62 protein-coding genes and 1 pseudogene (1 of these 63 cut by a window edge) are annotated in these 57,249 nt (G+C 44.9%); 21 read left to right on the top strand and 42 right to left on the bottom strand.

The features are described 5' to 3' along the window. Positions 1–13: 13 nt before the first annotated feature. The 4 genes from kdsB (at position 14) to ICE94_RS02605 (ending at position 2,443) form a co-directional block, all read left to right on the top strand. Positions 14–763: a 3-deoxy-manno-octulosonate cytidylyltransferase gene (gene kdsB, locus ICE94_RS02590; RefSeq protein ID WP_216148434.1), complete on the top strand. Its 750-nt coding sequence runs from the start codon at positions 14–16 to the stop codon at positions 761–763. A gap of 208 nt (positions 764–971) precedes the next feature. Continuing rightward, positions 972–1,637 carry an adenylate kinase gene (adk, locus tag ICE94_RS02595; protein ID WP_216148437.1) on the top strand — a complete coding sequence of 222 codons (666 nt, stop codon included), beginning with the start codon at positions 972–974 and terminating at the stop codon, positions 1,635–1,637. A 115-nt stretch (positions 1,638–1,752) separates the two neighbouring features. Continuing rightward, positions 1,753–2,139, top strand: coding sequence for a type II toxin-antitoxin system RelE/ParE family toxin (locus tag ICE94_RS02600; protein ID WP_216148440.1), 387 nt, complete (start codon positions 1,753–1,755; stop codon positions 2,137–2,139). Beyond that, entirely contained in the window at positions 2,126–2,443 is a 318-nt protein-coding gene (locus tag ICE94_RS02605) for a DNA-binding transcriptional regulator (protein WP_216148443.1), read from the top strand. The genes ICE94_RS02600 and ICE94_RS02605 overlap by 14 nt, the downstream gene beginning before the upstream one ends. Before the next feature lie 9 nt (positions 2,444–2,452). Here the strand turns inward: ICE94_RS02605 and queC are convergent, their stop codons facing one another. The 8 genes from queC to ICE94_RS02645 form a co-directional block, all read right to left on the bottom strand. After that, positions 2,453–3,178 carry a 7-cyano-7-deazaguanine synthase QueC gene (queC, locus tag ICE94_RS02610; RefSeq protein ID WP_370623792.1) on the bottom strand — a complete coding sequence of 242 codons (726 nt, stop codon included), beginning with the start codon at positions 3,176–3,178 and terminating at the stop codon, positions 2,453–2,455. 8 nt (positions 3,179–3,186) lie between these two features. After that, a complete protein-coding gene (ybgF, locus tag ICE94_RS02615; protein WP_216148446.1) occupies positions 3,187–3,945 on the bottom strand; it encodes a tol-pal system protein YbgF in 759 nt (252 codons plus the stop codon). 19 nt (positions 3,946–3,964) lie between these two features. Further along, a complete protein-coding gene (gene pal / locus ICE94_RS02620; protein WP_216150861.1) occupies positions 3,965–4,441 on the bottom strand; it encodes a peptidoglycan-associated lipoprotein Pal in 477 nt (158 codons plus the stop codon). Positions 4,442–4,542: 101 nt separating this feature from the next. Next, a complete protein-coding gene (gene tolB, locus ICE94_RS02625) occupies positions 4,543–5,844 on the bottom strand; it encodes a Tol-Pal system beta propeller repeat protein TolB (protein ID WP_216148449.1) in 1,302 nt (433 codons plus the stop codon). A gap of 52 nt (positions 5,845–5,896) precedes the next feature. Then, positions 5,897–6,721: a cell envelope integrity protein TolA gene (gene tolA, locus ICE94_RS02630; RefSeq protein ID WP_216148451.1), complete on the bottom strand. Its 825-nt coding sequence runs from the start codon at positions 6,719–6,721 to the stop codon at positions 5,897–5,899. A 14-nt stretch (positions 6,722–6,735) separates the two neighbouring features. Further along, positions 6,736–7,158 (bottom strand): ExbD/TolR family protein, encoded by a 423-nt coding sequence (locus tag ICE94_RS02635; protein ID WP_216148454.1) that lies wholly within the window; start codon positions 7,156–7,158, stop codon positions 6,736–6,738. An 11-nt stretch (positions 7,159–7,169) separates the two neighbouring features. Beyond that, on the bottom strand, positions 7,170–7,823 hold the full coding sequence (gene tolQ / locus ICE94_RS02640; RefSeq protein ID WP_216148457.1) for a protein TolQ: 654 nt from the start codon (positions 7,821–7,823) through the stop codon (positions 7,170–7,172). 133 nt (positions 7,824–7,956) lie between these two features. Further along, a complete protein-coding gene (locus ICE94_RS02645; RefSeq protein ID WP_216148460.1) occupies positions 7,957–8,730 on the bottom strand; it encodes an SDR family oxidoreductase in 774 nt (257 codons plus the stop codon). Positions 8,731–8,828: 98 nt separating this feature from the next. Between ICE94_RS02645 and glyA the strand changes: the two genes are divergently transcribed. The 11 genes from glyA to nusB all read left to right on the top strand — a co-directional run bounded on the left by glyA (position 8,829) and on the right by nusB (position 16,499). Continuing rightward, on the top strand, positions 8,829–10,076 hold the full coding sequence (gene glyA / locus ICE94_RS02650; protein ID WP_216148463.1) for a serine hydroxymethyltransferase: 1,248 nt from the start codon (positions 8,829–8,831) through the stop codon (positions 10,074–10,076). A 51-nt stretch (positions 10,077–10,127) separates the two neighbouring features. Next, positions 10,128–10,574: a transcriptional regulator NrdR gene (nrdR, locus tag ICE94_RS02655; protein ID WP_216148465.1), complete on the top strand. Its 447-nt coding sequence runs from the start codon at positions 10,128–10,130 to the stop codon at positions 10,572–10,574. Positions 10,575–10,700: 126 nt separating this feature from the next. Continuing rightward, on the top strand, positions 10,701–10,919 hold the full coding sequence (locus ICE94_RS02660; RefSeq protein ID WP_216148468.1) for a prepilin-type N-terminal cleavage/methylation domain-containing protein: 219 nt from the start codon (positions 10,701–10,703) through the stop codon (positions 10,917–10,919). Next, positions 10,916–11,572 carry a hypothetical protein gene (locus tag ICE94_RS02665; RefSeq protein ID WP_216148471.1) on the top strand — a complete coding sequence of 219 codons (657 nt, stop codon included), beginning with the start codon at positions 10,916–10,918 and terminating at the stop codon, positions 11,570–11,572. Before ICE94_RS02660 ends, ICE94_RS02665 begins: the two co-directional genes overlap by 4 nt. Beyond that, a complete protein-coding gene (locus ICE94_RS02670; protein ID WP_216148474.1) occupies positions 11,569–11,856 on the top strand; it encodes a hypothetical protein in 288 nt (95 codons plus the stop codon). The genes ICE94_RS02665 and ICE94_RS02670 overlap by 4 nt, the downstream gene beginning before the upstream one ends. After that, positions 11,853–12,401 carry a Tfp pilus assembly protein FimT/FimU gene (locus tag ICE94_RS02675; protein WP_216148476.1) on the top strand — a complete coding sequence of 183 codons (549 nt, stop codon included), beginning with the start codon at positions 11,853–11,855 and terminating at the stop codon, positions 12,399–12,401. The genes ICE94_RS02670 and ICE94_RS02675 overlap by 4 nt, the downstream gene beginning before the upstream one ends. Before the next feature lie 26 nt (positions 12,402–12,427). Then, positions 12,428–13,552 (top strand): bifunctional diaminohydroxyphosphoribosylaminopyrimidine deaminase/5-amino-6-(5-phosphoribosylamino)uracil reductase RibD, encoded by a 1,125-nt coding sequence (ribD, locus tag ICE94_RS02680; protein WP_216148479.1) that lies wholly within the window; start codon positions 12,428–12,430, stop codon positions 13,550–13,552. A 43-nt stretch (positions 13,553–13,595) separates the two neighbouring features. Beyond that, entirely contained in the window at positions 13,596–14,204 is a 609-nt protein-coding gene (locus ICE94_RS02685; RefSeq protein WP_216148482.1) for a riboflavin synthase, read from the top strand. A gap of 80 nt (positions 14,205–14,284) precedes the next feature. Continuing rightward, positions 14,285–15,418 carry a bifunctional 3,4-dihydroxy-2-butanone-4-phosphate synthase/GTP cyclohydrolase II gene (ribBA, locus tag ICE94_RS02690; RefSeq protein WP_216148485.1) on the top strand — a complete coding sequence of 378 codons (1,134 nt, stop codon included), beginning with the start codon at positions 14,285–14,287 and terminating at the stop codon, positions 15,416–15,418. A gap of 75 nt (positions 15,419–15,493) precedes the next feature. Beyond that, positions 15,494–15,994 (top strand): 6,7-dimethyl-8-ribityllumazine synthase, encoded by a 501-nt coding sequence (gene ribH, locus ICE94_RS02695; RefSeq protein WP_216148488.1) that lies wholly within the window; start codon positions 15,494–15,496, stop codon positions 15,992–15,994. Positions 15,995–16,001: 7 nt separating this feature from the next. Further along, positions 16,002–16,499 (top strand): transcription antitermination factor NusB, encoded by a 498-nt coding sequence (gene nusB, locus ICE94_RS02700; RefSeq protein ID WP_216148492.1) that lies wholly within the window; start codon positions 16,002–16,004, stop codon positions 16,497–16,499. Positions 16,500–16,626: 127 nt separating this feature from the next. Here the strand turns inward: nusB and ICE94_RS02705 are convergent, their stop codons facing one another. Next, on the bottom strand, positions 16,627–17,430 hold the full coding sequence (locus ICE94_RS02705) for a transglycosylase SLT domain-containing protein (RefSeq protein ID WP_216148495.1): 804 nt from the start codon (positions 17,428–17,430) through the stop codon (positions 16,627–16,629). Positions 17,431–17,939: 509 nt separating this feature from the next. Here ICE94_RS02705 and ICE94_RS02710 point away from each other — a divergent pair. After that, positions 17,940–19,352, top strand: coding sequence for an NAD-dependent succinate-semialdehyde dehydrogenase (locus tag ICE94_RS02710; RefSeq protein WP_216148497.1), 1,413 nt, complete (start codon positions 17,940–17,942; stop codon positions 19,350–19,352). A gap of 45 nt (positions 19,353–19,397) precedes the next feature. On the opposite strand, the gene trmB is transcribed toward ICE94_RS02710, so the two are convergent. Then, positions 19,398–20,138, bottom strand: a complete 741-nt coding sequence (trmB, locus tag ICE94_RS02715) for a tRNA (guanosine(46)-N7)-methyltransferase TrmB (RefSeq protein ID WP_216148500.1) — start codon at positions 20,136–20,138, stop codon at positions 19,398–19,400. A 236-nt stretch (positions 20,139–20,374) separates the two neighbouring features. Here trmB and ICE94_RS02720 point away from each other — a divergent pair, with 236 nt between their 5' ends. Next, positions 20,375–20,785 carry a polymer-forming cytoskeletal protein gene (locus tag ICE94_RS02720; RefSeq protein WP_216148503.1) on the top strand — a complete coding sequence of 137 codons (411 nt, stop codon included), beginning with the start codon at positions 20,375–20,377 and terminating at the stop codon, positions 20,783–20,785. Positions 20,786–20,892: 107 nt separating this feature from the next. Here the strand turns inward: ICE94_RS02720 and ICE94_RS02725 are convergent, their stop codons facing one another. The 5 genes from ICE94_RS02725 to ICE94_RS02745 form a co-directional block, all read right to left on the bottom strand. Continuing rightward, positions 20,893–21,774 (bottom strand): undecaprenyl-diphosphate phosphatase, encoded by an 882-nt coding sequence (locus ICE94_RS02725; protein WP_216148506.1) that lies wholly within the window; start codon positions 21,772–21,774, stop codon positions 20,893–20,895. Between the two features lie 51 nt (positions 21,775–21,825). Further along, positions 21,826–22,977, bottom strand: coding sequence for an ATP-binding protein (locus tag ICE94_RS02730; protein WP_216148509.1), 1,152 nt, complete (start codon positions 22,975–22,977; stop codon positions 21,826–21,828). A gap of 138 nt (positions 22,978–23,115) precedes the next feature. Next, positions 23,116–24,339: an ABC transporter permease gene (locus ICE94_RS02735; protein WP_216148512.1), complete on the bottom strand. Its 1,224-nt coding sequence runs from the start codon at positions 24,337–24,339 to the stop codon at positions 23,116–23,118. Next, positions 24,332–25,210, bottom strand: coding sequence for an ABC transporter ATP-binding protein (locus ICE94_RS02740; protein ID WP_216148515.1), 879 nt, complete (start codon positions 25,208–25,210; stop codon positions 24,332–24,334). The genes ICE94_RS02735 and ICE94_RS02740 overlap by 8 nt, the downstream gene beginning before the upstream one ends. An 18-nt stretch (positions 25,211–25,228) precedes the next feature. Then, positions 25,229–26,548 (bottom strand): efflux RND transporter periplasmic adaptor subunit, encoded by a 1,320-nt coding sequence (locus ICE94_RS02745; RefSeq protein WP_216148518.1) that lies wholly within the window; start codon positions 26,546–26,548, stop codon positions 25,229–25,231. 140 nt (positions 26,549–26,688) lie between these two features. On the opposite strand from ICE94_RS02745, the gene ICE94_RS02750 reads away from it, so the two are divergent. Continuing rightward, complete coding sequence (locus tag ICE94_RS02750) at positions 26,689–27,411, top strand: protein-L-isoaspartate O-methyltransferase (protein ID WP_216859818.1); 723 nt, start codon at positions 26,689–26,691, stop codon at positions 27,409–27,411. Between the two features lie 101 nt (positions 27,412–27,512). Next, entirely contained in the window at positions 27,513–29,135 is a 1,623-nt protein-coding gene (locus tag ICE94_RS02755; protein ID WP_216148520.1) for a TolC family protein, read from the top strand. A 91-nt stretch (positions 29,136–29,226) separates the two neighbouring features. Here ICE94_RS02755 and waaC read toward each other — a convergent pair whose 3' ends face one another. Together waaC and galE are read right to left on the bottom strand one after the other, a co-directional pair. Then, a complete protein-coding gene (waaC, locus tag ICE94_RS02760; protein ID WP_216148523.1) occupies positions 29,227–30,285 on the bottom strand; it encodes a lipopolysaccharide heptosyltransferase I in 1,059 nt (352 codons plus the stop codon). Further along, positions 30,286–31,293: a UDP-glucose 4-epimerase GalE gene (galE, locus tag ICE94_RS02765; RefSeq protein ID WP_216148526.1), complete on the bottom strand. Its 1,008-nt coding sequence runs from the start codon at positions 31,291–31,293 to the stop codon at positions 30,286–30,288. It abuts the gene before it with no gap. Between the two features lie 19 nt (positions 31,294–31,312). Between galE and ICE94_RS02770 the strand changes: the two genes are divergently transcribed. Then, on the top strand, positions 31,313–31,819 hold the full coding sequence (locus ICE94_RS02770) for a glycosyltransferase family 25 protein (protein ID WP_216148529.1): 507 nt from the start codon (positions 31,313–31,315) through the stop codon (positions 31,817–31,819). A 255-nt stretch (positions 31,820–32,074) separates the two neighbouring features. After that, positions 32,075–33,307 (top strand): O-antigen ligase, encoded by a 1,233-nt coding sequence (locus ICE94_RS02775; protein WP_216148532.1) that lies wholly within the window; start codon positions 32,075–32,077, stop codon positions 33,305–33,307. On the opposite strand, the gene rfbC (ICE94_RS02780) is transcribed toward ICE94_RS02775, so the two are convergent. From rfbC (ICE94_RS02780) to ICE94_RS02900, 25 genes and pseudogenes are all read right to left on the bottom strand, one after another. Then, positions 33,268–33,819 (bottom strand): dTDP-4-dehydrorhamnose 3,5-epimerase, encoded by a 552-nt coding sequence (rfbC, locus tag ICE94_RS02780; protein WP_216148535.1) that lies wholly within the window; start codon positions 33,817–33,819, stop codon positions 33,268–33,270. The genes ICE94_RS02775 and rfbC (ICE94_RS02780) overlap by 40 nt on opposite strands. A gap of 38 nt (positions 33,820–33,857) precedes the next feature. Then, positions 33,858–34,467, bottom strand: a pseudogene (locus tag ICE94_RS02785) (sugar phosphate nucleotidyltransferase). 5 nt (positions 34,468–34,472) lie between these two features. Continuing rightward, the gene (rfbD, locus tag ICE94_RS02790) at positions 34,473–35,402 is read right to left on the bottom strand and encodes a dTDP-4-dehydrorhamnose reductase (protein WP_216148538.1); all 930 of its coding nucleotides are present in this window, start codon (positions 35,400–35,402) and stop codon (positions 34,473–34,475) included. 41 nt (positions 35,403–35,443) lie between these two features. Continuing rightward, entirely contained in the window at positions 35,444–36,499 is a 1,056-nt protein-coding gene (gene rfbB / locus ICE94_RS02795; RefSeq protein ID WP_216148541.1) for a dTDP-glucose 4,6-dehydratase, read from the bottom strand. Positions 36,500–36,741: 242 nt separating this feature from the next. Next, positions 36,742–36,948, bottom strand: coding sequence for a GDP-mannose 4,6-dehydratase (locus ICE94_RS02800; protein ID WP_216859819.1), 207 nt, complete (start codon positions 36,946–36,948; stop codon positions 36,742–36,744). Between the two features lie 103 nt (positions 36,949–37,051). Further along, a complete protein-coding gene (locus ICE94_RS02805; RefSeq protein WP_216148545.1) occupies positions 37,052–38,215 on the bottom strand; it encodes a glycosyltransferase in 1,164 nt (387 codons plus the stop codon). A gap of 14 nt (positions 38,216–38,229) precedes the next feature. Beyond that, entirely contained in the window at positions 38,230–40,095 is a 1,866-nt protein-coding gene (gene asnB, locus ICE94_RS02810; RefSeq protein WP_216148548.1) for an asparagine synthase (glutamine-hydrolyzing), read from the bottom strand. After that, positions 40,083–40,991, bottom strand: coding sequence for a glucose-1-phosphate thymidylyltransferase RfbA (gene rfbA / locus ICE94_RS02815; protein WP_216148550.1), 909 nt, complete (start codon positions 40,989–40,991; stop codon positions 40,083–40,085). Before rfbA ends, asnB begins: the two co-directional genes overlap by 13 nt. A 142-nt stretch (positions 40,992–41,133) precedes the next feature. Continuing rightward, on the bottom strand, positions 41,134–42,255 hold the full coding sequence (locus ICE94_RS02820) for a DegT/DnrJ/EryC1/StrS aminotransferase family protein (RefSeq protein WP_216148553.1): 1,122 nt from the start codon (positions 42,253–42,255) through the stop codon (positions 41,134–41,136). Beyond that, the gene (locus ICE94_RS02825; RefSeq protein ID WP_216148556.1) at positions 42,246–42,761 is read right to left on the bottom strand and encodes a GNAT family N-acetyltransferase; all 516 of its coding nucleotides are present in this window, start codon (positions 42,759–42,761) and stop codon (positions 42,246–42,248) included. Before ICE94_RS02825 ends, ICE94_RS02820 begins: the two co-directional genes overlap by 10 nt. Before the next feature lie 18 nt (positions 42,762–42,779). Continuing rightward, positions 42,780–43,832, bottom strand: coding sequence for a glycosyltransferase (locus ICE94_RS02830; protein ID WP_216148558.1), 1,053 nt, complete (start codon positions 43,830–43,832; stop codon positions 42,780–42,782). Between the two features lie 89 nt (positions 43,833–43,921). Beyond that, a complete protein-coding gene (locus tag ICE94_RS02835; protein WP_216148561.1) occupies positions 43,922–44,362 on the bottom strand; it encodes a cupin domain-containing protein in 441 nt (146 codons plus the stop codon). A 30-nt stretch (positions 44,363–44,392) separates the two neighbouring features. Then, complete coding sequence (rfbC, locus tag ICE94_RS02840) at positions 44,393–44,935, bottom strand: dTDP-4-dehydrorhamnose 3,5-epimerase (RefSeq protein ID WP_216148564.1); 543 nt, start codon at positions 44,933–44,935, stop codon at positions 44,393–44,395. Positions 44,936–44,949: 14 nt separating this feature from the next. Further along, entirely contained in the window at positions 44,950–46,059 is a 1,110-nt protein-coding gene (locus ICE94_RS02845) for a glycosyltransferase (RefSeq protein WP_216148567.1), read from the bottom strand. Positions 46,060–46,101: 42 nt separating this feature from the next. Further along, positions 46,102–47,577 (bottom strand): O-antigen polysaccharide polymerase Wzy family protein, encoded by a 1,476-nt coding sequence (locus ICE94_RS02850; RefSeq protein ID WP_216148570.1) that lies wholly within the window; start codon positions 47,575–47,577, stop codon positions 46,102–46,104. Between the two features lie 6 nt (positions 47,578–47,583). Further along, positions 47,584–48,750, bottom strand: a complete 1,167-nt coding sequence (locus ICE94_RS02855; protein WP_216148572.1) for a glycosyltransferase — start codon at positions 48,748–48,750, stop codon at positions 47,584–47,586. Between the two features lie 9 nt (positions 48,751–48,759). Beyond that, a complete protein-coding gene (locus tag ICE94_RS02860; RefSeq protein ID WP_216148575.1) occupies positions 48,760–50,010 on the bottom strand; it encodes a lipopolysaccharide biosynthesis protein in 1,251 nt (416 codons plus the stop codon). A 49-nt stretch (positions 50,011–50,059) separates the two neighbouring features. Next, positions 50,060–51,088 (bottom strand): NAD-dependent epimerase, encoded by a 1,029-nt coding sequence (locus ICE94_RS02865; RefSeq protein WP_216148577.1) that lies wholly within the window; start codon positions 51,086–51,088, stop codon positions 50,060–50,062. Further along, on the bottom strand, positions 51,089–52,255 hold the full coding sequence (locus tag ICE94_RS02870; RefSeq protein ID WP_216148580.1) for a nucleotide sugar dehydrogenase: 1,167 nt from the start codon (positions 52,253–52,255) through the stop codon (positions 51,089–51,091). 116 nt (positions 52,256–52,371) lie between these two features. Further along, positions 52,372–52,563 carry a GDP-mannose 4,6-dehydratase gene (locus ICE94_RS08515; protein ID WP_370623768.1) on the bottom strand — a complete coding sequence of 64 codons (192 nt, stop codon included), beginning with the start codon at positions 52,561–52,563 and terminating at the stop codon, positions 52,372–52,374. 163 nt (positions 52,564–52,726) lie between these two features. After that, positions 52,727–53,485: a glycosyltransferase family 2 protein gene (locus ICE94_RS02880; RefSeq protein WP_216148583.1), complete on the bottom strand. Its 759-nt coding sequence runs from the start codon at positions 53,483–53,485 to the stop codon at positions 52,727–52,729. Then, positions 53,482–54,456, bottom strand: a complete 975-nt coding sequence (locus ICE94_RS02885; RefSeq protein ID WP_216148586.1) for an NAD-dependent epimerase/dehydratase family protein — start codon at positions 54,454–54,456, stop codon at positions 53,482–53,484. Before ICE94_RS02885 ends, ICE94_RS02880 begins: the two co-directional genes overlap by 4 nt. 18 nt (positions 54,457–54,474) lie before the next feature. Beyond that, a complete protein-coding gene (locus tag ICE94_RS02890; protein ID WP_216148589.1) occupies positions 54,475–55,923 on the bottom strand; it encodes a mannose-1-phosphate guanylyltransferase/mannose-6-phosphate isomerase in 1,449 nt (482 codons plus the stop codon). A 91-nt stretch (positions 55,924–56,014) separates the two neighbouring features. Beyond that, positions 56,015–57,115, bottom strand: coding sequence for a glycosyltransferase (locus ICE94_RS02895; RefSeq protein WP_216148592.1), 1,101 nt, complete (start codon positions 57,113–57,115; stop codon positions 56,015–56,017). A gap of 130 nt (positions 57,116–57,245) precedes the next feature. After that, positions 57,246–57,249 carry the 3' end of a Wzz/FepE/Etk N-terminal domain-containing protein gene (locus ICE94_RS02900; protein ID WP_216148595.1) on the bottom strand. Its footprint extends 908 nt past the window's final position, so only the last 4 of its 912 coding nucleotides appear in the window; its start codon lies off the right edge, out of view; the stop codon is at positions 57,246–57,248.

Raw genomic sequence — 57,249 nt, forward strand, 5'->3', positions numbered from 1 at the left:
TTTTTTAGTCGGCATGAGCAAACCATTTATTGCGATTATCCCAGCGCGCCTGGCGTCCACTCGTTTACCGAATAAGCCATTGGCTGATATTGGCGGCAAACCCATGGTGGTGAGAGTTGCAGAGCGTGCGCTCGCTTCTGGGGCAGCACGTGTGGTGGTAGCAGTCGATGATGAAAGCATTCTCAAAGCCTGTCAAAACACAGGCTTAGATGCAATCATGACCAGTCGTGACCATCCCACAGGCACAGATCGTTTAAGTGAAGTAGTGCGTCATTTAGGTTTAGCTGATGATGCAATTGTGGTGAATGTCCAAGGCGATGAGCCTCTCATCCCGCCTCAATTGATTCAAGATGTGGCTCACTGTTTAGCCAATCATCCAGATGCCGATATCGCAACAGCGGCAGTCTTGATCGATGATGAGAGCGAAGTGAATAATCCCAATGCCGTCAAAGTGGTGATGGATCATCAACAAAAAGCTTTGTACTTTTCACGTTCGGCCATTCCATTTGCACGCAATCCCGAGAAAGACAAGGGCCAACACTATCGCCATATTGGTATGTATGCCTATACCGCGAAGTTTTTAAAGGCCTTTGCTCAATTAAGACCGGCACCACTCGAAAACACTGAATCTCTCGAGCAATTACGCGCGCTTTGGTACGGCTATCAAATACAAGTGCTTATTACCGATGCTGCACCCCCTGCCGGGGTTGATACGGCTGAAGACTTAGAGCGCGTCCGCGCATTAGTCCGAACATCTTCATAAGCCCTCCATTGGGGGAAATCCCCATACGAAAAATAGCCCTTTAGAGCCAATCTGAGGTTTTTTCGTGGGAAAATGAAAGCCAAAGGCATACTGCGTCAGTTTCTTGTCAAGCAGAGTACCTAAGCTCTTGTTTTTTCCTTCAAGCGCTTAATTGACACTAGGCGCTCGCAGGCAAACAAAGATTTTTGATATCTGGAGGGAAGTACACATGCGATTAATCCTATTGGGCGCACCAGGCGCTGGCAAAGGAACGCAGGCCAAGTTTATTTGTGAGAAGTTTGGTATTCCGCAAATTTCTACAGGGGATATGTTGCGCGCAGCCGTCAAAGCGGGCACACCCTTAGGCATTGAAGCCAAAAAAGTGATGGACTCTGGTGGCTTGGTGTCTGATGAAATAATTATTGGTCTTGTTAAAGATCGCTTAACTCAAGCGGATTGCGCCAAGGGCTATCTCTTTGATGGTTTTCCACGCACGATTCCACAAGCACAGGCTATGAAAGATGCTGGTGTGCCGATTGATTATGTTTTAGAGATCGACGTGCCGTTTGATGCCATCATCGAACGCATGAGTGGTCGCCGCGTACACGTTGCTTCAGGCCGTACTTATCATGTGAAATACAACCCACCCAAAGTTGCTGGTAAGGACGATGAAACCGGTGAAGACTTGATTCAGCGTGACGATGACAAAGAAGAAACCGTTCGCAAACGTTTAGATGTCTATAACGCCCAGACACGTCCTTTAGTCGATTACTACTCAGATTGGGCTAATAAGGGAGATAGTGCCGCTAAAGTGGCAGCACCTGCTTACCGTCAAGTTCTCGGCATGGGTAGCGTAGAAGAAATCACTACACGAGTATTTGCAGCACTTAAGTAATTTTCTTACTCGATAGCCAAAAAACCTCTGACTCGTCAGAGGTTTTTTATTTTCCGATTTGTGTAAAGTCTGATAGCGAGTTGATTTACTATACCACCAAGTGGTATAGTTATCTATGGGTAAAAAAAGAATTTTTAAAACACGTAAATTTTCACAATGGCTTAAAAAATCAAACCTTAAAGATGAAGATTTATTAAGAGCTACTCTAGAAATTGAAGTTGGTCTTTATGACGCAGAACTTGGAGGAAATCTATACAAAAAAAGAGTAAGTTCTGGAAATAGAGGTAAGAGTAGCGGCTCTAGACTAATCCTCGCAACTAAACTAGGTAAATATTGGTTCTTTTTATTTGGATTTGATAAAAATGAAAGGCAAAACATCAATAACGTGGAATTAGCCTACCTTCAAAAAATATCTGAAATGTTATTAGATTTGAAACCCATAGAAATTGAAAAAATGAAAGAAAGTAAGTCCCTAATGGAGATTTATTATGACAATAAATAAGAAAAGTCGGATTATTGAAGAGATGCGAGACACTTTCGCCGACCTTCAAAAAACAGGTGTTGTTAGTAAAAAACAAATCGCTGATTTTGCCGCCCTAAAACAGCTTCAAGTAAAAGATCTGACGCCTAATGCAATAAAACAGATTAGGCTTCGCGAAAATTTAAGTCAGGCTGTATTAGCCCTAGTTCTCAACACGAGTACTTCAACCGTTCAAAAATGGGAGACCGGCGAGAAAAAACCAAGCGGCCCCTCTCTGAAGCTTTTATCTATTCTTAAGAATAAAGGGGTTGAGGCCCTGATTTAGTCTTACTTTTTAAGCATAAATAGTAGGATCAAGAACGCCTGCATCCTTAAATCCCTGAGCTCTCAGACGGCAAGACTCACAAACACCGCAGGCTTGACCTTTGCTGTTGGCTTGATAACAAGAGACCGTTTGCGAGAAATCCACCCCCAGTTGTAAACCGGTTTGAATAATCTGCGCTTTACTCATCTTAATAATCGGCGCATGAATACGCATCATTGTCTCTGGGGTATGCGCTTCCACACCGGCTTTGGTGGCTAAGTTGGCCGTTTTTTCAAAGGCTGCAACATATTCAGGGCGACAATCAGGATAGCCCGAATAATCCACAGCATTCGCACCAAAGAAAATATCACGACCCCCCAAAGCCTCAATCCAACCCAAAGCGACCGAGAGCATGATCGTATTTCTGGCGGGCACATAAGTGATTGGGATCTCATCTTTTTGACTCGGACTAGTCGGTACCGCATATTGATCATCGGTGAGCGCTGAGCCACCGACAAAGCGCCTCAAATCTAAATCAATAATCTCATGTCGATCAGCACCCAGGGTTGCCGCAACCCTGCTGGCCGCATCTAACTCAGAAGAATGTCTTTGCCCATACCGAAATGACAAAGCATAGACTTGATATCCCAACTGTTTAGCTAAAGCCAAGACAGTCGCTGAATCTAAACCACCCGAGAGGAGCACGACAGCCTTATCACCCGCCTGTCGCGCTCGCATCTTCGAGAACTGCTCAATTGCTGCCACTATTTTTTCTCAATCTTGATGGTTTTCACAATCGATTTAGCTAAATTAGCTGCCTCAGACTCTGGGTATTTACTGATTAAGGTGTCTAGCGTTTTCTTAGCCGCTGCTTTTTGTCCAGCTTCTAATTGGCTGTTACCCAAAGTCAGCATGGCATCTGGGATGCGTCCATGCAGCGGGTATTTCTTAATCAGTGCTTGAAGGTTCGCGATAGCTTCTTTGTAGTTTTTCAAACCATACTGGGCATTACCTAACCAAAACTGTGCCAATGGCCAATAGGGGCTGTTGCTGTATTTTTTGGTAAAGGTCTCAAAAAGATTTTCTGCGCGCTTCAGTTGACTATCCTGAAAAGCTTTAAGAGCTACCTCATAGGCCTCTTTCTCACCAGGCTGCACGGTGCCTTGCACACCTTCAACTTCCATCGTTTGCGGCTCAAAACGCTTCAAACGATTATTAATGTCTTGATAGAAAGTTTTCTGTTGCGCAATCAGTTCTTCAACTTGGCGCTCCAAAACTTCTATTTGGCCCCTTTGCTGCGCACTAGTGCGCTTTTCTTCTTCGAGTTGATTCATTAAATCAACTTGCGCTCTTTGCGAGGTCGCTAGCTGTTCGCGTAAATTAATGATCGCCAGGCGCGCTTCTTTATCTTCTAAGAGCGCATGAGCTGGAGAACTAAATAAACCGGCCCCAAGAACAACAACAGCGGCCAAGGCCGCTGCTACTGTTGTGGGGATCAATCTTTGTATAAAGGTTTGCACCATCGGATTGATCCTTTATGTATTACTGATACTGAATATCAGCGCGACGATTTTCTTTCCAAGCTTCTTCATTGCTGCCTTGTGCTTTTGGCTTTTCTTTACCAAAGCTCACGGCTTCCATTTGTGAGTCAGGTACACCCATCAAAGACAATGATTTACGCACAGCTTCAGAACGACGCTGACCTAACGCCAAGTTGTACTCTGTGGTACCGCGCTCATCTGTATTACCTTCAATCTTAATCTTGCGATCTTTGTTAGCCTTGAGGTAGTTGGCGTGGTTTTGCAACATCGCTTGATATTCTGCTTTCACAGCATAACTATCAAAGTCAAAGTAAACACTACGCTTAAACAATGGGCTCTTAGGATCGTTCCATGGCTGAGCACTGTAATCAGTACCCTTACCTTTAGCACCATCTGCGTCATCTAACTTAACACCTGATGCACATGCACCTAAAAAAACAACTGAACTAATGAGCAGGGCTCTACGAATCAATGACATATGCTGCATATTTCCTCCAAGAAGTGTGAATTTTGTAGTTAATTTTTTCATAATTGCCGTCATATCGTACCAAACTCAGATGAGCCGTAACGAAATCAGGCTTAATCCATAAATGGTCCCCAGGCTGGCTCACGAATATCTGCACCAGGCAAACTGAGTATCTGACGATTTTTACCATCCACCGAGACGGCTGCTAAGACTGGCTTGCCACCGGAACGCGTAGCAAATAAGACAAAACGACCATTAGCTGCAAAGGTCGGTGTCTCATCACGGGGTCCATCCGATAATTGGGTCACCTCACCTGAACTGAGTTCCTGAATTTGTAATTTAAATGCCCCGCCCGTTCTTGCGACATAGACTAAGTTTTTGCCATCAGGTGAAAGTCTTGGGCTGGTGACAAATCCATGCTTGAAAGTGACGCGCTGCGCACCACCCTCTGCCTCACCTTCGGTAGACATACGATAGATTTGTGGATTACCGCCTCGATCACTCGTGAAATAAATATGTTTACCATCCGGCGACCACTGGGGCTCAGTATCGATCGAACTACCACGCGTTAAACGCTTTAAACCACTGCCGTCAGCATTAACACGGTAGACCTGAGTATTACCGTCAATCGATAAAGCAATCGCTAAACGACGTCCATCGGGTGACCAAGCAGGGGCGCTGTTATTGCCCTTTTGATTGGACAAGATCACTCTGCGACCCGTAGCCAACTCGTGAACATAAATGACAGGCTTGCGCGACTCAAAAGAAACATAAGCGACTTTTTTGCCATCGGGTGACCAAACTGGCGAAATGATGGGCTCTTTACTGGCTAGCGCAGGACGTGGGTTCTCACCATCTGAATCAGAAATCACCAAACGGTAATTATTACCAGCACGAATCACATAAGACAGGCGGGTTGAGAAAATGCCTCGTTCACCCAAAAGCTTTTGAATGATGTCATCAGAGATACGATGCGCGGCCATGCGCAAATCATCAGGGCCGGCAGCAATAACTAAACCACCCAGACTTTCTTGTTTACGAATATCAAATAGGCGATAGCGAATCTCAAAGCGACCATCACTCATTTTTGTGACACTACCTACCGCCAGTGCTGCTGCACCTCGCGAGTTCCATGAACCATAGTCAGGATTAATATCCCATGCCAACTCACCATTACCCGCTTCAGTATTACGCAAGGCCCCACTGCGCGCAATATTAGAACGAATCACATCTGTTGGGCGCATTGGCAACTGAGTTTCACCAGCAAAACGCATGATTGCCACAGGTAATTGCGATTGGCCGACACCGGCAATCTCAATATTCATTTGCGCCATAGCAGGCGCAGTGCTAATCCAACTCAAGCCCCCGAAAAGGGCGAAGAAAAAAATCTTGGTTCTCAAAACAGCCGTGCGCATAGGTCTCCTCTAAGACGCAATATTGGAATAGCTGTAAGTTTAGTCCTTTGGCTTAATCCTTTGGTTTAAAAGTGAGGCGTATTTGCTTGGGCACTTTGCCATCATCATCCTTAGGCAAAGTTTTTGCATCATCCAAAGCCCTTAAGACCGCCCGATCCCAGCCTGCATCACCGCTACTTTTAATAATTTGACGATTGATAATCGTGCCATCAGGCGCCAATTCGACACCCACATCTACGGCAGGGTTACCGACGACCATCGATGGATTAAACACAATCAAAGGAAGGATTTTTTTTCTGACCTTATCAGCGTAACCCGGTTTGGCATTACCACCGCCACCCACACCGTCGCCGACCACGCCACCTCGCCCACCACTGGCACCCTCTTTACCAGCTGCAGCTCTTAGGCGGGCCATCTGTTCGGCGCGAGCCTTATCTTGGGCTAACTGTGCTTTACGCTCAGCCTCTTTCTCTTTGTCTTGCTTCGCTTTAGCTTTTTCTTCCTGAGCGCGCTTTTCTTTACGCTCCTCTTCTTCTTTTTTCTTCTTGAGTTCTTTGGGATCCTGTTTCTTTTGCGCAGTCACCGTTTCTTTTTTCGGCTCCGGCTGATTCTGTTTTTTCTTCTTCAGCGCTATATCGGCATTTTCATCAGCGCTGACTTTCGGCTCACTGCTAGGTGCTGAGCTCTTAATCACAGGGACGTTATCCCAAATCTCCGCCTCGATACCGGCTGGCGTTTGACTCTTCCAACTTAGACCGACAGTTAAGAAAAGAAATAACAAAATATGCATACCCATGGCATAGGCAAATGCACGTCCTGTTCCAGGCTCTGCCTGAAAACGATCTTGTAAACGAGGGATCTGAAAACTAGCGCTCAAGCGATCTTGATTTTTTAATTACTCTTGACTGCCAAACCGACTCGCTTAATACCGTTTTCTTTGAGTCGGGCCATGACGTCCATGACGATTTCGTATTTGATGGATTTATCCGCTGCAATCACCATGGGTTGATCAGGGCTCAACTCAGCACGTTCACGTGCGAAGCCGCCGAGTTCATTTCTGGAGAGGGTGCGATCGGCTTTACCTTCGCTCTTCACAATGATGACCTCTTCTGCAGAGATATTAATCAGCACAGGGGGCAAAGGTTGCACTTGCGCGCCACCCACGGTGGGTAAATTAACCAAGCCAGGGTTGACCATCGGAGTGGTGACCATAAAGATCACCAAGAGCACGAGCATCACATCAATATAAGGCACCACATTGATGTCAGACATGGAGCGGCGACCTCGACCCGATTTACGACTAATTGATGCCATACGGCCTCCGCTTATTTATTAGCTTGACGTTGCAAGATGTTCGAGAACTCTTCAATGAAGGTCTCAAAGCGAATCGAAATACGATCAATATCGGTGGCGTTGCGGTTATATGCCACTACCGCGGGGATCGCAGCGAACAAACCAATCGCAGTTGCAATCAAAGCCTCAGCAATGCCTGGGGCAACGCTGGCTAAAGTCGCTTGCTGAACGTTTGCTAAACCACGGAAGGAGTTCATGATGCCCCATACCGTACCAAATAGACCAATATAGGGAGATACAGAACCGACTGAGGCCAAGAAAGGTAAATTCGCTTCTAAGATATCCATCTCGCGTTGGTAAGCTGCCTTCATGGCACGGCGCGCTGCATCAATCTCTTTGCCTTTTAAGAACTCTTGCATACCGCTTTCAAAAATACGCTCCAAACATGCAGCTTGATCTTTATTGCGCATCGCGCCTTGCAAGAGCGTATTGAGATCACCACCTGACCAAAAATCACGCTCAAAACGTTCGGTATCGCGTCGTACGGCTTTTAGTGCTAGCCCTTTTCTGAAAATAATCGTCCAGGAAGCAATTGATAAACCCAGTAGCAATAACATCACCAGCTGTACTAGAACACTGGCATTCATGACTAGCGAAAGAACCGACATGTCTTGTGTGGCGTGCATAAATATTCTCTTTAATTTCTATTAGAAAGTGACTGAATAAAACTACGCCTATTGTAAAAGGCAATAAGAGAAACGGGCCCCAAAAGAATCTTGAGAGCCCGTTTTCAAGTGCTTTTTTGCTTATTTGAGTCGCTTAGCTGCTCTTGCGATGCACGGCTAAAGGACCCGAGGCCTGACAGGTCGGCATCATTTCAATCACGTTGATATTGACGTGAGCAGGCAATGTGGCCGCCCAATAGATGGCTTCAGCAATATCCGTGGCTGTTAAGGCTTGTACACCTTCATAGACCTTCGCTGCTTTAGCATCATCGCCTTTAAAACGCACGTTCGAGAACTCTGTCCCTGAGCAAAGACCTGGGGCCACGTCTGTGACGCGCACAGGGGTGCCTAAGAGGTCAGATTTGAGATTGAGGGTAAATTGGCGCACAAAAGCTTTGGTGCCACCGTAGACATTACCGCCCGGGTAGGGATAACGGCCTGCGATTGAGCCCAAATTGAAAACATGGCCCTGACCACGCTCAACCATGCCCGGCAAAAAGGCGCGTGTCATGTACATCAGACCCCTGATATTGGTTTCCACCATTTTTTCCCAGTCATCCAAGGCTACTTGGTGAGCTGGCTCAAGACCCAAAGCTAAACCGGCGTTATTGACTAAAACGCTCACATTCGCGAAATCTGCAGGTAACTGGGCTGGGAGGGCAAAAACCTGGTCTTTGACCGTGACATCGAGCACAGTCGTGTGTAGACGAGCTTGCTGATCAGCAGGCAAACTCTTCTTAAATGCGTCCAAACGCTCCTGGCGGCGGCCAGCAGCAATGACTTTATGGCCTTCGGCTAAGAAACGGGCTGCAGTTGCTTGACCAAAACCAGCCGTAGCTCCGGTCACCAAGACAGTGAGTTGCTTCATTTTTAAGTCTCCTTCGACGTTTTTTTGTATCATTTAGTGCTTTAAGAGTTTAGCGTAAGCCAAGCCTTTGTTGTTTTCACCCAAAGAAAGTCCAAATCATGTTTTCACGTAGTCAAAACCTCGCCAAAACCGACCCCGCTCTGTGGGATGCCATCTGCGCAGAAAATAAGCGCCAGGAGGACCATATCGAGCTGATTGCCTCAGAAAATTACACCTCTCCGGCCGTTTTGGAAGCCCAAGGCTCACAACTGACAAATAAGTATGCCGAAGGCTATCCTGGCAAGCGCTATTACGGCGGCTGTGAATACGTCGATATTGCCGAGCAACTCGCGATCGACCGTTTAAAGCAATTATTTGGCGCTGATGCGGCTAACGTACAACCCCACTGCGGCGCCTCTGCTAATGAAGCAGTTTTCCTAGCCTTTTTGAAGCCTGGCGACACGATCATGGGTATGAGCTTGGCTGAAGGCGGCCACCTAACGCACGGTATGGCTTTGAACATGAGCGGTAAATGGTTCAATGTGGTGCCTTATGGCCTGAACGCCAAAGAAGAAATCGATTACGAGCAAATGGAGCGTTTAGCGCGTGAGCACAAGCCTAAGTTAATTATTGCGGGTGCCTCTGCTTACTCATTGCATATCGACTTTGCTCGTTTTGCCAAGATCGCTAAAGAAGTGGGTGCTCTCTTTATGGTGGATATGGCTCACTATGCTGGCTTGATTGCTGCTGGTGTGTATCCAAATCCAGTGCCTCACGCAGATATCGTGACATCGACCACACACAAGAGTTTGCGTGGTCCACGTGGCGGCATCATTTTGATGAAAGCCGAGCATGAAAAAGCCATTAACTCTGCGATTTTCCCAGGTCTACAAGGTGGTCCTTTAATGCATGTGATTGCTGCTAAGGCAGTGGCTTTTAAAGAAGCGCTTGAGCCTTCGTTCAAAGCTTATCAACAGCAAGTGATTGCCAATGCCAAGGCAATGGCAGACACCCTGGTAAAACGTGGTTTGCGCATCGTCTCAGGCACCACTCAATCCCACGTGATGTTGGTTGACCTACGTGCTAAGAAAATCACAGGTAAAGATGCTGAGCGCGTTTTGGGTGAGGCGCACATTACTTGTAATAAGAATGCTATTCCGAACGATCCAGAAAAGCCATTTGTAACGAGCGGTATTCGTTTGGGTTCACCAGCGATGACCACCCGTGGTTTTAAGGAAGAGCAAGCGATTGCGGTTGCAAATTTAGTGGCTGATGTTTTGGATAATCCAAACGATGCTGCAACGATTGCTCGCGTACGCTCCGAAGTGGAAGCCCTGACAAAGCGCTTCCCTGTGTATGGTGCTTAAGATTGTGCATCATTCGATAGCGCATCATTAAAGCGAGCAGCGAAAGCCTCTATGCATTGTCCTTTTTGCAAACACCCAGATACCCAAGTACTCGATACTCGGGTATCTGAAGAAGGCGACGTAATCAAACGTCGTCGCCGTTGCGAAAAGTGTGACAAACGTTTTACGACTTACGAAAGACCAGAACTCGCCCTGCCTGCGATTGTTAAAAAGAATGGCAGCCGCGTGGAATACAACCGTGCCAAACTGCAAGGCTCAATGGGTATTGCACTGCGTAAGCGTCCGGTCTCAGCAGAAGCAGTAGAAGAAGCGATACGTAATATTGAAGAGCGCTTACAGGCCACCGGTGAAAAAGAGATACCTAGCGATCGCGTTGGCGAACTGGTGATGCGCGAGCTCAAACGCTTAGATAAAGTCGCCTACATCCGCTTTGCTTCAGTCTATAAGAGCTTTGCTGATATTGAATCTTTTGAGAGTGCCCTCAAAGAGTTGAAGTAAGTAAAACTTCTGGGGCGACTACGCCTGACAGATTGTCAAAACCAAGTTTAAAAATCTGTCATTTCCCATAGGCTTTGTCCATCTTTTTACCTTCCTGATTTTTTCTGGGGCTGAGATGATGGCTCCATGTCAAAAAATATTGCTTCAGGCTTTTCTTTATTAGAGCTCGTTGTCGCACTCACTCTTTTTAATATCGGCTTAGCCCTGATAGATTGGCATTTCACGCACTTATATCTGAAGCTAGGTCAACAAGAGGCTGCGATTCAAAAAGTCTTAGCTAAAGATCGCCAGTATGTTTTAGATCATCTGCTACTTTTACGTCAGAGGATGGCGCCCTCTCCGTGACATTGATTGAAATTTCTATGGCCAGTGGTATTGGCGTTTTATTGTGCGCACTGAGCGTGCACCAAACCACACAAGTGCTTGATTCGGTATCTCGTTATCGAGAACGTGCTGAGCTCATGGTTCATGTTCTTGAAGGCCTACACCTCATGAACGATACAGTCTCTAGCGCCAAACGCAGAGATCAGCAGTTCGGACTCTATCGCGTTGCCAATAGTTCAGCGATTGACCTCAAACAAAAAGGTCAGTTTGTGATTCGTAAAGGGGTGGCGAGCATTCATGGCTCAGATGCTTTTTATGTTTACACCTCATTGGCTAAGGATAAATCTTCAAACTCTGGTGGGTTGGTAGGTTTTTTTGTACAACAACAAGGTTATGGTCGCGCTCGTGAACATCTACTCTATATGGTCAGAGAGTCCCAAAAGAATAAGCTCTATCACCATGCGGTTGCTAGTGGTGTACACGGCATACAAATACAACTCGGCGTTTGGCAAGACGCACAACTCATCTGGCTAGAACCTCATGAAATTCATGAAAAAGCAGGCCCAGGTCATTGGGGGTGGTCTGATGTGATTGCCCTGCAAACCAGGATCGAGTGGCGCCGGGGTCGCGCACAGATTGATACACATACTATCTGGGCAAGTTTTCAGCAATGAAGTCGGCAGCAGTGAACTCGGCAGGCTTTACCCTCTTATGGATGCTCATTTGGATGAGCTTGGTCACTGGCATCACTCAAACAGTTCTGATGCATAGCGTGAATCATCTTGTGATTGTGAATGCTCATCTCAAAGCATGGGAAATACGCCATGCAAAAGTGATGGAAATTCATCCTCTCCCTCTTGCGTCTACACCAGCCCCCATGAAGACAGATCCTTCAGACAATGCTCCTATCAAAACGAGTAGGCCTCGCTCGCGCTCTAATAAGAAAGCTCGACCATGAAGCGTTCTTTAATGAGTAACAGCGGCTTGACCCTAGTGGAATTGATGGTCGTGATGGGTTTATTGGCTGCAGCTTTTTTAAGTTCAACTCCATTATTCAATCAGCTTGTAGCAGCTTGGCAGGTCGAGGCTGTCAGTCAAGCCTTCATGCACAGTGCTCAGCGCGCTCGGGCACTGTCCTTAAATGAGGAGAAGCCGGTGTTCATGCGCTCACGTGAGTCCAATGATTGGTCTGCCGGTTGGAATATTTGGATAGGCCAAGAGATTGTGTTCACGCAGATACCTGACCCTCAGGTGGTGGTTGCGTGGGAATTACTCAAGCCTCAACAAGGTTTTCGGGAGAAGGCGTTGCACTCATCTCAATCTGTGTCTCAATTAAGCTTTGAACGCGGTTATTTTGGGCAACTCAGTTCTGGTGGTTTTTTAGCGAATCGCTTAATTTGGCGCTCTCAACTGTATCCTGCAATACAAAGACATGTGATTCTCGGTCCTGGGGGTCGCTGGCGTCTCTGCAATCCCAAGCATATGACTTGTAGTGATTCATAAAGGGGTTTTCAGCGTAAACTTTAGGCATGTATTCCGCTGCCGATCACCAGTTCATGAGTCAAGCATTGAGCTTGGCGCATGAGGCTTTATTTACATCCAATCCGAACCCACGCGTGGGTTGCGTATTGGTCAAAGACGGTCGCGTGATTGGCCAAGGCCATACCCAAGCCGTTGGTTTTGCCCATGCTGAAATCATGGCCCTGATGGATGCGAAATCGCAAGGTCATTCAGTGGCAGGAGCGACAGCCTACGTCACACTTGAACCATGTTGTCATCATGGTCGCACTCCTCCCTGTACAGAGAGCTTGATTGCTGCTGGTATTAGCACGGTCATTGCCGCCATGGAAGATCCCAACCCATTGGTCGCCGGTCAGGGTTTGCAAGCCTTACGTGCGGCAGGCATGACAGTACGCTGTGGTCTATTAGAAAAAGAGGCCGCAGAACTCAATATCGGCTTTATTCAACGGATGCGTACCGGTATGCCTTTTGTGCGCATGAAAATAGCTGCGAGTTTAGATGGACGAACGGCTTTAGATAATGGTGTGAGCCAATGGATTACCTCTAGCGCTGCACGCGCTGATGGTCATCGCTGGCGCGCTCGTGCCTGCTGCATCCTGACAGGTATTGGCACCGTCAAAGAAGATGATCCACAACTGACCGTTCGTGATGTTGCAAGTACTCGCCAACCCTTACGAGTCTTGATTGATTCTTTTTTAGACGTGGACCCTACTGCCAAAATCTTAGATACACAAATCGCACCGACTATGATTTTTTATGGTGCTGCCTCTAAAGATCGCGTTGATCATTTAAATCATGAACTGGCTGACAGCAATATCCAGCTCGTGAGCTTACCAGGCGCTCATGGCAAAGTAGATTTACAGGAAACTTTGCGTTATCTAGCCGAAAAACGTCATATCAACGAAGTTCACGTTGAAGCCGGCTTCAAACTCAATGGCTCACTGATTCAGAGTCATTGTGTGGATGAACTACTGATTTATCTGGCTCCCAAATTATTAGGTTCAGGGATAGGCTTGGCTCGTTTACCTGAACTGACACAACTCGAGTCATTAGCAGATGGTCTTGAGTGGCAGTATCATGAACAGCAAATCATTGGCTCCGACTTAAGAATCCGCCTAAGACCTAAGAGCTAGTCTTTTTTTATATCTAATTTAATTCACTTGTTAAGATCGATTTATGTTCACAGGGATTATTCAGGCAGTAGGTCAAATTGAGGAGATCAGTCCTTTAGGAGACGGTCATCGCCTAAAAATACAGGCGGGCTCACTCGATTTGTCTGATGTGCAACTGGGTGACAGCATTGCTATTCAGGGGGCGTGCATGACAGTGGTACAACTGAGTGCCCCTCATTTTTGGATTGATATTTCTGCTGAATCACTCGATAAAACAGCAGGCCTTGATCACACGGGGCCCGTCAATTTAGAAAAAGCCCTACGCGTCAATGATCGCCTAGGCGGTCATTTGGTATCGGGCCATGTGGATGGTATCGGTCATGTACAGAGTTTTAACGAGGTCAAAGCCGAGGGTTCCTGGCATTTAGCCATTTTGGCACCACACTTTTTAGCCAAGTATCTGGCTTATAAAGGCTCGGTAGTGGTCAATGGCACATCCTTGACCGTTAATCGAGTCGAAGATACTCCTGATGGTTGCATCATGCACATCAATTTAATTCCGCACACCTTAGAGCATACGACGCTGCGCTTTTTAAAATCAGGCTCTAGCGTTAACTTAGAAGTGGATTTGATTGCGCGTTACGTCGAGCGTATGCTCAGCCTGGAAAAATAAGGCTTCATTTCTTGATACTTCATGGCGTTGGGGTGAGAAATTCGCCTCAAAGGCATAAAAAGCCGTAAAATCACGGGTCTATGACCCAAAGCAACTACTCACTCGCTCCCGTTGAAGAGATCATTGCCGACATGCGTGCCGGCAAGATGGTGATTTTGGTCGACGAAGAAGATCGCGAAAACGAGGGTGACCTGGTTTTAGCCGCTGATCATGTGAGCGCAGAAGCAATTAATTTCATGGCCAAGTATGGGCGTGGTTTGATTTGCTTGACCTTAAGACGCGAGCGCTGTGAACAGCTCAACCTACCGTTGATGGTCCGTGACAACACTGCCGCTTTGGGCACGAACTTTACAGTCTCGATTGAAGCTGCAGAAGGTGTAACCACGGGCATTTCTGCGGCTGATCGTGCTCACACTATTCGCGTCGCCGTTGCACCGGATGCAAAACCACGCGATATCGTGATGCCTGGTCATATTTTTCCGCTCATGGCTCAAGCCGGTGGGGTGTTGGTGCGCTCAGGCCATACCGAGGCGGGTTGCGACTTAGCAGAGTTAGCCGGTTGTAGCCCAACGTCTGTGATTTGTGAAATCATGAAAGACGATGGCACGATGGCGCGCCTACCAGATTTGATTGAGTTCGCTAAAGAACATGGCCTCAAGATTGGCACCATTGTTGATTTGATTCATTACCGTAGCCGCAATGAGAGCATCATCACTCGTCAAGGTGAGCGCGTATTTCACACTCCGTGGGGTGAGTTGCGCGGTGTAGCGTATAAAGACAGTCCGACAGGGTGTGCCCATTTAGCCCTTGTGAAAGGGCAACCTGCAGCTGAGAAAGAAACTCTGGTCCGCGTGCATGAGCCCGCCACGATTTTGGATGTTTTAGAGACTCAATCGGCGAGTCATTCATGGCCGGTGACTGCGGCTTTACAAAAAATTGCTGAAAGTGAAGCAGGTGTTTTAGTACTTCTCAATTGCGCAGGCAGCGCTGCTGTGAATACCGATGCTTGGTTCAATCAACTCGGCAAATTAGATGGTCATGCCCCTGTCAATCCGCAGCGTAAAACTGACTTTAGAACCTACGGTATCGGCGCACAGATTTTGCGCGACTTAGGGATACAGAAAATGAAGCTGCTCGCTAAACCCGGTAAGTTGCCCACGATGTCGGGCTACGATTTAGAAGTGACCGGTCATTTACCGTATAGTGCTTCATAGCTCTGATTATTAATCTCTGTAGTCTTGTTTTTGTTTTGATATTTTTGTTATTTAACTTTTTCTTGAAGGCCTGCCATGACTAATTCTCTTGAATCGATTGATCGTATCGAAGCTGACCTCAACGGTCAGGAGCTATCGATTGCGATTGTGCAGGCCCGCTTTAACGAAGATATCTGTACAGGTCTGACAAAAGCTTGTGTTACTGAATTACTCGCCTTAGGCGTTGCTCAAGAAGATATCGTAATCACTACAGTACCGGGTGCTTTGGAAATTCCTCTCGCCTTACAAAAATTGGCCGATACTGGTGAATTCGATGCCTTGATTGCTTTAGGGGCAGTGATTCGTGGTGAGACTTACCATTTTGAATTAGTCTCGAATGAATCTGGTGCAGGTATTACACGTGTAGGCTTAGATTACGGGATCCCGATTGCAAATGGCGTACTGACTTGTGACACCGATGCACAAGCATTGGCACGCGTTACTGAAAAAGGCCGTGACTGTGCCCGTACCGCCGTTGAGATGGCTAATCTCTCGATTGGTCTAACCCCTGACGAAGAAGCTTTTGACGAGGAATAATCCTGTCATGAATTTTGATTACCAACAATTACAAAAGCCGATCTCTTCAACGACGGTCAAGCGCTCATTAACACCGCGCCGTCGCGCTCGTGAATACGCTTTACAAGGGATTTATCAATGGTTAGTGGTGAAAGCCTCCGGTGGCTTTGCTGACCACGCCACGATTACCAAACAGCTAGCAGAAGATCCTGGCTTTAAAAAATGCCAAGAAGACCTCTTTAACCATTTGTTTAGTGGTGTCGTGAACCACTTTGATACCCTTGAAGCCTCGATCAAAAAGCATTTAGATCGCCCTCTCGAGGAGTTATCTCCTGTTGAGCTAGCTGCCCTATTGATTGCCACTTATGAGCTCGCTCACGATATCAGCGTGCCATTTAAGGTCGCCATCAATGAAGCGGTCGAGCTAGCCAAGGTCTTTGGGGGCACAGACGGTCATAAGTATGTCAATGGCGTGCTGGATAAACTCGCCCAAGAATGGCGCCCGCATGAGACGGCACAGCGCTAGATCAAGTCTTTTTTCTTTTTATAAAGCTTGAATAAAAAACCGCCGATGTAAAGAGCCCGATATAAAAAGCCCACCATATAAAAAGCCCGCAGATCGCGGGCTTTTTTGTTGAAGGCTGCTTGAACTATTAGAGCTGAATCGGTGGAATCAGTTTGACGCGCTCAGCATATTTTTGTCCAGCCGCCTGACGCAAACGCTGACGTTCTGCCAGAACTTTATCGCCATAGCCACCATCATTGATCCAGCTCGATGAAGCACCTACATAAAGGCGTAAACCTGCTTCTAAAGAGCCCCCCTTAGCGATGTACTCACGCAAAATCCAAGCACCGACACGTAAGTTCGCATCCGGATCTAAAGCGGCCTCATGGCCACCAAAGAGCTGATATTTATCCAAATGCATGCGTGTCATGACTTGCATCAGGCCCTGAGCACCTTTTTTGCTCTCTGCCAGGGGGTTAAAGCTAGATTCCACAGCAGCGACCGCTAAGATCAAGGTGGGGTCTAAGCCCACCTCTTGGCTGACTGCAGCTGCTTTAGCGACAAACTCACGGCTGGCGCTCATGGCGATCTTGTATTTATTCGATAAATACTTGGCTACCGCCTCACGCTCAGACTCGGTTTTTAAGACCTGTGAGTCGATGGCTTGCTGATCCACGAGATTCGCGGGGATCTTAGAGGCATGGTAGGCCACTGAAGGTACTGCGTCTGTATTAAATGTATTGGTGAAGATCTCATAGGCGGGACCTGGAATCAGCCAGCTCGCGAATTCGATCCTTTTGGGTTCATTCAACCAGAGGCTAATCGCTAGAAAGCCCGCCAATACTCCCATCCCACTGGTAAAACGTTGCAGGGTCTTGATTAATCTTGTGCCCGCTTTGAATGTCTGAGCGAATGTCTTCGGCTCAGAGCTAGCTCTGTGCTTTGTCATCATGTCGTTCATCCTCAAAGTTGTGTTCATCCTGACCTTTAAGTCGCTTTACAAAAATTGTTTGCTCTTGACTGGCTTTATATTGCAGCGCAGCAAGCGCAAGTTCTGACGAATCTTAGGTAGCCGTATATATCATGTCAAGTATAAAGAATGACTTTTATATACATTCTGCTTATAGAAAAGCCTGTATAAACCCACATATTATCTAGGGTTAACGCTAGTTCAGCCTTGATATCAAAGTCCTTTTTTTAAGTTAGTGGGCACTAATTTTGTATCATGAAAAAACTACATTTAGTGCCCAAAAGGGCGCTTTCCCCATAGGTTGTGGATTTTTTGTACTGAGCTACCGAAATCTTTGCCATACGCTCAGCCAAGAACCTTGCTTGAATGAGCTCGAGTCCCGCTGAGGATTTTTCAATGATGAGCTCTGAGGCGAAGTTCAATCTCGTATGTGAACGTCTCAACAAGGCGCTTTGACACAGATTTGTCCTGAACATGCTAATCTTTCGGGTATGACAAATCTAAGAGACAACCCACACTTATCTAGCTTTCCGGTCATTAATCCAGCGACTGGTGAAGTGATTGAACATGTAGCTAATATGGGCCCCCAAGAGGCTCAATTGGCTATTGATCGTGCCCAAGCGGCTCTACCTGCTTGGCGCTCTAAAACAGGTAAAGAACGTTCGATTATCTTGCGTCGCTGGCATGAGTTAGTACTTGCTCACTCAGAGCGTTTGGCACTGCTCATGACCCAAGAGCAAGGTAAAGCATTGGCTGAAGCCCGCGGTGAAGTCGTTTATGGTGCCTCTTTCTTAGAATGGTTTGCTGAAGAAGCCAAGCGTGTAATGGGTGCTATTCCCGGCACCACCTGGTCAGACAAACGCATGATGGTTCTTAAACAACCGATTGGTGTTTGTGTGTCGATCACGCCATGGAACTTTCCAATGGCGATGATTACGCGCAAGGTAGCCCCCGCGATTGCGGCTGGCTGCACGATTGTGATTAAACCCGCTGAGCAAACCCCCCTATCTGCCCTCGCTCTGGCAGAATTAGCCCGCGAAGCAGGTATTCCCGAGGGAGTTGTGAATATCGTGACTGCAGACGCCAGTAACTCGGTGGAGGTTGGTAAAGTTTTATGTGCCTCACCTGTGGTGCGTCATCTCTCATTTACAGGTTCGACCCCTGTGGGTCGTATCCTGATGGCCCAATGCGCGCCGACCGTGAAGAAGGTAGCGCTGGAGCTCGGTGGTCATGCACCCTTTATCGTGTTCGAAGATGCAGACTTAGATGCGGCTGTGCGTGGCGCAGTGCAATCCAAGTATCGCAATGCAGGTCAAACCTGTGTCTGTACGAACCGCTTTTACGTTCATGAAAGCCTACACGACACCTTTGTTGAAAAACTGGCCGCAGAGTCGAAAAAGATTCGCGTGGGCAAAGGCACCGATGAGGGCGTACAACAAGGTCCATTGATTGATGAACAAGCTGTTGCTAAAGTTGAAGCCCATATTGCCGACGCAGTGGCTCAAGGTGCGAAGGTGGTGGCCGGCGGCCAGCGCCATGCGCTCGGCGGCACATTCTTTGAGCCTACGGTTTTATCAGGTGTCAAAAAAGGGATGCTGATCACCCGTGAAGAAACATTTGGCCCTGTCGCTGCCGTGATGCCATTTAAAACCGAGGCTGAAGTCATTGAAATGGCCAACGATAGTGAGTTTGGTCTAGCGTCTTATTTCTTTAGCAGAGATATCGGTCGTATCTGGCGTGTGGCTGAAGCTTTAGAGTTCGGTATGGTTGGCGTGAACACCGGTTTGATCTCGAACGAGATCGCGCCTTTTGGCGGTGTCAAACAATCAGGTCTAGGTCGCGAGGGTAGCGTCTGGGGTATCGAAGAATACCTAGAGATGAAGTATGTTTGCTTAGGCTTATAGTCTTAGGTCTTGAGTGGTAGCAAGCGCTATCACTCAAAGCTTTTACTAGAGTTTTTGATACATCAAATCCCAGACCCCATGACCTAAACGTAGACCACGGTTTTCAAACTTGGTGGTGGGTCGATAGTCTGGTTTTAAGGCGTAGCCGTTTTCAGTGCCGATGTTCTGGAGTTGAGATTCTTGATTCAGGACTTCCAGCATCTGTATCGCGTAATCTTCCCAATCCGTCGCCAGATGCCAATAGCCTCCTCTTTTTAATTTACTTGCCAGCAGTTTGGCAAAAGGGGCTTGGATCAAGCGTCGCTTGTGGTGACGCTTTTTATGCCACGGGTCTGGGAAATAAATATGAATACCATCAAGAAACTGATCAGGAATCATTTGCTCAATCACTTCTACAGCATCATGGCGCATCAAGCGTAAATTGCTCAGTTGGTTTTCGCCAATCAGTTTTAATAAAGCACCCACGCCCGGTTCATGAACCTCTAGCGCAAGAAAATCATCTTGCGGTCGAATCGAAGCAATCTTGGCGCTGGTTTCCCCCATACCAAAACCAATTTCTAAGATCTTGGGGCGGTCAGTGTGACCGAAGGCTAATTGCCAATCAATGGCTTTGCCCGTGAATGGCAACAGGTACTTCGGTCCCAAAGTTTCGATGGCTTTAGCTTGACCCTCAGTGAGGCGTCCCGCCCTTAATACAAAAGATTTGATCCTACGTAAATAAGGGGTCGTGTTCACCTCATTGGCTGCAGATGTTGGGGTAGAAGGATCTGGACTTGACATAGGCATGATTGTAGCGAATCGAGCTCACATAAAAATCAATCACTTAGAGATTCTATTTTTTAGTATGTGGCAATCACCTACAAACTTCTTCACTAATTTGCCCTACGGTGAATTTTTAGGGTGCGCTGCGATATACTGCTACTTATTAGAAGTTTCTGTCATTTTTGATATTTCAAGACACAAAATTATGCAGACAGAAACATAAAAAGGGTGAGTAAGCAGTGTTTAACAAGAACAAAAAAATGAATGCCATGACGGGCTTGGAAAGTTTTGACACTTTGGTGGGCAAAACAACTGAGATCCAAGGTCGCATGACGGTACACGATAGTGTGCGTATCGATGGCAGAGTTTTTGGTAATTTAGAACCTGCTGATAAATACCCTTGTACGATCGCCATCGGTCCTGATGGTGAAATCCACGGCAATATCATTTGCAATCGCGCCTATGTAGCTGGCATTGTGCATGGCACGATTTACGCTAAAGACAGCGTCACCTTATCGGCTTCTGCGGTGGTCAAAGGCGATATTCATTCTGAATCGTTTCATATTGAAACAGGCGCTCAAATCGATGGCTCGATGCTGCAAGCGAATCGTCAGCTGAGAAGTAGCGTTGACGATAAGTCCGCAGTTCATAACAAGAACTCACGTTCTTGATCTTCATGCTGACTGATTCAGTCAGCAACTATTGAGTCCTTCTTCGCTTGGTTGTTTTATTGGGATCTATTCGTGATCTTCTGGGATTTATTAGGATCTACTAGGATCTATTGGGACCAATTCACCCAACCAGTGGCCGCGGTGACTAAAACAATCACACCAAAGATAATGCGGTACCAGGCAAAGATTCTGAAGTCATGAGTAGCCACATAACGAATCAGCCAACGAATACAAATAAATGCAGAAATAAAAGAAACAACAAAACCAACTGCTAGAGTGGGTCCAAATGTAGACCAAGAGGTTTCACCTAAAACATGTCTGAGTTTGAGTAACTCATAGAGAGTGGCTCCACCAATGACTGGGATGGCTAAGTAGAAAGAAAATTCTGTAGCCACTTTTCTGGGCAAGCCAAAGAGCATGCCGCCGATAATGGTTGCTCCTGAGCGGGATGTTCCTGGAATTAAGGCAGCACACTGCGCTAAGCCAATTTTGAGAGCATCTTGCCAACGTAAATCATCGACAGACTCTATACGAACTTCCTCACCAACTGCAGTGCTTTGTGATTTTTGAGGATTTTCAAGAAGACGCTTTTGTCTGGCTTCTGCCCAAAAGATGATTAAGGCACCCACGATAAAGGCTGTCGCCACAGGGATGGGGGAGAACAAGACACTCTTGATATATTTACCCAAGAGTAAGGCCAAAACAATCGCAGGCACAGTCGCGATGATGATGTTGATGGCAAAGCGCTGAGCATCGGCTTGTGATGTGAGATGACGCACTACACCCCAGAGTCTTTGACGATATTCCCAACAAACGGCCAAGATGGCGCCAAACTGAATAATGACTTCAAAGGCTTTGCCTTTGTCATCATTGAAGTCTAGTAAGTGCCCCACAAGAATCAGATGACCCGTTGATGAAATCGGCAGAAACTCCGTGAGACCTTCAACGACGCCCAAAATGGCGGCTTTAATAAGCAAATAGATATCCATGGGGCTCCATCATAAAGCCAGATGGCTCAGAATATTCATTTAACGAGTTGACTATGCAGCTAATTCGTTTAACCAATCTGATGCTTTTTTTAGCCAAACACCTTCTCTGTTTTCAGTTTGATCCAGGGTTCTGGTTAGCTGAATAGCTTCTGCCTGACTGAATTGCGCAGCTTTTGTACGTAATGTTTTTGAAATTGACGATTTTGAGAGCTTGCACTCAATAAGATGTGTGATTTGTTCTTGCTGAGTCAGAACAAAGTCTATCTCACCACCCTCTTTATTACGAATGTAATGCAAACCATGCGCTTGACCCAAAGAGTCTTCCAGATAATTGCTATGTTTTAAGAGCATATTAGCAACTGCATTCTCAAAACGTATGCCTTCGTCTCCTCTTACATAGGCCGTATCGTAAAAATAAACTTTAGGTGCTTGCAGTAATGAACGAGCAATATTCTGGTGCCATGGGTGTACAACAAAAACGATATACAAGGCCTCTAGTATCTCAAGATATTTCTTCAAAGTCGGCGATGAAATTTGTAAATCACGCGCCATGGATGCCAGTGACAAGGGTGAACCCACTCGGTCACGTAACATTTCAACAAATGTACGCATCGCCGAAATCTCATGAATACGCGAAAACTCTAAAACATCCTCTCTCACCAAATCTGTGAAATATTGTTGCCGCCAACGATTCGCCTCAAGCTCAGTCGATGCTAAGCAAGGTTCTGGAAAGCCACCGCGCAGCATTAAATGATCTAATGCTGCTTCTGCGGACATTCCTTGGTAACTGACTAACTCTTTTACTGATATGGGATGTAGGCGCCATGCAAAATATCGCCCGGCAAGAGACTCACCTGTTTGTCTATAAGTATCCATACGAGCACTCCCAGTGACTAAAATTTTCTGGAAGCTTTCACCCTGAGCCTGGCGACTGATACGGGCATCTGCAACCCCTTTTAGCCAGGTTTTCCAGTTAGGCATTTTGTGAATCTCATCAAAAATTAATAGGGGTACTTTTGTATCCCAGCTACCCGCCTGGAGAATTTGACGATCATTCGGAATATCCCAATTGAGATATTGATAGCCATCTTGAGTTGCCAAATGACGAGATAAAGTAGTCTTACCGACTTGACGTGGGCCAGTCAGAATCACTAACTTGCTGTCTAAATCTTTTTGAATTACAAAATCCAAATATCTCTTCATCTGACTATTTTAAATCACTTTTTAATTTAGTCGCGACTTTTTTAAAAAGTATTTTAATTTAGTCAGAATCAATATTTTATTGAATGAAATCAAGTAACTAGTACCCGACTAATTTTTTGATTAGGCAAGAAGGATTACTTATTCGTAGCGTAAAGCCTGGATAGGTTGCATCGCCGCAGCCTTTTTAGCTGGGTAGTAACCAAAGAAGATGCCAATGATGGCTGAGAATCCGACCGCTAGGATGATCGAGAAAACAGAGAGGTTCACACGCCATTCGGCTAACTCAGCCACCAGCCAAGTTCCCAAAGCCCCCAAGAGAATGCCCAATACACCGCCAATGGTCGATAATGTAATGGCTTCAACTAAGAACTGTTGCAAGATATCTTTAGAGCGTGCGCCTACGGCCATGCGTAAACCAATCTCTCGGGTTCTTTCAGTGACAGAGACCAACATGATATTCATGATCCCAATCCCGCCAACCAAAAGAGATACCGAGGCGACAGCTGCCAAGAGAATCGCCATGACTCGGCTTGCAGCTTCCTGAGCTTGCAAAATCTCCGTGAGGTTGCGCAATGAAAAGTCATCAGGGGTATTGGGCCCCAAGCGATGGCGTTGCCTTAAGAGTTCCCTGACTTTGTCTTCCGCGTCTTTCATATTCGCTTCAGCACGTGCTTTAACAAAGATAGAACTGACTCGCCCGATTCTGCCTTGTAGTGCACCGAATATTTTGTTGCGGGCGGTGGAGAGCGGAATGATGACGATGTCATCTTGATCCTGGCCCATGAGGCTTTGGCCTTTTTTCTCTAAAAGACCAATGACGGTAAATGGCACACCTCTGACACGAATGATTTGATCGACCGGGTCTGATTCACCAAAGAGTTCGCGCGCCACGGTTTGACCAATGATGGCGACCTTACCGGCACTCGAGATTTCACCGACCTCAAAAATACGGCCAGAGACTAAATTCCAGTCACGGGCTTCAAAGTATTCAGGGGTGGCACCGACAATCGCTGCTAACCAGTTGGTATTGCCCCAAACGATTTGACCACTACCCCTTTGCGTAGGGGCTGCCACCTGAATCTCCGGAATCTCACTCATGATGGCCCAGGCATCTTCTTCGACCAAAGTCTGGGCCGTACCACTACCACCTCGTACACCGGCAGTGGTAGCCGAACCAGGCCACAGAATCATAAGGTTAGAACCTAAGCCCGCGATTTGTTCTTTGACTCTGAGTTGCGCACCACTACCCACAGCAATCATGACAATCACAGCAGCTACACCAATGATGATGCCTAGCATCGTAAGTGCCGAGCGTAATTTATTGACCTTGAGCGCTTGCAAAGCAATGATGAAATTAATCATGCTGCACTCCTGGCTGTGCTTCTGACTTCGCTCCTGACTTCGCTCCTGACTGCGCTTCTGAATGTATAGGCTCTTTTGCAGAACGATCATTCAAAGGTGGGTTGATTTGATCACTAATGACCTGTCCATCTTTGAAAGTGATCGTGCGTCTGGCATAAGCGGCTACATCGGCCTCATGGGTGACCACAATCACGGTCATACCTTGGTGATTGAGTTCTGTGAGTAAGGCCATGACTTCGGCACTGGTTTTTGAATCCAATGCCCCTGTGGGCTCATCAGCCAGAATTAAATCAGGGTCATTAACTAAGGCTCTCGCAATCGCAACGCGTTGTTGTTGCCCACCGGAGAGCTGGGCAGGTGTGTTGCACAAACGCTCCCCAAGACCGACTTGCTCTAGGCGCATTTTGGCGTGCGCCAAACGCTCTTCTTTGGTGGCGTAGCGTTTTTTGGTTTTGAGACTCTTAGTCTGGGTAGAGACCTGGGTAGGGGTCTGGGCAGAGGCTTGAGTATCTTTTGCAAGCTCGAGCTCTCGGGCATAGAGCAAAGGCATCGCAACGTTTTCTAGTGCCGAGGTTCTCGCTAAGAGATTGAATTGCTGAAAGACAAAACCGATACGGCGATTGCGCAAATCAGCGAGCTCATCAGCTGTGAGCTCTGCCACATTTTCACCAGCCAGATGGTAAGTGCCACTCGTCGGCAAATCTAAACACCCAATCATGTTCATGAAGGTCGATTTGCCAGAACCTGAAGCCCCGACAATCGCAACAAACTCACCATCATCGATCTTGATGCTCACACCATTCAGAGCATTGACGACTTGCTCACCCACACCATAGGTCTTGATGAGCTCACGGGTATCAATCAAAGCCATGATGTATTTAGCTTTTGATTAGAAGAGTCTAGGACCGGTTGGGCGAGTCGCAGGGGCTGGTGTTAAACCTACAATACCCACAATGACTTCTGTACCTGGTTTTAAGGTATCGATCTGGGTGGCTGAGTTATTGGTCGCATTATCCGCATCTACTGGGAGGATTTCTGTCATGCCACCATCGGTTAAACCCACACGAATCGTTTTTTGTGCGGGCTTTTTACCAAGACCTTTTTCTTCTAAGACCCAGACTTTACGAGTCATCACACGCTGTGCGCCAGCACCATAAGGTTTTCTGGGGCCAGTTTGAGATCCAGCTGCACGACCCGCGTTGGAGCCAGCGGCAGCACCAGGAGCATTCGCTTGTACACTGGGTGAGCTGGTAGCAACGCCCATTTGCTTAGCGATGTCATCGGGCATCTTAAAACGCAAGGCGGCATTGGCGACTTTGACGACCTGATCTTTTTTCTCGGTAATGATGTTGGTATTGGCAGTCATGCCAGGCAAAAGTTTGAGATCTTGGTTTTCCGCGGTGAGCAATACGGTATAGGTAATGACGTTTTGCACATTAATCGGTGCTTTACGAATTTGTTTGACCTTGCTTTGAAATACTCTGCCTGGGAAAGCATCGACCGTGAAAGTCGCGTTCATGCCTTCAGTAATTCGCCCGACATCAGATTCATCAATGGCGGTCTCAACCTGCATATCTGCCAAATTTTGCGCAATGATGAATAACTCAGGGGCTTGTAAGCTCGCGGCGACAGTTTGACCCCGCTCGACACTGCGCTTAACCACCACGCCATCGACCGGTGCCCGAATGACCGTGTCATCCAATGCTTTTTTTGCCATATCCATGGCCGCCTTAGCACTCTTATAAGCACTCAAAGTTTGATCAAAAGCCGCTGGCGAAACAAAGTTCTTTTCTATGAGTTTTTTATTGTTCTCATGATTGCGTCTTGCCAAGATGTAATTGGCCTCCGCTTGTTCAAAACGGGCCTGCCACTCACGAGGGTCGATGCGAGCAATGACTTGGCCTTTTTTAACGACATCATTAAAGTCGACATAGATGTCAGAGACCATGCCTGAGACTTGTGTACCGACTTGTACTGACTTCACCGGGTTCAGAGTACCACTAGCACTAATAGTGACTGTGAGAGGCCCTTCTTCTATTTTGACGGTTCTGAATTCTGGATCATCGAGCCCTAAGAGTTGGCTCGTGAATTTCCAGATGAAAAAAATGGTCATTAGTGCCACTAGGGCTATTAAGCTGCGCTTGAACCATTTCTTTTGCCAATAACTCACTATGGCGCTGAAAATTGCCGTATTTTTATAAAAGCTCAAGCCTGTCTCCAAAACTGTTTGTGATTCTATGAGTAGATTACACCAGTCATTTAAAATGTGCTTATTGCACAGCGCTTGTGTAAAGGTTTTTTGGCTAACTTCAATCAAATAGATTATTAAGAACAATCATGAGTCAATCTATGAATACCCCTCAATCTTCAGCTCACACCTCAGTCCACCCCACAGCTCATTCTTCCATCGATTTTGAAGCATTACGCTATAAGCTCATTGAGCAGCAAATTCGTCCTTGGAACGTGTCTGATGCAGAGGTGTTGCAAACCCTGCGGGATGTCCCTCGGGAAAATTACGTATCAGACTCCATGAAGACCTTGGCCTTTACTGATACCCAATTACCCCTGCCAGGCGCCAGCCAAGCGAGTCAGGTGATGTTCGAGCCGAAGATGGAGGCCAGAATCCTGCAAACGATTAAGCCACGCTACAAAGATCGGGTTTTAGAGATTGGCACGGGTTCAGGCTATATGGCGGCTCTTTTGGCGGCTTTTGCCGATCAGGTCGAGAGTGTTGAAATCGACCCCAAGATGGTGTCTTTGGCCGAAGGGAACTTGGCTAAAAATCTAATCAAGAATGTCAGAGTCTGCCAAGGAGATGGCTATACCGGTTGGGGCACACAAACCTATGATGTGATTTGTATCTCTGGCAGTATGCCAAGCTTGCCTGATGGCCTCAAACTGCAATTAGCAGTCGGTGGCAAGCTCTTTGTGATTTTGGGTCAAGCACCTGTGATGCGTGCCACCCTGATTGAGCGTATTGAGCCGAGTTATTTCAAGGAGACGGCTCTGTTTGAAACATTAACCCCTAGCTTGCAATCACCGAAGGTCAAAATCGAGAGTTTTGCTTTTTAAGGTCCAGATACCCACTACTTTAGGCATCTGAATCCCTACCGAGTTGACAGCAAGTCAAAGTTCTTTGCCTGCTTGATCCTCGGGTGAAATAAAGCAAAGTCATGCACTTTGGTGCAAAATGGGCTTTTGGCCAATTGAATAAGATCGATACGAGCATGCAGACTGGTAAACCTTTCAAAAAACAACCCTTGGTTTTGGCTATTGGGGTAGCTATTGCATTGATGAGTGGCGCTCATGCTCAAGCACCAGCGTCTGCGACGGTTTCTGATGTACCCCCACCTGTTTCTGCCGCCAGCATTGCAGCGAGCGTTGCTGCAGATAAGGCCAAAAAGTCTGAGATAGTCGCTTCAAATAATGATCTCTTGAGTCTCTATCAAGAGGCGGCCAACAATGATCCTGTGTTTTTATCAGCCCGTTATGCCTATGACGCCGGTCGTGAAAAGCGTTGGCAGGGTTTTGCTGGCTTGTTACCACAAGTTGTAGCCACAGGTAATGAAACCCAAAATGACTTCACAAGACGCGGCAATACTGAAACTCGCTTTATGTCTCGTGGTTGGGCAGTCCGTCTGACTCAACCACTCTTTAGTTGGGATAAGTGGGAAACTGCGCGCCAAGGATTTATCAGCTCTGACATTGCTGCTGCTCAATACGCGGCCGCTGAACAAGATTTAGTGATTCGGGTGACCGAAGCTTATTTCAATGTCTTGAATGCGCAAGACACTCTGAATCTGGCTCGCAATAAGAAGGCTTTGATTGCCGAGCAATTAGAACAGGCCAAGCGTAATTTTGAAGTAGGTACAGCCACCATTACCGATACCCATGAAGCGCAGTCACGTTTTGATTTAGTCGTTGCTCAAGAAATTGCCGCACAAGCGGATCTAACAATCAAGCGTGGCGCTCTCGAACAAATTGTGGGCAAACCCATTGGTGAACTCAAGAGTTTGGCTCCAGAGGCGAAGATTAGTCTCGTGGTCAATGAAGATCCTAAGACAGCCCGTAGCAAATTAGCGAATAAGAGCAAGAAAAAAACGACAGTTACTCAAGAAGCCTCAAAGAATATTGATGTCAATGCAGTGATAGGCGTAGCTCCTACTCAGTCGATGAATGATTGGGTTTCTCAAGCTGAAGATGTGAGCTACAGTGTTGTGGCGAGCAAACTGAGCTATGAAGTTGCTAAACGTGAAACCTCTAAGTCCGTGGGCGGTCATTTACCGAGCGTTGAACTTGTCGGTCAACGCAGTTATACCGATAGCGAAAGCTTTAATGCGCTTACGAGCGGCACACTACCCATACAGTCGTTCTCTACACAAGGTATTGTTCAATTAACGGTACCTATTTTTTCAAGTGGCTATACCCAATCCGTGGTTCGTGAAAAAGCTGCCCTAGAAAAGAAAGCTCTATCTGACTATCAAAATACCCGTCGCTCCATCGCTCAAGCAACTCGTCAAGCGTTCTTGGGCTTTAATCAGGGCTTAGCCCAAGTGAAAGCTTACGAAGCCGCTGAGATTTCAGCAATGAGTGCTTTGGAATCCAATAAGCTAGGTTATGAAGTGGGTGTGCGTATCAATATTGATGTCTTGAATGCGCAAGACACTTTATTTACAACCCGTCGTGATTTAGCCAAAGCACGCTATGACACCATCTTGAATGGTCTTCGCTTAAAAGCTCAAGCGGCTGTTTTAAGTAGTGAAGATCTTCAGGCGGTGAACGCGCTATTGAAGTAGCTCTAACGAACCACGGCTTTGTAGTGAGTAAGTGATCTTTGATTATTTGAATAGAAGTTATAGCTTTTTTGATAGACCTATCAGCTTATTCTTAGTCGATTAGCTTATTGATAGCCTGACGAACTTCTTCGATACTGGGTGGTGCCTGGGTATCGCCCAAATTAATGACTTGCTCTGACCAATATCCTTCGGTTTTCCAGCGCGGTGAATCACAATAGAGTTCAATGGTTGGGCAATTGAGTATGGCCGCTAGATGAGTGAGTCCTGTATCTACGCCAATCGTGAGTTTTGCGTTCGCCACCAAATAAAAAGCGGTGCTGATACTAAAGCTACCCGGAACAATCGCTTGAGGTATTTGCTTAGCTAATTGAGCGCTGATGATTTTTTCCTCTGGATTACCCCAGGGCAACACTACCTGCATACCTCTATCAGATAACTCTTTACCAATCACAGCCCAGCTCTCATTACTCCAACGCTTAGCTTTTCTTGCGGTTGAATGAAAACATAAGACATAAGGTTTATGAATATCAAAGCCTAGCTGATCGATCGATAAATCTTTATTGGCACCAATCTGAGATTGAAGACTGGCTTGATAAGTATTTGGATAGAACTGTGGCGGTGCTTGAGTTCTATCAGGGTGTGGTGTGTCAGAAGCGGCGGCCGCTAAGTAGCGAGAGCGATCTACGGCATGGCAACGAAAAGGCACTTGTATTGATTCGGTATAGAACTTACGTGCCAATGGCTCATAGCCCGAATACTCAGTTTGATTAGCTAGTCCAATGATACGAGCATTGGTTGATTTATTAGCTAAGTAAGTCACATAGGCTGACTTGATCAAACCTTGGGTTTCAATAATGAGATCGTATTGAACTTCTTGAAGTTCTTTTTTGAAGGTCAGAAATTCTTGGATGGAATGAACAAACTCACCTCTTTTAAGAGATTTTTTCCAGCGTCTGAAAGCTATGGGTATAACACGATCGATCCCTGTGAATGAGCCAGTGGTTTTTAAAGGATCGAGCAATGAGGCATAACCCTCCTCCACCACCCAATCAATTTGGCCATTGGGGTATTGCTTACGTAGATCCCAAACGATGGGAAGGTTATGTAAGACGTCGCCTAAGGATGAGAGTTTGACAAGGAGAATTTTCAATTAAGACTCGTACCCATTAGGATTTTTAGACTGCCAACGCCAAGCGTCGAGACACATTTGATCAATAGAGCGTTTGGTTTTCCAGTTCAATAATTGATGAGTCAGAGTAACATCAGCGTAACATTCTGCAATATCACCCGCTCTGCGATCGACCACCCTATATGGAATCTTTCTACCAGAAGCTATCTCAAAAGCGGATAGGAGTTGCAATACAGAAGTACCTTGCCCCACACCTAAGTTAACGGTGATTGACTGTTGTTTTTCAGCCAGATACTGGAGAGCTACCACATGACCCTCTGCCAGATCCATCACATGAATATAGTCTCTAACACCTGTCCCATCAATGGTTGGCCAATCTCCGCCATATACAGATAAATAGTCACGCTTACCTACTGCTACCTGGCTTATATAAGGCATCAGGTTATTAGGAATTCCTCTAGGGTCTTCACCAATCATGCCCGATTCGTGAGCCCCAACAGGATTGAAGTATCTTAGGTAAGCCACCTTAAGTGCTGGATAAGCCATCTCAAAATCTCTTAAGATTTGCTCCGACATTACCTTCGACCAGCCATAAGGACTGCCTGATCCTAAGCGCATATTTTCCTGATAGGGAACGGGATTTTCAGGATGATAGACCGTAGCTGAGGAGCTAAATACAAATTGATGAACCCCGTGACTCCGACAGAGCTTAAGCAAGTTTAGTAACCCCAGTAGATTATTTTGGTAATACTCCACAGGCTTTTGCACTGACTCACCTACGGCTTTGAGTGCTGCAAAATGAATCACTGCAGTAATGGGATACTTTTCAAATACATCAAGCAAATTTGGATTACCCACATCAAGCTCATGAAAAATGGGTTCCATTTGAGTCAATGACTTGATGCGTTTTAGTACGAGCGGGTTAGAGTTAGAGAAGTTATCAACGCCTACCACTTTGTAGCCGCGCGCGAGTAGCTCAACCCATGTATGTGAGCCAATATAGCCTGTAGCACCAGTGAGTAATATCATTCTGCAATAATACAGAATTATGAGTCAAAATCCCCAACTAAGCGTAGATGCCGTCTATGTCCTTTCAGTTAAGAAATTTAAGGACAGAATTGAACATATTGCAAATGAAACTAGAAGAGTCGGTATTAATTTTGAGTTCATCTTTACACATGATGCCGATGAAATTGATCCAGATGTTGATAAACATTTTTTCGGCGATTGCCCAATACTGGCTAAACCACAGCGATCACTTGTACTAAAACACATTGAGGCATGGAAATACTGTGTGGACAGAGGCCACAAGAGAATCTTAGTCCTCGAAGATGATGTTATTTTTCATGATTCGTTCATAAGTAAAATGGGAAAACTCTGTGTGGATCTAGATCCCATATCAAGCTATCTCGTGTATCTAGGTGGAGCTGATACGAAAGTACCTCCCGAATATTTTCTTGCTACTGGACTCATTATTAAAAATCCGATAGCTACTACGGATGGATACATCACTGATTACTCAGCATGTAAAAAAAAGATTAAACTGGATTCATGAAAATAAGATCAACCTACCATCGGATCACTTACTCAAAAAAATTGATCCGATGCTCGACATAGATCAATATTGGTCCACTGAGCCACTTGTGGAACAAGGTAGTGTTTTTGGATTATTTAGCACCACTTTAGATAGCAATCGTAAAAGAAAATCTAGTTTTCATAATTTACTTAGATATAAATTCAAAATATTGACTAGAAGAGTGCTACCAAAAATCTACTATAAATCTATCGTCATACTTGGGCTCTACAAAAAATGAATATCAATACATTTAAACTTGGTCAATGGTCCATTACAGCCTGTCTCGTCAGCATTGCAGTCTCCCCACCACTAGCTAACCTATTCTTTTTCATCGCTTTATTACCTGTATTGGTATTAGGCCAAGCAAGATCTAATCTAGTTAGTTTTTTTAAATCTCAAATTGGTAAGGTATTTCTGATTTTTATAGCAGTTCTTATTTCAGGCTTAATCTATGGCATTGAAGAGAAAAAGATGATTCTGAGTGAATTATGGGGCTGGAGAAAGATACTTTGCATACCCTTAGCAGCTTCATTTTTCATGAATCAAATTGAGGCGCAAAGGAAACTCTTACTTACTTACCTGTTGTCAATGGGATTTTTTTCAGCATACTCATTCCTCACCTACTTTTATCCTGATTTAGCAATCAGCAAACTCTATGGACCAGGAATTATTGCTAGAAATCATGTGACTCAGGGCATGATGTTTGCCTTTGGCACGCTGATTGGACTATATCTAGCCTTAGAAAAATTTAAAGTCGATACAAAAAAATCCATTTTATTTTTTTTGGTAACAATCGCCTTATGTCTTAACGTTATATTCATTGCAACAGGAAGAAGTGGTTATATTGCACTATTCATCTCACTTCTGTTGTTAATGTATTTGATGGGTTGGTTTGGCTTTAAAAATAAAAGCTGGGGCAAAGGCACACTAGTAATCTCGATACTCAGTTTAATAATGCTCATATCCCCTGCTGCTAATGAAAGATTGAAGTTGATACATACTGAGCTTCAATCAGGTATCTCTAAAGATGAATCTACATCTATCGGCTTAAGACTGACCTTTTGGCGTAATACTATTGAGATGCTTCCGGACCAGGTAATTTTTGGCACGGGAACCGGGGGCTTTAGTAAAGCCTACAAAACACATCTACTTCAGAAATACGGTAACCTGACACAGGATCAAACTCTTACTGTAGATCCACATAACCAGTATCTAAAGTTGCTGATTGAGCACGGCATTATAGGTTTGATTGTATTTTTGTTACTACTCACAAAACTAATACAAAATGGAACAAAATTTCAGCTAGCAAAATTAGTAGGCATTCCAATACTCACTTCTGTTGCAGTAACAAGTTTATTTAACTCACACTTCTCCACTTTCAACGAAGGAATGCTGGTTTATTTATTCTGCGGTATATTACTCGTCAGTCAAAATTTTGGTGTATCTAGCCAAGTTAAACCATGCTGATCTTTTACCGCAATGATGTATTCAAGATCTAATTTCGGCCAATCTATTGCAAGGCGACTATCAGACCAGTGTAATGACTGTTCTGAAGGAGGATGATAATAATTAGTCGTCTTATAGAGAAATTCTGCTTGATCACTCATCACTAAAAAGCCATGGGCAAAACCTTTAGGTATCCATAACTGTCTTTTATTCTCAGCTGAGAGCTCTACACCCACCCATTGACCAAAGGTTGTTGATGATTGACGTAAATCGACTGCCACATCATAGACAACCCCTTGAGTGACTCTGACTAGTTTTGCTTGGGTATATTCAGCTTGATAGTGTAAGCCTCTTAACACTCCCTTTTTTGACTTGGAGTGATTATCTTGCACAAAGGTGATTTCTTGCCTTACTACCTCATTAAATTCTTTCTGATTAAAAGATTCAAAGAAAAAACCACGCTCATCCGCAAAAATCTTGGGCTCAATAATTAGTACATTAGGTATTAATCTTGGCGTCGCTTGTATGGGCATATCTTATATTTATATTATCTTGGCAATATCAATAATGACTAATTCTTTTCTTGAACAATTTTTTCAAGGTACTGGCCATACATATTTTCTTGAGCAGCTTCGCCAAACGCATCACATCTTCAGCAATAATGCACCCTTATCGATATGCAATCTCTTCAGGACAAGCCACCATAAGACCTTGTCTTTTTTGTAATGTAGCAATAAAGCCTACAGCATCCAATAGGGAATCGTGAGTCCCTTTATCTAGTCAAGCATACCCACGCCCCATGACATCAACTTGCAGTTGATTAAGCAGATCATGGCCATAAAAAATGTTATCACCCAAAACAAGCGCGGATGGCTGATTCCCAATAAAGTCTTTACCAATAATGAAGGCTTGTGCCAAGCTATCGGGGGATGGCTGGACTGCATATTGAATATTCAAACCCCACTGCGAGCCATCACCTAATAACTCAGAAACCGAAGCGTATCTTGAGGAGTTGAAATCAATAAGATATCGATACCCGAGAGCATCAAGGTAGTCAGTGGGTAGTACACCATCGGTTTATCATAGACTGGCATGAGCTACTTAGAAACGGCCTGAGTCACTGGATACAAACGAGCACCAGATCCTCCTGCCAAAATAATTCCTTTACGTTGTTGAGTCATAAGCGCTATTTCTGTTGTTTTACTGATGATACCAAGTGCTCGACATACTGTAGAACTTCTTCATCCCAATGGGGGATGATTTGAGGATAAGGCAAGCTAGCCATGAAGCGCTCCAACTTGTTATTATTGAGTAATGAGTTATAGGGTCTTGGTGCTGTCAGTGGATATTCTGTTGCAGGAATTGCCACAATATTTTTTGTTTCCAGCTGAAAAGATTGACCGAATCTTTTTGCTGCCTCAATGGCAAACACAGCCAACTCATACCAATTGGTTCTGCCATGAGGGACTGCATGATAAATACCTGAGGTGGCTGGGTTTCTGAAAAATAGTAAAGCTAGATGCGCCAACCAATGAGCTGATGTCGGTACACCCCATTGGTCACAGACGACTTTCAGTTGTTCACGCTCTGTTGCCAAACGCAACATCGTTTTAATGAAGTTATTCCCATCTCCGTAAACCCAGGAAGTTCGCAGAATATAAAAATTAGCACTCGGGTTTTTCTGACAGATTTTTTGTATGGCTTCTTCACCTGCCAACTTACTTTGTCCATAAATTCCAAGACTCTCAATCGGTCCTGCTGGATCAGTTTCTAGATAAGACTCTGGTACGGATTTGGTATCATCAAAGACGTAGTCAGTCGAGTAATGGATGAGAGTGCCAGACACTTGAGCAATATGCTCAGCCATGATCCGTGGAACTTTTTCGTTGATCTTAAAAGCAAGCTCTTTCTCAGTCTGCGCTTTGTCTACTGCGGTATAGGCACTGGCGTTGATGATGATATGTGGATTGTGGTGTTCGATAGTTTTTTTGAGGTTTTGAGTGTTTGCTAAATCACACTCTTCTCGCCCTAAAAAAATAACATCATTTTGCCCTGCCAATTGAATCTGCAGAGCTTTACCGACCTGACCATCTTTACCAAAAACAAGGATAGACATGAATTACTTGAGCGCTTTTAATTTGTAATATTTGAGTTTATTTATTGGTATTGTTGATCAAGCCAATCGCGATAGGCACCCGTTTGCACCCCTTGTACCCACTCTTGATTCTCCAAATACCATTGCACTGTTTTCTGAATCCCTGTCTCAAATGTTTCTGCAGGCTTCCAGCCGAGCTCTCGCTCAAGCTTAGTCGCATCAATCGCGTAACGTCGATCATGCCCTGGACGGTCTGTAACGTAAGTAATTTGATCGGCATACGAACCTGAGACTTTAGGTCGTAGAGTATCTAGAATGCCACAAATTCGTTGAACAACCTCAATATTGGGTTTTTCGTTACAACCACCAATGTTATAGGTTTCGCCTAAACGTCCTGCCTCAAGAACTCGACGAATCGCTGAGCAGTGATCTTTGACATACAGCCAATCTCTGATTTGCTGTCCATCTCCATAAATCGGTAGTGGCTTACCGGCGAGCGCATTGAGAATGACCAGCGGTATCAATTTTTCAGGGAAATGATAGGGGCCGTAGTTATTCGAGCAATTGGTTGTGATTACTGGCAAACCATAGGTATGATGCCAAGCTCGTACTAAATGATCCGACGCCGCTTTTGATGCCGAGTAAGGGCTATTGGGCTCGTAGCGATTGATTTCTGAAAAGGCAGGATCAGTTGGGCTCAGTGTTCCATAGACCTCATCGGTAGAGACATGCAGAAAACGAAACTCTTGCTTTTGAGTTTGGGGTAAATCTACCCAATAGGTTCTCACGGCCTCAAGTAAATTAAAGGTTCCTACCACATTGGTTTGAATGAAGTCTCCTGGGCCATGAATCGATCGATCAACATGTGATTCAGCGGCAAAGTTAATGACAGCTCGAATTTGGTGTTTTTTTAGTAGAGAGAGAACTAAACCGTAATCACCAATATCCCCTTGCACAAAGATATGGCGATCGTCTTTTTCCAAAGATTGCAGCGTTTGTAGGTTACCCGCGTAGGTCAACTTATCAAGGTTGACAATACCTTCAGCCAAAGGGTTGGCTAGCCAATACAGAACAAAATTACCACCAATAAAGCCTGCACCGCCTGTAACTAGAATCATAGTAACTATATCCTTTAGTACCCGTATTTTCTCACAAGAAAATGTAGGGAAAATATACTTCCCCAGTCACCTGGGGAAACATAAAAAATCGAACAAATCTTTAAAGAACAGTATCAATTGCTATCGAAAATTTAATCTTATGGATCCAGCTATATATATTTGATTTAATTAAAGTTTTCACTATTTCGTTTCGCTCGATTTAGATACTGATGAGTCGATGCTCTTCTGAGGACTGTCCTGATCTAATCGCGCACATCGCCTTCAACAAACATAGGCTTTCGTCCAGCAATTTTGGCAACTCGCTTGAGGGATTCGGTAGAACTGTTGCACAAGTTGTCTAGAACAACAACATCATAGCCAGCAAGTAGCAAGGTCAGCGTAGTATAAGAGCCGATGTAGCCTGCGCCACGAGTAATTAAAACTTTCGTTGATTTTATTGAATAAGCCAAATCAAGCCGACCGAGTATTCGGTCAAAGCGCCATTACCTTTCTTAAGCGGGATCTTAACATCAACCGCCAGAAATATATTTTGAGGCTAGTCGATGTTGGTAGTTAATATAACTCGATAGCTTTTCGATACATTTTGATCAACTGATTTGATACTGCCTCTAGCGAGTACATTTCCCTGCAATACTTCCAACCAGCCAACCCCGCTTTAAGGAAGACTTCATCATTTTCCTCTAGTAAAGATCGAAAAATCTCTACAAGTCCATCGACAGTATCCTTTACTTCCCATCCGCCGCCACAATTTTCCAATTCGGTAAAATTACATTTATTTGTGAAAACTGCAGGTCGCTTAGCCGCTACAGCTTCGAGTAACGCCATACTAAAACCCTCACCATGAGAGGGAAGAACATACGCAGTAGATGCTGCCATGAGAGAGTCTTTAATATCTCCATATACAGGACCAGTAAGAAGAATGGAGCCATTTAAATCATGATCCATAATTTTTCTCTCCAATACCTGCTTATAACCACCATAGTCTGGTCCCGCTATCACCAGGAGCCAATCATGCTTTTCCGCTATATGTCGAACTTTGAACCAAGCTTCCGGAAGAATATCTAGACCTTTGCCGTGCCACAAGCGACCTAGGTAAAGCATGATTCGCCTCCCGGATAACTGGGGCCATTTTTCAATGGCTAAAGAATGTGATTTGGTTGAATCAAATACCTCAATAGGCAGGCCATTCGGGATTATTTGAATTGGACATTTGATTCCGTAGTTACGGCACGCAATTTCCTCTTCTCTATTCAAAACTTGAATGCACGCGGTTTCATCCAGAACACGATCCAAAAGTAACTTACGGTATGCCGTCTTAAGCGCGCCCCTGTAACGCCAAGCATTGTTCAGCGAACCATGTGGTGTGATAATTAGCGGCACTTTGTGTGTCATTGCTGATTTCCATGATGCATAAACCGGGTAATCCCAAAGCATATGGGCGTGAATGACATCAACATTTTTGGATGCACTAATCAATGCATCTTGGAGACCCTTGCCATAAAACCATCGATGCGGGAACCCAAGTTCAAATAGTCTTAGATTCTGATATTTTTCATTTAGCAGTTGATGTTCTTCAGAATTGGAAATCCCATACACAGTTACATTAGAAACTCTATTTAGTCCCAATGCATGTAACCTCAAGACCTCAGATGGACCTCCGTACTTTGGGTGCAACAATGCAGAAACAAGTGATATGTTTAGCTTATTGTGGCTCATTTGCAGATGTGTGCTCAAGAAGCTGATATGTCATACTCACGCCGCCATAACTCAAACATAACAAGCGCGAACAGTCGCTCTCCATTTTTCCGGCCTTTATCAATACCCATCAATAGACTGGCTGCGACTCTGGAATTGAAAATTGATTTAGGGTCAAGCAAAACATCATTAAACAACTCCCGAAATGTACCCGATTTCAGCCATTCATTCAGAGGAATTGAGAACCCTTGCTTACGCTGACGATCAAAGTCTGCAGGTAATACCCTTGCAGTTAATCGCTTAAGCAATATTTTCTTATCGTTAGTGTTTGCTTTTAGTCTTGAAGGAACCTTGCCAAATGCAAATTCAACCAAACGGTAATCTAAGAATGGCGCACGCATTTCCAATGAGTTCAACATGCTTGCGCGGTCCACTTTCACCAAGATATCTTCGGCAAGATAATTTTGAAAATCCATACGGGTAGCTCGTTGCAAAAGATCTGCTTGATTTGGGCAAAGTCTTTTAAAGATCGAAGCAGCCTTTGGTTCCCAATTTGCGTCCTTTGAAAATAAATTCCTGCGCGTGATCTCATCAAAACATAATGATTGTAGTGGTAAGCCCTTACGTAAGTCGTATCCCAAGCCTTGCAGCCAATTTCGACCTTTCAAACCTACCGGAAGAATTTTTTCGGCCGCATTGGCGATACTAGTGCGAAGAGAAAGCGGTATGCCGCTTAATCTTTCTCGCATGCCCAGTATTTGACTGTAATGACTGTATCCGCCAAATAGTTCATCACCACCATCACCTCCAAGAGCAATTGTACAGTGCTCACGCACCATTTGACTAACTAGAAAAGTTGGGATCATCGATGAGTCTACGATAGGCTCATCAAATTGGCGCGCTAACCGAGGAAGCAGATCAGCTGTCGCAGCTTCTGCCATTAGCACTGTATGCTGTGTACCAAAATACTGCGCTATTAACTCAGCGTGCTTAGTTTCGTCAAGCTTGTCGTGGCCAGGAAACCCGATTGTAAATGTTCGAATCCGACTAGAGCTGCGAACCGCCATCGCAGTGATTAAGCTGGAGTCCACACCTCCGCTCAATAACACTCCCAAGGGCACATCAGCAACCATCTGCCGGCGAACAGCATCTTCGATCAAGGCTTCCAGTTCATCCAGCAAGGCATCCTCATCCAAGGAATGATCAGCGACAAGAAATTCTGGCAGTTGCCAGTACCGCCAAACCTTGGAGTGACCTGTTTGCAGGTCAAACAGCAACCCGTGTGCAGGCGGCAATTTATTGAAACCCTGCAACATACAGCGCTCGCCTGGCACATATCCCATGGCCAGATAGCAATCCAGTGCCTCAGACGCAATGCGACGTGGGACGGTGTGGTCAGCTAGCAGGGCCTTTAATTCGGAAGCAAACCGTAGCTCACCACTTTTCAGATAATAAAAAAGTGGCTTCTCACCGGCACGGTCGCGCGCCAATAAAAGCTCACTCTTCCGAGCGTCGTAGATTGCAAATGCAAACATGCCATTAAGTCGCCCGAGACATTCCGTACCCCATGCACGATACGCCTCCAGAATTACTTCAGTATCAGAATTGGTGCGAAAGCCATGCCCTCTGGCAATCAACTCATCGCGAAGCTCTCTAAAGTTGTAAATCTCACCGTTAAACACAATGCTTATCATGCCCGAGGCATCATGCATAGGTTGATGCCCGGCAGGCGAGAGGTCGACAATAGACAAGCGCCTCTGCGCCAAGCCTACACGGCCATCGTCGGACCACCATTCCCCCGCATCATCTGGCCCACGATGAGTCATTAAATCTCTGCCAACAGCTAGCCAGCTACGATTTTGAAGCGGCGCTGCCCCGCCAGCGCCGACTATTCCGCACATATATTCGGATTCCGATGGCCGGGGTCTGTCAGGATTTCCTGTAGATAGCGGTTGTAACTGGATTGCCCTTGTCGAGCTATGTTCAACTGTAAGTCGCTTGAATTGATCCAGCCCTTCCGCAAGGCTATTTCTTCCAAATTTGCAATCTGATAGCCCTGAATAGACTGTATAGATTCAACGTAAACAGCAGCACGGTGTAGAGACTCATGGGTACCCATGTCCAACCATGCACAACCACGCCCCAGTAATTCCATGTACAGATCACCACGTTGTAAATACAGCCGGTTCAGGTCGGTAATTTCCAGTTCTCCACGCGGAGAGGGTGTTAATGATCTCGCCAACTCGCAAACGCATTCATCGTAAAAATACAATCCGGGTACAGCATAGTGCGACTTTGGTTGTGATGGCTTTTCTTCAATGGAAAGGACGCGTCCACTGTCGTTAAATTCGACCACACCAAAAGCAGAAGGATTTTTGACACGGTAGCCGAAAACAGTGGCGCCTGACTTGCGTGCGTCAGCCTGGGCTAAGAGTTGGGTCAGATCCTGGCCGAAGAGCAGATTATCACCCAGCACCAATGCGGATGGCGCACCAGCCAAAAAGTCTTCGCCAATCAAGAATGCTTGAGCTAGCCCATCCGGGCTCGGTTGAATGGCGTATGCCAAATTGAGGCCAAACTCCGAGCCGTCTCCCAGAATTTTTTCGAGAATTGGCACATCATGGGGCGTTGAAATAATTAAAACATCTCTAATGCCTGTCAGCATTAGCACGGATAACGGGTAGTAGATCATCGGTTTATCATAAACAGGCAAAAGCTGTTTACTAATGCCGCGCGTTAATGGAAAAAGCCTTGACCCGCTCCCTCCAGCCAGGATGATACCCTTACGTTGCTTCATAAATTAATGACTCTATTTTAGATAGTTCTCTGAGAGATTCCATTCCATCTCCGAACAATAAGGCAAAGCAAGAAAAGCATTTCATTCTTTCCAAGCTTTAATGTCGAAATAATAATCACGCCAATGAGTTAGATAAACCCACTTAATATGAGAAGAATCGTCGGATACTTGTAATTACCATTGTAACATCGTCATCACTCATACGCGGATGAATCGGTATACTCAGTGCATCTTCATTTAATTGTTCGCAATTAGGCAGACGAACATCCATCTGTCCGTAGAGCGGATTTAAATGCAAGGGGTGATAGCGCAGGGTGGTGTAGATTTGGTTGTCCAATAGATAATGCGCAAGTTCATCGCGGCGCGGCACACGAATGCAATAGGTGAAGTAGGAATGACGATCACCCTCCGGTGCATCAGGCGGGGTGATGAGTTCAGGCACTTGTGCAAGCTCGCGTTGGTAGGTTTCCCAGATTTCCCTGCGCCGCGCCTGTAAGGCATCAATGCGATCCAGTTGTGCCAATCCGATGTTTGCCGCCAGATTAGTGGGCAGCATTTTGATGAATGGCTCTTGAATGTTGTACTCCCACCAGCGCGCTTTGCCGCCTGCAGAACTAACCGCTGCATCAAAGCCAGACTTGCCTATCCCGCAATAACGCATAACCTTTGCACGTGCGATTCGTACGGGGTCGCGGGCGGTAATTCCGCCGCCTTCGCCCACAGTTAAGTTCTTGACCGCGTCGTAACTGAAAATACCAACATCACCAATTGCACCACAAGATTGCCCACGGTAAGTGCTATCAACGGCATGGGCGGCATCTTCAATAACCGGAAAACCGAGTGCCAGAATCGGTTCCATATCAACGGCAAGTCCCGCGTAATGTACGACCATCACCGCTGCCGTTTTGTCGGTCACACGGGCCTTGATGTCTTCAGCGCGCACATTCATGGTTCGAAGATCGACGTCGCAGAACACAGGCTTATGCCCCGCCAAGATCACCGCCTGGGCACAGGATACCCACGTGTAACTAGGAACGATGACTTCGGAGGCTGGCGGCAGATCCAGCAAGGTGACCGCCATGAACAGGGCATTGGAGCCACTATCCACCATGGCAAACGAAGGCAGACGGTATTTAGCCTGATATTTCTGTTCAAATTGATCAACCTGCTTGCCAAAGCCCATCCATTGGCTTTTCATACAAGCGACAACATTAGCGATTTCTTCATCGCCGACTAAGGAACCGAATACGGAGATCATGGGCATGCCCTTTTCGTTGGTTGGGGTTGAAAGATCATGAAAAAGAATGAATCATGGGTTTCGGTGATTTCAAAACCCTGTTTCAGATACCACTTTACTGCTGGGTTGTGCTTCAGTACCTGCAAGCTTATTGGCCCTGCTTTGAGCGAACCTGCAAAATCCAGCATTGCCGCAAAAGCGTGCCCCATCAGACCACGGCCACCGAATTCTTGCAGCCCAAGAATGACGTTATAAATATCCCAGTGATTCTCTTGCCAGCGAATTCCCATACAGCCGAATAACCGGTGTTCAAATTCAACCATGAGCATGAGATCGTAAGGTCGTTCTATAAAAGACTCATACCAATTCAACTGCTGCTCTTGCGTAATTTCTTCTTGGTGGAAAAAAAACTGCTTTTGCTCGTTTTTCCATTGTCGTAAGAATTCTAAATCGGACTGGCCAGCCGACCTTAACACTAGCGCAGGAACCGCCGGGATAACAATGTGGATTGTCGATTTATCAAAAGCATTCATAGTGAGTCTCTAATTTATTTAAATACGGAACTGGCGAAGATAATCAAGCCAAACCTTCATTCGATTGGTGACATCATGACCTGCAAAATAAACTTTCGCATAACCTGCTTCAGCCACAGATTTTCGCCAAGTATCATCGTTTAACAATTTGGCCAACTTAGCAATGAGTTCCTGCTTGTCGCGAAAAAATACAGCCTCTTTATCCGGGGCATATAAAGTTGTCAAATCATCAGTGCATTGGCTGAGCATGGCGACTTTCATGGCAGGAATCTGAAAATTACGTCGGGTATAAGTGTCATGGTTCAGCGTCGAAAGAAAACACAAGGCCACTTTTGCCCCACAAATGGCGTATCGGTAATCAGCTTTAGTCACAGGACTTATCGGATACAAGGCACGTAACGGACTGTCTGCTTGCAGCTTAGGCAAGGCTGCGCTCCAGCCCCCTCCGAAAAGGTTTAGCCGATACCCCTCCTGGCAGATCGCCTCCAGCATTTCGACCCGCCCATCGTCTTCATAATGGCCAGCGAAGACAACATCACACTTGAAACGATCAGGGATTTCGCTTTCAGGAACATGAAAGTCCTCCTCAGGTATGAAGTAGGAGCGTAGCAAATAAGTCGACTGAGCTCCGGCGAGTTGATAGTTAGCAATATTATTCAAGCGATACGAAAAGTGGACATCGAATAGCGGAATGCTATTGAGGTAGTTTCGCCAAAGCCAAGGCTTGGCGGCTGAACTGAAGGGATTATCGTTGGCGTACTGTACAAATGTGGCGGTCGGCAATGTCTGTTTCAACTCCTTCACGACATTGGGCGCAATCAGTTGGACATTATAAAACCAGATAATGTCCGGCTGAACAGACACTGCGACGCGCTTGAGGCGACGATAGACCCGCCAAACTGCGGGACCGGTGTGCAATCTATATTGAATGCGATGCCAGAGGGAATGATAGAACGGCTCGCTATAACCCTCCCGCCAATGTCGAAAATCATCAAACCAGCCAAAACGCACAACCTCACAGCCGAGTTTCTCCAGCGCGCCTGCACAGACATCTTGATACCATGGCCACATATAATCCCCAACAAGGAGAATACGTAGCTTTGGTGTCCCCCCCCCCTCTGCAATTGACGATACGGGGTGAGGGTCACGTGAGCTAAACATCAGATCACCGAAAAATCGAAATCACTAAAATCGGCGCTATGCTCATCATTCATGTCTGGCGTCCAAGCAGGCTGTGGCATATTAAGGACATAAGCATCCTCTTTGCCCAAATTTTGCAATGCAGCTGGCACACCCGTTGGCACAATCACACTGCGATATTCATGATCCTCTCCGCTCATAACAACTTGATAACCTTCGTCGATTTTCAACACGAAACGAGCATTACCCTTGATACAGGTAAAACAACCGGTTCGAATGAAATGAAGATGTGGCCCCTTGATCTCACCCGGTGCAATTACTGTTAGATAAACCTGCTGCGGTTCCTTGCCAGACGGGAAAAACCCATCATGAATGTTGTAAAGTGGAACCAAAAAACCATTAACTTTACCTTGACTATTTTTGGTTTGGAACTTTGGATTAGATTTTGAATTTAATAGCATATTATTGCTCATTGCGAAGACTTTCAGAAGTTAAACAAAATAATCAGAGTGCCGAAACGGTATCCCAAATCTATCCTTCTCGGAAATGACTAGTTTCTCGACATCTACTGGCCATGGAATAGCGAGCTCCGAATCATTCCATAATAAAGTTCTCTCATATTCGGGGTACCGATAATCAGTTACTTTATAAAGCACAGTAGCTTGCGTACTGGTCACAATAAAGCCGTGCGCATAACCTTGCGGAATGAATAAAATCAAACCATTACTGCCAGATAACTCGATTATTGAATACTTCCCAAAATTTGGAGACGATCTTCGCATATCGACAACAACATCAGTTATAGATCCATCCGAAACATGCACCAACTTTGCTTGTGGATGTTGAATCTGGTAATGCAATCCACGAATAACACCATGATTTGACAAGGATTGGTTGTCCTGAACAAATTCGGCGGTTATGCCTAAGGCTGCAAGTTGATTTACAGAAAAGACACAGGTGGAACCATTCCCCCCACCATTATCATCAGGTGAGATGACCAACACGTCGCCCAGCATTTTTTCCACAATTCTCATATACGAGTCCCAGACTAAATCAATTCATTGTTCAAAGTTTCAACTCCCCGTTGCGGGTGCCACATTAAAGCTGTCTGGTGCGCCGCAACGGCCATTCGAGAACGCAGATCAGTGTCTTCAAAGATCTGTAAAATTAATGTTGCCAAGTGTTGAAAATCTTCAGCTTCATATAGAAATCCATTTACACCGTCATCAATCCGATCATAAGCGGCTCCAGCAGTCTTGGATCCGATAACAGGAACGCCAAGAGACATAGCCAATGTTGTTCCCCCGTACGAATCAAAGCGGGCGGGATGCAAAAAAAGATTGCTATTGGCAATAAGCAACTTAAATTCTTCTATAGACAACCAATCAACAAAAACAATTTGATTGGATAAATGAAGATCATCAGCCAACACTTTTAATAGCTCAAGTTGATCACCTTTACCAACAAGCACAACCTTCATGGATGAGCGAACATGCGCCGGTATGGTGGCTAATGCACGCAGTAATAAATCGTAACCTTTTTCATGAACAATTCGACTGCCTGCTGATATCAAAAACTCATCTGACTGTATGCCGTAACGTGTCCGTACGGCCTGCTTCTGCATGTGATACCGGCTTAAATCGTTCTCCACATCAACAAATATTGGGAAGTTTACTAATTTGGACTGAGTAAACCCCCACTTCTTGAATACTTCAACAGTTGTTTTTCCCACACCAAAAACTTTGCATTTAGATCTCTTCAAGAGGCTGTAAGCTAGATAGCGAACTAATTTCTTTTTAACAGTGATTAATGACGAATTCTGGTCTGGTAAGTCAGTCCAGTGATTGAATGGCCGCCTCATAATAAAAAATAGAAGGTGCAGTATTTTAGTATTTATATTGGCCCAGCCAACGATTAGATATCTTTCGTTACGATGTGTGATGCAGTGCCACAGGAAATTCAGATTTAACCGTGTTCCATAAATTGTAGCCGGAAGGTATTGGTGAGTTAGATTTTCTTTCCAGGAGTAAAGAGATACATCTTCCTCCTTTGCATACCACAATCTGACGCCTTCCCCCGAGCATCTAACGATCTCACGGATCAAGACATTGTTATGAGGTGTTGCCACATCTTGAATAAGATTAATTATATTGTGCATAAGTTACGTTTCTCAAATACTGTTCGCGACTATACTAGAAAATTAAACTAATGCATTCTGTTGATCGATGTTCCTCTGTCTTTGCCCCAGGAGCCATCTCCCAAAAAAATACAATGCAATAAAAATAATAAGCAGTACAGTAAATTGCCTAAAATAACTAAAATTCTGGTACCAGACAGCCCTAAATGCCATGAAACCAGGAACTAGGTAACACATAAAGAAAAATGCTGAATTTCTTAATATTGCTGTTTTCAATAAAGAACCATGGATGAAGCTGATCATTAGTGGGACAAAAAAACAACCAATGAGACCGAAATTCCAGTAAGCCTCCGCGAGCTCAAATATTCCGCCCTGCGCCATAATTTGACCGCTAATTAAGGTTAGGGTGTCAAGCCCTGCAGGTCTATCCAAACCCAAGAAAGCAGGAGGCGATCTCAGCACATAATCAATGTAACTTCCACCCAACAAGAAACCATCGTTATTAGCATTGACGATGGCAGCATAAAAACCTCCAATCATCATGTTACCCGTCTCAAAAAAAAGCACTGGGTGTCCATATATTTCATTAATTAACCCTCTCCCCGTGTTCAAGGTGTGTTGGACAAATTCAACTACAGGGAAACCTTGACGCTTGTAGGCAATGAGTGTAGCCAAGAGGAAAAAAATGATTGAGCCAATTAGACCAAAAACAATGAACTTGGTGGCCGATATTTTTTCTGATGATATATATACATTAATCTTTTTGTTCGCTAGAAATAACATCAATATTAGAAGCTGAGGAAGATAGTCCGCGCGACTTCCAGCCAACATTCCAAATACAAGTGAAACCATAGCTATTAGTAAAGCCTGTTTTGAAAATTTACCTTCCCCTGCAGCAGCCAATAAGATCAAAGAAATCCCAACAAAGTGGAATATATTCAAAACATTAAATTCGAAGCCTAGCCCATCGCCACTTTCAGACCCATAGACTTTATTTTCGCTAACAACACCACCGGCCCCCCATAGGTAAACCAAACCTGCTCCCAACGCAAGAGAATAACCGTACGCTAAAAGTAAGCGATTTTGATGTTTTGAAAAGTATAGAGAATTGTTATCAAAAATTTGGCGGAATCTGCTTGATAAGGAACGATTCCAACCGATTAAACTCCCACTAATCCCAAGAAGCCCGGCCGTCAATATAATTACAAGGTTACTGTCTGTCTGGTACTCTACTCCAAAAGGCCCGAGAAACACTTCACCTTGCCATACTGCACGAGTTAACGCCGCAATTGCACCCAGGCCCCACAACAGTACATACCTGAATACGGCAAATATATTACAATTTAAACATCTCATTGCAATATGGATATGTACCGCATACAGCGCAGAATAAACCCACGACAGCAAGTCTAGGGACAGCCCAATTTTCCAGGTTAATAAACACAATATCGCTGATGCGGAGACAAATATAGAGCCAAGAAAGGCCGATTTATGGTATTTAGGCAGACCGAACAGCAATAAATAGCGATGCGCTTCCACTTTGGCTTATCGGCGGCAATTAGATTTATTGTTTTCGTTATTGATCAATTCTGTATTTCTAATAAGGAACGAATTGATATATTTATGGAAATTCCTCTTGATATCTATTTCATCCGACACAAATCTTGATGCTGCACTTGCTAGTGAAAATGCCTTGTCGGGATTATTTATTAGTTCAATGAGTTCCTTTGCAAAAACACTTGGCGATCTCTCTTTCACTATAATGCCGCGCTCATTGTCACCGATGAGGTACTTTGGCCCTGCATTAAAGTCTAAAGAGACGACTGGCGTCCCTAGGACCATAGCTTCGATTATTGTTAAACCTTGACCCTCCCAAATTGATGTCATCGGGAATAAAGCAGCCTCTTTCATATACCAGTAGTTAGAGTCTGAGTTTTCTAAGAAGTGTATTCTGTTTGAGGCAGCTGTTAGTTTAGCTTGCTCTACTAACTTACTCTTTAGCGGACCGTAGCCAACAATAATCAAATCGTGTGGAATATACTCCGAAGCTTCGTTGAATGCGGTAATTAAAAATTGGACATCTTTTTGTCTTACCAATCTTCCGACATAGAATATAAATGGTTTGACAGGTTGATATTTTGGTACGTTTAGGGATGCGTTTTTAATTCGCACAAGATCCATCATGTTCGGTTGAACGATGATATGCACATTAGGGTGACGTGACTTGTAGTACGTTTCAGACTCATCAGACAGGACCCTCATGGTATCCGCAGAACGGTAAAATATCTCTGAAAGCTCATACCATTTACGCTTTAAACCTTTACCAAATTCGTCATCGTAAGAATCTGGAGGGCATGCATGATCCTCGATTACAAGACGAGAAGGCATGATCTTCAACAATTTAAAGAGACCAAGCAGCCGATTATAATTAGGGGTAACAGAGATCACACAATCAAATTTTCTTGCTCTTAATATTCGGAGTAGTTTTATAGCAGACTCGATATATCTTACGAATTTTATTTTACAAAATATCGTACTATCAAAGACGACTGCTTCCTGAAACACCGGTAGGGAAAGGTCCGAAAGTTTTTCTTTGATCAAAAAAGTCACCTTGTAGCCCCGCTGAGCTAATTCAGATCCGTAATCAATGGCGACTCTTTGGGCACCAATAATTGACAAATTCGGCAAAACAATTGCTATCTTTGTTGGCATTTTGAATAATTAATAACTAAGATCTTCGCGGCACATCACAAGTTTATAGTATGACAGTACAGCGTAGAAGGTGCAAAATATCATTTGCGCATACACCACGCCAATCAGCCCAAATAGAAATGCGCATATTACATTAGCCAGCAGGCCCAATAGTGACGAAATTATTTTAATATGCAAAACCATTTCAGATTTCATCTGACCTAGTAGTGTGATTATTAAGACATCCCCGGCTGCCCATAGACCACCAGCAATGATCATTAGCGGAATAAACTGTGCGATGGGATAAAATTCTTTTGACACTATCAATGGCAAAAACAACTTAACAAGAAATAAATCAGCGAGATAAGCTGCCAAAGCTGTTAATCCAAGTAAATACCAGAAAATAGATTTGTATCGTCTCGCTAGATCACTATTCTGGTTGTATAGATAAGGGACTAATATTGCGCCGATCGTCCCACCGACCAGCACCATCGGAGCATAACTTATTTGATACAGTGCTGCGTACAGACCGACCTCATTGCTGCCTGAAAAATGTTGCAAGGACCAACGATCTGATGATTGCTGAAGCCAGACTACTGGACCCCATAATGCAGCCTTACGGGCAAAAGATAGAATTTCAAAGTTCCAGTCTGTCTTGTTTGTTCCTTCATTGGTACTATTTTTATTTAGCTTGCTTATATTCAAACTCTGATGAGCAAGTGCTAATAGCGAGCTTAAAATAAGCGCTAAAAGTACAATTTCCGGGCTTTGATCAAAGTATGATAAAAGAAATAGCACCAATATTAGTTTTAATGAAGTCTCAATTGCTACGTTCGCAAACCACTCCTTTCTATTTCTAGCCAAGTTCTGCATTCCATTTATCAGATCGTTGACGCCAAAGATATAAGAGTAAACGCATATTAAGACAACCTTTTTTACATTACTTTCTTCACCTATCCAATTTAACAGCACAATCGATACCATACAAAAGACCATCAAAACATAAGCTGCCTTTTTTACGTACCTGATCGCCGCGTAAGAAAAGTCGAAGAGCCCCCCAGTATGGATTGAATGAGAATAGTAGCGTCCAATCGCTTGTCCGAGTGGTCCCATCAACATTTGAGTTAAGAATCCAAATCCAGTGAGTGCAAGGGCGAGGTGCCCATATTGGATTGGCGAAAGAAACTCTGTTAGTAACCTAATCAGCGCTAAAGCGCCGATGATGTTGATGATTTTAGTCGCTATCACCCAAGTGGTATCTGTTATGTATTTTCGAGCCATCGTGGGTTTTTAATCAGTTAGCGGCATGTTTATGTTTTCAAATTAATTGCTATTGACGGCCATTTAATTTTTGTTCGTTTGAATAGTCTTTGTACCATTCTATCCATTTCTCAATTCCCATATCTAGTGGGGTTTTCGGCTCGAAATTGCAGTCCTGCTTCAAGTCGGAAACATCCGCATAGGTCGCAATTACATCGCCGTTTTGCATAGGGAGAAAGTTTTTTTGTGCCACTTTACCTAGTTTCTTTTCGATGCTATTTATAAATTCCATCAGATTAACTGGTTCGCTATTTCCTATATTGTAGACCATGAACGGGCAATAACTTCTGCTTGGATCCGGCTTGTTACTGTCGAAATTTTGGTCAGCAACTGAAATTTTGTCGAGCACCTTAACCGTACCCTCGGCAATGTCCTCTACATATGTAAAGTCACGTTGCATTTTTCCATGATTGAATACATCGATTGGACGTCCTTCGATAATCGCGCTAGTAAAGAGCCAAGGTGACATATCCGGGCGGCCCCATGGCCCATAGACGGTGAAATAGCGGAGACCCGTTGTAGGCAAGCCGTAGAGGTGGCTGTAAGAGTGCGCCATCAATTCGTTGGCCTTCTTGCTTGCGGCGTATAGCGAAACCGGATGATCAACATTGTCATGCACTGAAAACGGCATGTGGGTGTTTGCACCGTAAACGCTCGACGAACTGGCGTATACCAGATGCTCAACCCCGTGATGCCGACAGCCTTCAAGAATGTTCCCGAAACCGACCAAGTTTGTCTGGATGTAGGCATGCGGGTTTATTAACGAATAGCGTACTCCTGCCTGTGCCGCTAGGTTGATTACGCGGTTCGGCCTTTCTGTCGCAAACATATCTTCCACGGACACCCGGTCAGCAATATCGCCTTGCACGAACTTGAACTTGAGATACGGCTTAAGCTGTTCCAGCCGGGCGAGTTTCAACTTGGGGTCGTAGTAGTCGTTTAGATTGTCGATACCAACCACCTCATCGCCGCGATTGAGCAGCATCCGGGCTACATGCATACCAATAAACCCGGCACAGCCGGTAATCAACACTTTCATTTAATCGCTCCCAAACAGGTCACGCGTGTAGATCTTGCTGGCCACGTCGGCCAAGGCTTCTGTATTGCGGTTGGCGATGATGACATCGGCCATCTGCTTGAATTCGGCTAGGTCATTTACGACTCTGGAGTTGTAGAAGTTGTCGTCTTTCAATACAGGTTCATAGACAATCACCGGAATACCCTTCGCCTTGATGCGCTTCATGATTCCCTGGATGCTGGACGCTCGGAAGTTGTCGGAGCCGGCTTTCATAATGAGGCGATAAATGCCGACGATCTTGGGTTTCCGCTTGAGAATTTCATCAGCGATGAAGTCTTTGCGAGTGGTGTTAGCTTCAACGATGGCGTGAATGAGGTTTTGCGGAACTTCTTGATAGTTGGCGAGAAGCTGTTTGGTGTCTTTGGGCAGGCAATAGCCGCCATACCCGAAGCTAGGGTTGTTGTAGTGCGCCCCGATACGGGGATCTAGGCTCACGCCGTCGATAATCTGACGTGTATCTAGTCCATGGCGGGCAGCATAGGTGTCGAGTTCGTTGAAGTAGGCCACCCGCATAGCGAGATAGGTGTTGGCGAAAAGTTTGACCGCTTCGGCCTCCGTGCTGCCGGTGAAAAGCGTCGGGATGTCTTTCTTGATGGCCCCTTGTTTCAATAGGTTGGAAAAGGTCTCTGCACGGGCGGATTGCTCGCCGACGACAATGCGCGAGGGGTGCAAGTTGTCATAGAGCGCCCGTCCTTCTCGCAGGAATTCCGGCGAAAAGATCAGGTTTTGTGTTCCAAGAGCTTCGCGAGTACGGACGGTATAACCAACCGGGATGGTGGATTTGATGACCATCACGGCCTGGGGATTGATCGACATCACGTCACGGATTACAGCCTCGATCGACTTGGTGTTGAAGTAGTTGGTCTCAGGGTCGTAATCGGTCGGGGTGGCGATGATGATGTAGTCGGCGCCAACATAGGCATCCTGCTTGTCGAGCGTGGCGCGGAAGTTGAGAGGCCTATTCTTGAGGAAATCCTCGATCTCGGCGTCCTCGATCGGCGATTCCTTACGGTTAAGCATCGCCACCTTTTCAGGAACGATGTCGAGGCAAACGACTTCATTGTGCTGGGCTAGTAGCACGCCGTTGGAGAGGCCGACGTACCCGGTTCCGACAACTGTTATTTTCATTCGACACTCACATTCACTTGATAATCATTGGCTTTAAGTAGCGCATGTTGTTTGGCTTCTTGCAAATCCGCAACCACCATTTCATGACACATCTGCTGTATAGCAATTTCAGACATTCAACCTAGCTTTTCTTTAGCATTGCTTGGATCGCCCAATAAGGTTTCCACTTCAGTTGACTGGAAGTAACGAGGATCAATGCGAACGATAGTTTGCCCAACCTGAAGAGCAGCTGTCTTGTCGCCTTCGATCTTTTCAATAATCGCAACTTCATTCGCACCTTGGTTTTCAAAACGTAGCGTGATACCCAATTCTTACGCACTCCACTGAATGAACTGACGCACGCTATATTGCACGCAAGTTGCAATCACAAAATCTTCTGGCTATTCCTGTTGTAAGATCATCCATTGCATATGAACATATCTTTTGCATGCCCCCAGTCGCGAAGAGCATCCAAATAACCCATATATAAAGTCAATTAGCGACCTTAAATTGGTTCAACTTTCTAAAATTTTTCATAACTAAAGTAAGCAAAGGAAATATTAAAAAAATCATATTTTTTTTAATAATTGAATAATCTTCCAATGATTTTTTAATAATAAATCTTAGTGACCCATTACTCGCGCCCCCAACTCGCATCTTCATAATTTTTTTAGGAAGATAACAAACCTTAATATTTCTTTTTTTTAAGCAACGTAGCATGTAATCGTAGTCGGCAGCAATCCGATAATTTAGATCAAATAAGCCAATATCTTTAACTAATTCTCGTCGCACAAAAACGGTTGGGTGTGGCGGCATCCAACCATACTTTAGTTTCTTGAACTCAAACCCCCCAGAAATCCAATTTCTAATAATTTTGGATGTATCAGCCTCAGAAACATAATCTAAATCACCGTAAACCAAATCACACCCAGAGGTCTGGAAGGCTCTCACAACCTCACTCAAAATTTCTTCATCAGAATAAAAATCGTCTGAGTGCAAAAAACCAATAATATCCCCAGTTGACCTCAGAAGACCTTTATTAAAGGCATCATAAATTCCTCTATCTTCTTCACTTTTAATCAATGTTCTTAGATCAGACCTGTATTTAATTATTTCAACAGTTCGATCTTTAGATAACCCATCCACAATAATCTGCTCAAAGTTCTGGTAAGTTTGTTTATATAGACTATCAATTGCATCACCGATTGTTTTCTCTCTGTTATAAACAGCGGTAATAACTGAAACCTTCATACTTTTTGTTTTTCCATGTTAATCTGTCCTGAAATCCATGGATAAGTTCTTTCTAATCCCCATTTTAATGAATTAGTAGGAGCCCAATTCAACTGCTTTTTGATGAGATTATTGTCGGAATTTCTACCCCTAACACCAATTGGGCCATCAATATGTTTCTTGATTATTTTCTTGCCAGAAATCTCAGCAACATAATCTACTAGTTGGTTAATAGTAACCATCTCATCAGAACCAATATTTACTGGCCCCATAAAATTGGATCTCATTAATTTTAAAGTACCCTCAATACATTCATCCACAATTAAAAAAGATCTAGTTTGTTTACCGTCACCCCAAATTTCGATAGTGCCACCATCATTGGCTAATGCAATCTTTCTACATATTGCTGCTGGAGCCTTTTCACGACCACCATTCCAAGTGCCCTCAGGACCAAAAATATTATGGTAACGAGCGACCCTAGACTCAAAACCATAGTTCCGAGCAAATGCTAAAAACAATCTTTCACTAAATAATTTTTCCCAACCATACTCACTATCCGGATTAGCTGGATAAGCACTATCCTCCGAACAATTGGGATTATCTGGATCAAGCTGATTATGCTCTGGATACATACATGCAGACGAAGAATAAAAAATTCTTTTTGAATTTCTTCTCAAACATGCTTCTAAAACATTTAAGTTTATTAATGCTGAATTATGCATAATATCAGCATCATTTTCACCAGTAAAAACAAAACCTGCACCCCCCATATCCGCCGCAAATTGATATATCTCATCAAATTTTTGATCTATTGCTGCGCGACATATGAGTGGATCCCGCAAATCACCCTGCAGAAAATCATCTGCTTGCGTAGGAGAAAATTCAGGGAACTTTAAATCAACAGCACGAACCCAAAAACCCTCTTTTTTAAGGCGATTCACCATGTGTGAACCAATAAATCCTCCACCACCCAAAACCAAAGCTTTTTTCATAACCCCTCCTGACTAATTTTATCTTCCGTACACATCTTCAAAACGAACAATATCATCTTCGCTCAAATACCCACCTGACTGAACTTCAATAATCTCCAAAGGAACAACCCCGGGGTTTCTTAAGCGATGAGTTTGGCCTTTCGGTATATACGTTGATTGATTCTCCGCCAATAAAATTATTTGTTCACCATTGGTAATCTCAGCCGTACCTCTCACCACAACCCAATGCTCAGCACGATGATGATGCATCTGCAGACTCAATGAAGCTCCAGGCTTAACCATGATGCGCTTCACTTTAAATCGCTCTCCGTCATCAAGACTGTCATACCAACCCCAAGGCCTAGATACTTTTCGATGGAGATCTTTTTCTTCACGTTTTTTTTGCTCTAATTGTGTAACAATTTTTTTAACATGTTGGCTTTGATTTTTATCAGCAACCAAGACTGCATCAGCAGTCTCAACAATGACTAAATTATCTAAGCCCACTGCACTTACTAAACGAGTACTCGCATGAATATAAGTATTAGTAGTGTCTGCTAACAACGTATCGCCAATAGTCACATTACCATCACCATCAGCGATACCTACTTGCCAGACCGCATCCCAAGCACCCAAATCATTCCAACCTGCATTCAGCGGCATCATCTTAATCAAGATATCAGAACCAGGACATTTTTCCATTACGGCACAGTCGATGGATTCAGATGAAATGGATGTAAATAATTCTTTGTGAGGCCGCACAAAAGGCGCATCCGCTTTTTTATCAGCCCAAGCCTTTTCGGAAGCCTGTGCAATATCAGGTCTAAATTGTTTTAAGGCTTTTAACCAAACACTCGCCTTCAAAACAAACATACCACCATTCCAAGAATAGTCACCACTCGCCAAATAGCGTTGAGCAGTTTCTGAATCAGGTTTCTCGGCAAACTGAGCAACGGTATATTCACCAAAGTGCCCAATAGTTCCTGTGCGTTGTATATAGCCATAACCAGTTTCAGGCTTGGTAGGTGTAATACCTAAAATAACAATCGCACCAGCATCAGCCACTCGGATACTTTTTTGTAAAGCTTCTGTAAATGCAGCACCATCCACCACTGTTTGATCCGCAGGCGTCACCACCAACACTGGATCGTGACCATCTTCCCTTGCTTGCAAGGCTGCAATCGTTAATGCAGGAGCCGTATTGCGACCAACGGGTTCTAACAATAAAGTAGCAGCCACATCATTCATTTCTCGCAACTGATCGAGTGCCAAGAAACGATGCTCTTCATTGGTCACGACTAAAGTGTCACCCAATACAATATCAGAAGCAGCTAAACCATGCACCCGCTCAATAGCTTGCTGAAACAAACTAGTTGTTCCAGATAAAACTAAAAACTGTTTTGGAAAGCCAGCACGAGACAAGGGCCACAAACGTGTACCAGAACCACCACACAAAATAACAGGGGATACTTGGATTGTTGGGCTCATAAGTTTGATAAAAATTGATTGTTTTTCAAAAAAGTCTTCTAAATGAATCTACTTTAGAAAGTTAGGGATGCTAATTCCCGATCCCGATACGCTAGAACCTATCTTCACTCAAATCATTGCCATCATCACAATACTCAGGCATTTTGACTAAAGCTTGATAAGTCACGTGGTACCAGATTGCAAATATTATAAAGAGTGTCACGAGAAGCAAGACGTTCGTGGCAAATTGCAGGGCTGCCATCCCCACCAACACAGAGGCTAACCAAATCCAAGGAGCTACCAAAGCATTTTTAGACCATTTAGGGAAATGCTTGGCATAGCGTCTCACCATGCGTGTCTTAATGAGGGAATGCAAATGCAAACTGTCTGGTTGCCCTGAGTTGAGCCTGGCTTTCATGCGGCGCATCATGCTGTAGAGCACTTCAATGACAGGATAAGCGCAAATGAGAAGTGAGGCCCAAGGTGAAATCTCATCATTGCGCATCGGCAATAAAAGCGCAACCCAAGCGACTAAAAATCCCACAAAGTAAGCGCCCGCATCACCCAGAAAAATTTTGCCAAAGGGATAGTTCAATAATACGAAGCCTAAAACAATACTCGCCAGAAGTAATGACAAAACCATCAAGGCATGATCATCCGCTTGATAGGCTAACAAGGCCATAAAACTGAAGATAACAATCACAGTGCCACTGGCTAAACCGTTAAAGCCATCCAGAATATTGATTGCATTGGTCACCCCCGATATAGCAATGATGGTAACCAAACAACCGATGGGCCACCATCTTAATGCTGTGTCGATATAAGGAATATCAATATGATTGAGATAAACCTGTGTCATAGATATGGCTACAGCACCACCCACCATCGTGGCTAATAAGCGGTCTCTGACAGAGACTCTTTTGGTGACATCCTCACGAAAGCCAAAAAAGAAAGGAATGAGTCCGGCAATAAACAAGGGTTTAATGAGCTGGCTGATTTCTGGGTCATCGACGATGAGTAAAGAAATCAGTGTGCCAATCACAATTGCCAGACCGCCGATACGTGGTGTGGGTTGATGATGAAACTTTTGCACCCCTTCAGTATGATCGTGGGTCCAGCGACCATGCCAATCTTGGGTGTAAATGATCAAAGTTCCAATTAAGAAGGTGACAGCGCACCCCGTGACAAGTGGAATCCAGTGGTTCAGTAACATTTTTGAATATGCGCTCTGGGGTCAGAGCTATTTTTTTACTTCAGGCAAAGTACTTATGCTTGATGATGCCTAATGTGTACTTTGCCTGAATCGAGCTGAAGGGCTTTCAGCATTTGTTCTACAAAACTATCTAT

The sequence above is a fragment of the Polynucleobacter sp. MWH-Loch1C5 genome, from assembly GCF_018881775.1.
Lineage (GTDB): Bacteria > Pseudomonadota > Gammaproteobacteria > Burkholderiales > Burkholderiaceae > Polynucleobacter.

What these genes read in the sequence shown, in the direction of transcription:
- galE (WP_216148526.1), bottom strand. Translation starts at nt 31,293, where the DNA reads ATGATATTACTCACTGGTGCTACAGGCTATATTGGCTCACATACATGG.
- ICE94_RS02830 (WP_216148558.1), bottom strand. Translation starts at nt 43,832, where the DNA reads ATGTGGCCATGGTATCAAGATGTCTGTGCAGGCGCGCTGGAGAAACTC.
- ICE94_RS02705 (WP_216148495.1), bottom strand. Translation starts at nt 17,430, where the DNA reads ATGATGACAAAGCACAGAGCTAGCTCTGAGCCGAAGACATTCGCTCAG.
- ICE94_RS02750 (WP_216859818.1), top strand. Translation starts at nt 26,689, where the DNA reads ATGAATACCCCTCAATCTTCAGCTCACACCTCAGTCCACCCCACAGCT.
- ICE94_RS02870 (WP_216148580.1), bottom strand. Translation starts at nt 52,255, where the DNA reads ATGAAAATAACAGTTGTCGGAACCGGGTACGTCGGCCTCTCCAACGGC.
- ICE94_RS02730 (WP_216148509.1), bottom strand. Translation starts at nt 22,977, where the DNA reads ATGAAGAGATATTTGGATTTTGTAATTCAAAAAGATTTAGACAGCAAG.
- ICE94_RS02670 (WP_216148474.1), top strand. Translation starts at nt 11,569, where the DNA reads ATGAAGTCGGCAGCAGTGAACTCGGCAGGCTTTACCCTCTTATGGATG.
- ICE94_RS02825 (WP_216148556.1), bottom strand. Translation starts at nt 42,761, where the DNA reads ATGAATGCTTTTGATAAATCGACAATCCACATTGTTATCCCGGCGGTT.
- tolQ (WP_216148457.1), bottom strand. Translation starts at nt 7,823, where the DNA reads ATGCACGCCACACAAGACATGTCGGTTCTTTCGCTAGTCATGAATGCC.
- pal (WP_216150861.1), bottom strand. Translation starts at nt 4,441, where the DNA reads ATGTCATTGATTCGTAGAGCCCTGCTCATTAGTTCAGTTGTTTTTTTA.
- ICE94_RS02755 (WP_216148520.1), top strand. Translation starts at nt 27,513, where the DNA reads ATGCACTTTGGTGCAAAATGGGCTTTTGGCCAATTGAATAAGATCGAT.
- tolB (WP_216148449.1), bottom strand. Translation starts at nt 5,844, where the DNA reads ATGCGCACGGCTGTTTTGAGAACCAAGATTTTTTTCTTCGCCCTTTTC.
- kdsB (WP_216148434.1), top strand. Translation starts at nt 14, where the DNA reads ATGAGCAAACCATTTATTGCGATTATCCCAGCGCGCCTGGCGTCCACT.
- ICE94_RS02855 (WP_216148572.1), bottom strand. Translation starts at nt 48,750, where the DNA reads ATGCCAACAAAGATAGCAATTGTTTTGCCGAATTTGTCAATTATTGGT.
- ICE94_RS02735 (WP_216148512.1), bottom strand. Translation starts at nt 24,339, where the DNA reads ATGATTAATTTCATCATTGCTTTGCAAGCGCTCAAGGTCAATAAATTA.
- ICE94_RS02845 (WP_216148567.1), bottom strand. Translation starts at nt 46,059, where the DNA reads ATGCACAATATAATTAATCTTATTCAAGATGTGGCAACACCTCATAAC.
- ICE94_RS02600 (WP_216148440.1), top strand. Translation starts at nt 1,753, where the DNA reads ATGGGTAAAAAAAGAATTTTTAAAACACGTAAATTTTCACAATGGCTT.
- ICE94_RS02685 (WP_216148482.1), top strand. Translation starts at nt 13,596, where the DNA reads ATGTTCACAGGGATTATTCAGGCAGTAGGTCAAATTGAGGAGATCAGT.
- ICE94_RS02740 (WP_216148515.1), bottom strand. Translation starts at nt 25,210, where the DNA reads ATGGCTTTGATTGATACCCGTGAGCTCATCAAGACCTATGGTGTGGGT.
- ICE94_RS02885 (WP_216148586.1), bottom strand. Translation starts at nt 54,456, where the DNA reads ATGAAAAAAGCTTTGGTTTTGGGTGGTGGAGGATTTATTGGTTCACAC.
- ICE94_RS02645 (WP_216148460.1), bottom strand. Translation starts at nt 8,730, where the DNA reads ATGAAGCAACTCACTGTCTTGGTGACCGGAGCTACGGCTGGTTTTGGT.
- ribH (WP_216148488.1), top strand. Translation starts at nt 15,494, where the DNA reads ATGACTAATTCTCTTGAATCGATTGATCGTATCGAAGCTGACCTCAAC.
- ICE94_RS02775 (WP_216148532.1), top strand. Translation starts at nt 32,075, where the DNA reads ATGAATATCAATACATTTAAACTTGGTCAATGGTCCATTACAGCCTGT.
- ICE94_RS02635 (WP_216148454.1), bottom strand. Translation starts at nt 7,158, where the DNA reads ATGGCATCAATTAGTCGTAAATCGGGTCGAGGTCGCCGCTCCATGTCT.
- ICE94_RS02770 (WP_216148529.1), top strand. Translation starts at nt 31,313, where the DNA reads ATGAGTCAAAATCCCCAACTAAGCGTAGATGCCGTCTATGTCCTTTCA.
- ICE94_RS02660 (WP_216148468.1), top strand. Translation starts at nt 10,701, where the DNA reads ATGTCAAAAAATATTGCTTCAGGCTTTTCTTTATTAGAGCTCGTTGTC.
- rfbA (WP_216148550.1), bottom strand. Translation starts at nt 40,991, where the DNA reads ATGAAGCAACGTAAGGGTATCATCCTGGCTGGAGGGAGCGGGTCAAGG.
- ICE94_RS02820 (WP_216148553.1), bottom strand. Translation starts at nt 42,255, where the DNA reads ATGCCCATGATCTCCGTATTCGGTTCCTTAGTCGGCGATGAAGAAATC.
- ICE94_RS02805 (WP_216148545.1), bottom strand. Translation starts at nt 38,215, where the DNA reads ATGAGCCACAATAAGCTAAACATATCACTTGTTTCTGCATTGTTGCAC.
- ICE94_RS02835 (WP_216148561.1), bottom strand. Translation starts at nt 44,362, where the DNA reads ATGCTATTAAATTCAAAATCTAATCCAAAGTTCCAAACCAAAAATAGT.
- ICE94_RS02890 (WP_216148589.1), bottom strand. Translation starts at nt 55,923, where the DNA reads ATGAGCCCAACAATCCAAGTATCCCCTGTTATTTTGTGTGGTGGTTCT.
- ICE94_RS02725 (WP_216148506.1), bottom strand. Translation starts at nt 21,774, where the DNA reads ATGGATATCTATTTGCTTATTAAAGCCGCCATTTTGGGCGTCGTTGAA.
- nrdR (WP_216148465.1), top strand. Translation starts at nt 10,128, where the DNA reads ATGCATTGTCCTTTTTGCAAACACCCAGATACCCAAGTACTCGATACT.
- ICE94_RS02880 (WP_216148583.1), bottom strand. Translation starts at nt 53,485, where the DNA reads ATGAAGGTTTCAGTTATTACCGCTGTTTATAACAGAGAGAAAACAATC.
- ICE94_RS02675 (WP_216148476.1), top strand. Translation starts at nt 11,853, where the DNA reads ATGAAGCGTTCTTTAATGAGTAACAGCGGCTTGACCCTAGTGGAATTG.
- glyA (WP_216148463.1), top strand. Translation starts at nt 8,829, where the DNA reads ATGTTTTCACGTAGTCAAAACCTCGCCAAAACCGACCCCGCTCTGTGG.
- nusB (WP_216148492.1), top strand. Translation starts at nt 16,002, where the DNA reads ATGAATTTTGATTACCAACAATTACAAAAGCCGATCTCTTCAACGACG.
- rfbB (WP_216148541.1), bottom strand. Translation starts at nt 36,499, where the DNA reads ATGATTCTAGTTACAGGCGGTGCAGGCTTTATTGGTGGTAATTTTGTT.
- adk (WP_216148437.1), top strand. Translation starts at nt 972, where the DNA reads ATGCGATTAATCCTATTGGGCGCACCAGGCGCTGGCAAAGGAACGCAG.
- ybgF (WP_216148446.1), bottom strand. Translation starts at nt 3,945, where the DNA reads ATGGTGCAAACCTTTATACAAAGATTGATCCCCACAACAGTAGCAGCG.
- rfbD (WP_216148538.1), bottom strand. Translation starts at nt 35,402, where the DNA reads ATGTCTATCCTTGTTTTTGGTAAAGATGGTCAGGTCGGTAAAGCTCTG.
- ICE94_RS02895 (WP_216148592.1), bottom strand. Translation starts at nt 57,115, where the DNA reads ATGTTACTGAACCACTGGATTCCACTTGTCACGGGGTGCGCTGTCACC.
- ICE94_RS02720 (WP_216148503.1), top strand. Translation starts at nt 20,375, where the DNA reads ATGAATGCCATGACGGGCTTGGAAAGTTTTGACACTTTGGTGGGCAAA.
- ICE94_RS02605 (WP_216148443.1), top strand. Translation starts at nt 2,126, where the DNA reads ATGACAATAAATAAGAAAAGTCGGATTATTGAAGAGATGCGAGACACT.
- rfbC (WP_216148535.1), bottom strand. Translation starts at nt 33,819, where the DNA reads ATGCCCATACAAGCGACGCCAAGATTAATACCTAATGTACTAATTATT.
- ICE94_RS02860 (WP_216148575.1), bottom strand. Translation starts at nt 50,010, where the DNA reads ATGGCTCGAAAATACATAACAGATACCACTTGGGTGATAGCGACTAAA.
- rfbC (WP_216148564.1), bottom strand. Translation starts at nt 44,935, where the DNA reads ATGAGAATTGTGGAAAAAATGCTGGGCGACGTGTTGGTCATCTCACCT.
- ribD (WP_216148479.1), top strand. Translation starts at nt 12,428, where the DNA reads ATGTATTCCGCTGCCGATCACCAGTTCATGAGTCAAGCATTGAGCTTG.
- asnB (WP_216148548.1), bottom strand. Translation starts at nt 40,095, where the DNA reads ATGTGCGGAATAGTCGGCGCTGGCGGGGCAGCGCCGCTTCAAAATCGT.
- ICE94_RS02865 (WP_216148577.1), bottom strand. Translation starts at nt 51,088, where the DNA reads ATGAAAGTGTTGATTACCGGCTGTGCCGGGTTTATTGGTATGCATGTA.
- ribBA (WP_216148485.1), top strand. Translation starts at nt 14,285, where the DNA reads ATGACCCAAAGCAACTACTCACTCGCTCCCGTTGAAGAGATCATTGCC.
- trmB (WP_216148500.1), bottom strand. Translation starts at nt 20,138, where the DNA reads ATGCCTATGTCAAGTCCAGATCCTTCTACCCCAACATCTGCAGCCAAT.
- ICE94_RS02710 (WP_216148497.1), top strand. Translation starts at nt 17,940, where the DNA reads ATGACAAATCTAAGAGACAACCCACACTTATCTAGCTTTCCGGTCATT.